This is a genomic window from Priestia sp. 3CA3, assembly GCF_056836725.1.
In genome coordinates, this window is the sequence record NZ_JBXENJ010000017.1 from 1 (window position 1) to 47,686 (window position 47,686).

General features: G+C 37.9%; 47 protein-coding genes, 3 tRNA genes and 1 riboswitch. Of the genes, 13 read left to right on the top strand and 37 right to left on the bottom strand.

All coding sequences use genetic code 11. The features are described 5' to 3' along the window. Positions 1 to 19: 19 nt before the first annotated feature. The 5 genes from AC1VNJ_RS24800 to AC1VNJ_RS24820 all read right to left on the bottom strand — a co-directional run bounded on the left by AC1VNJ_RS24800 (position 20) and on the right by AC1VNJ_RS24820 (position 3,801). A complete protein-coding gene (locus AC1VNJ_RS24800) occupies positions 20 to 358 on the bottom strand; it encodes a BCCT family transporter (RefSeq protein ID WP_482641496.1) in 339 nt (112 codons plus the stop codon). Next, positions 324 to 2,459 (bottom strand): sensor histidine kinase, encoded by a 2,136-nt coding sequence (locus AC1VNJ_RS24805; protein ID WP_482641497.1) that lies wholly within the window; start codon positions 2,457 to 2,459, stop codon positions 324 to 326. The genes AC1VNJ_RS24800 and AC1VNJ_RS24805 overlap by 35 nt, the downstream gene beginning before the upstream one ends. A 210-nt stretch (positions 2,460 to 2,669) precedes the next feature. Next, a complete protein-coding gene (locus AC1VNJ_RS24810; RefSeq protein ID WP_013056948.1) occupies positions 2,670 to 2,792 on the bottom strand; it encodes a YjcZ family sporulation protein in 123 nt (40 codons plus the stop codon). Positions 2,793 to 2,981: 189 nt separating this feature from the next. Beyond that, the gene (locus AC1VNJ_RS24815) at positions 2,982 to 3,494 is read right to left on the bottom strand and encodes a GNAT family N-acetyltransferase (RefSeq protein WP_482641498.1); all 513 of its coding nucleotides are present in this window, start codon (positions 3,492 to 3,494) and stop codon (positions 2,982 to 2,984) included. An 82-nt stretch (positions 3,495 to 3,576) separates the two neighbouring features. Next, positions 3,577 to 3,801 (bottom strand): YczF family membrane protein, encoded by a 225-nt coding sequence (locus AC1VNJ_RS24820; RefSeq protein ID WP_028413440.1) that lies wholly within the window; start codon positions 3,799 to 3,801, stop codon positions 3,577 to 3,579. 146 nt (positions 3,802 to 3,947) lie between these two features. Here AC1VNJ_RS24820 and AC1VNJ_RS24825 point away from each other — a divergent pair, with 146 nt between their 5' ends. The 3 genes from AC1VNJ_RS24825 to AC1VNJ_RS24835 are packed head-to-tail and all read left to right on the top strand — an operon-like array spanning position 3,948 to position 7,904. After that, positions 3,948 to 5,570 carry a spore germination protein gene (locus AC1VNJ_RS24825; protein ID WP_482641499.1) on the top strand — a complete coding sequence of 541 codons (1,623 nt, stop codon included), beginning with the start codon at positions 3,948 to 3,950 and terminating at the stop codon, positions 5,568 to 5,570. Further along, the gene (locus AC1VNJ_RS24830; RefSeq protein ID WP_328141474.1) at positions 5,560 to 6,783 is read left to right on the top strand and encodes a Ger(x)C family spore germination protein; all 1,224 of its coding nucleotides are present in this window, start codon (positions 5,560 to 5,562) and stop codon (positions 6,781 to 6,783) included. The genes AC1VNJ_RS24825 and AC1VNJ_RS24830 overlap by 11 nt, the downstream gene beginning before the upstream one ends. Positions 6,784 to 6,803: 20 nt before the next feature. After that, a complete protein-coding gene (locus AC1VNJ_RS24835) occupies positions 6,804 to 7,904 on the top strand; it encodes a GerAB/ArcD/ProY family transporter (protein WP_482641500.1) in 1,101 nt (366 codons plus the stop codon). Positions 7,905 to 8,102: 198 nt separating this feature from the next. Here AC1VNJ_RS24835 and AC1VNJ_RS24840 read toward each other — a convergent pair whose 3' ends face one another. From AC1VNJ_RS24840 to AC1VNJ_RS24865, 6 genes are all read right to left on the bottom strand, one after another. After that, positions 8,103 to 9,503 carry a Na+/H+ antiporter NhaC family protein gene (locus AC1VNJ_RS24840; protein ID WP_049164418.1) on the bottom strand — a complete coding sequence of 467 codons (1,401 nt, stop codon included), beginning with the start codon at positions 9,501 to 9,503 and terminating at the stop codon, positions 8,103 to 8,105. Between the two features lie 215 nt (positions 9,504 to 9,718). Next, positions 9,719 to 9,790: transfer RNA gene (locus tag AC1VNJ_RS24845), tRNA-Gly, on the bottom strand. A 20-nt stretch (positions 9,791 to 9,810) separates the two neighbouring features. Next, a tRNA-Leu gene (locus AC1VNJ_RS24850) sits at positions 9,811 to 9,892 on the bottom strand. A 26-nt stretch (positions 9,893 to 9,918) separates the two neighbouring features. Further along, positions 9,919 to 9,992, bottom strand: a tRNA-Trp gene (locus AC1VNJ_RS24855). Between the two features lie 239 nt (positions 9,993 to 10,231). Beyond that, positions 10,232 to 11,626, bottom strand: a complete 1,395-nt coding sequence (locus AC1VNJ_RS24860) for a phospholipase D-like domain-containing protein (protein ID WP_482641515.1) — start codon at positions 11,624 to 11,626, stop codon at positions 10,232 to 10,234. Positions 11,627 to 11,992: 366 nt separating this feature from the next. After that, positions 11,993 to 12,262 carry a hypothetical protein gene (locus tag AC1VNJ_RS24865; RefSeq protein WP_014460213.1) on the bottom strand — a complete coding sequence of 90 codons (270 nt, stop codon included), beginning with the start codon at positions 12,260 to 12,262 and terminating at the stop codon, positions 11,993 to 11,995. A 296-nt stretch (positions 12,263 to 12,558) separates the two neighbouring features. On the opposite strand from AC1VNJ_RS24865, the gene AC1VNJ_RS24870 reads away from it, so the two are divergent. The 4 genes from AC1VNJ_RS24870 (at position 12,559) to AC1VNJ_RS24885 (ending at position 15,371) form a co-directional block, all read left to right on the top strand. Further along, entirely contained in the window at positions 12,559 to 12,744 is a 186-nt protein-coding gene (locus AC1VNJ_RS24870; protein WP_482641501.1) for a hypothetical protein, read from the top strand. 22 nt (positions 12,745 to 12,766) lie between these two features. Continuing rightward, positions 12,767 to 13,888 carry a GerAB/ArcD/ProY family transporter gene (locus AC1VNJ_RS24875; RefSeq protein ID WP_235918753.1) on the top strand — a complete coding sequence of 374 codons (1,122 nt, stop codon included), beginning with the start codon at positions 12,767 to 12,769 and terminating at the stop codon, positions 13,886 to 13,888. 96 nt (positions 13,889 to 13,984) lie between these two features. Continuing rightward, entirely contained in the window at positions 13,985 to 14,218 is a 234-nt protein-coding gene (locus AC1VNJ_RS24880) for a hypothetical protein (RefSeq protein ID WP_482641502.1), read from the top strand. A 25-nt stretch (positions 14,219 to 14,243) separates the two neighbouring features. Continuing rightward, positions 14,244 to 15,371: a GerAB/ArcD/ProY family transporter gene (locus AC1VNJ_RS24885; protein WP_482641503.1), complete on the top strand. Its 1,128-nt coding sequence runs from the start codon at positions 14,244 to 14,246 to the stop codon at positions 15,369 to 15,371. Positions 15,372 to 15,396: 25 nt separating this feature from the next. On the opposite strand, the gene AC1VNJ_RS24890 is transcribed toward AC1VNJ_RS24885, so the two are convergent. The 9 genes from AC1VNJ_RS24890 to AC1VNJ_RS24930 form a co-directional block, all read right to left on the bottom strand. Then, a complete protein-coding gene (locus AC1VNJ_RS24890; protein WP_482641504.1) occupies positions 15,397 to 16,731 on the bottom strand; it encodes an FAD-dependent oxidoreductase in 1,335 nt (444 codons plus the stop codon). 240 nt (positions 16,732 to 16,971) lie between these two features. After that, positions 16,972 to 17,409, bottom strand: coding sequence for a YrvL family regulatory protein (locus AC1VNJ_RS24895; RefSeq protein ID WP_033578903.1), 438 nt, complete (start codon positions 17,407 to 17,409; stop codon positions 16,972 to 16,974). Positions 17,410 to 17,706: 297 nt separating this feature from the next. Next, positions 17,707 to 19,788 carry a DNA topoisomerase III gene (locus tag AC1VNJ_RS24900; protein WP_033578902.1) on the bottom strand — a complete coding sequence of 694 codons (2,082 nt, stop codon included), beginning with the start codon at positions 19,786 to 19,788 and terminating at the stop codon, positions 17,707 to 17,709. Between the two features lie 127 nt (positions 19,789 to 19,915). Then, positions 19,916 to 21,568 (bottom strand): DUF2339 domain-containing protein, encoded by a 1,653-nt coding sequence (locus tag AC1VNJ_RS24905; protein WP_482641505.1) that lies wholly within the window; start codon positions 21,566 to 21,568, stop codon positions 19,916 to 19,918. A 173-nt stretch (positions 21,569 to 21,741) separates the two neighbouring features. Continuing rightward, complete coding sequence (locus tag AC1VNJ_RS24910; protein WP_013056931.1) at positions 21,742 to 21,978, bottom strand: hypothetical protein; 237 nt, start codon at positions 21,976 to 21,978, stop codon at positions 21,742 to 21,744. A gap of 101 nt (positions 21,979 to 22,079) precedes the next feature. Continuing rightward, positions 22,080 to 22,523: a hypothetical protein gene (locus tag AC1VNJ_RS24915; protein WP_033578900.1), complete on the bottom strand. Its 444-nt coding sequence runs from the start codon at positions 22,521 to 22,523 to the stop codon at positions 22,080 to 22,082. Positions 22,524 to 22,674: 151 nt separating this feature from the next. After that, positions 22,675 to 23,703, bottom strand: coding sequence for a spore photoproduct lyase (gene splB / locus AC1VNJ_RS24920; protein ID WP_025752275.1), 1,029 nt, complete (start codon positions 23,701 to 23,703; stop codon positions 22,675 to 22,677). 112 nt (positions 23,704 to 23,815) lie between these two features. After that, positions 23,816 to 24,064, bottom strand: a complete 249-nt coding sequence (locus AC1VNJ_RS24925) for a transcriptional regulator SplA domain-containing protein (protein WP_033578899.1) — start codon at positions 24,062 to 24,064, stop codon at positions 23,816 to 23,818. 85 nt (positions 24,065 to 24,149) lie between these two features. After that, complete coding sequence (locus tag AC1VNJ_RS24930) at positions 24,150 to 25,109, bottom strand: LacI family DNA-binding transcriptional regulator (RefSeq protein ID WP_028413456.1); 960 nt, start codon at positions 25,107 to 25,109, stop codon at positions 24,150 to 24,152. A gap of 124 nt (positions 25,110 to 25,233) precedes the next feature. Here AC1VNJ_RS24930 and AC1VNJ_RS24935 point away from each other — a divergent pair, with 124 nt between their 5' ends. Next, positions 25,234 to 25,362 (top strand): hypothetical protein, encoded by a 129-nt coding sequence (locus AC1VNJ_RS24935; protein ID WP_255219815.1) that lies wholly within the window; start codon positions 25,234 to 25,236, stop codon positions 25,360 to 25,362. Positions 25,363 to 25,401: 39 nt separating this feature from the next. Here AC1VNJ_RS24935 and AC1VNJ_RS24940 read toward each other — a convergent pair whose 3' ends face one another. The 3 genes from AC1VNJ_RS24940 to AC1VNJ_RS24950 form a co-directional block, all read right to left on the bottom strand. Continuing rightward, positions 25,402 to 26,712: a Na+/H+ antiporter NhaC family protein gene (locus AC1VNJ_RS24940; protein ID WP_034265856.1), complete on the bottom strand. Its 1,311-nt coding sequence runs from the start codon at positions 26,710 to 26,712 to the stop codon at positions 25,402 to 25,404. An 85-nt stretch (positions 26,713 to 26,797) separates the two neighbouring features. Further along, a riboswitch (SAM riboswitch) is annotated at positions 26,798 to 26,904 on the bottom strand. 101 nt (positions 26,905 to 27,005) lie between these two features. Continuing rightward, positions 27,006 to 27,773 carry an ABC transporter permease gene (locus tag AC1VNJ_RS24945; RefSeq protein WP_482641506.1) on the bottom strand — a complete coding sequence of 256 codons (768 nt, stop codon included), beginning with the start codon at positions 27,771 to 27,773 and terminating at the stop codon, positions 27,006 to 27,008. Beyond that, on the bottom strand, positions 27,766 to 28,677 hold the full coding sequence (locus AC1VNJ_RS24950) for an ABC transporter ATP-binding protein (protein ID WP_482641507.1): 912 nt from the start codon (positions 28,675 to 28,677) through the stop codon (positions 27,766 to 27,768). Before AC1VNJ_RS24950 ends, AC1VNJ_RS24945 begins: the two co-directional genes overlap by 8 nt. Positions 28,678 to 28,847: 170 nt before the next feature. Here AC1VNJ_RS24950 and AC1VNJ_RS24955 point away from each other — a divergent pair, with 170 nt between their 5' ends. Together AC1VNJ_RS24955 and AC1VNJ_RS24960 are read left to right on the top strand one after the other, a co-directional pair. Then, positions 28,848 to 29,288, top strand: a complete 441-nt coding sequence (locus tag AC1VNJ_RS24955) for a YtoQ family protein (protein WP_025752263.1) — start codon at positions 28,848 to 28,850, stop codon at positions 29,286 to 29,288. A gap of 364 nt (positions 29,289 to 29,652) precedes the next feature. Then, complete coding sequence (locus AC1VNJ_RS24960; protein WP_013083037.1) at positions 29,653 to 31,272, top strand: ABC-F family ATP-binding cassette domain-containing protein; 1,620 nt, start codon at positions 29,653 to 29,655, stop codon at positions 31,270 to 31,272. Between the two features lie 39 nt (positions 31,273 to 31,311). Here the strand turns inward: AC1VNJ_RS24960 and AC1VNJ_RS24965 are convergent, their stop codons facing one another. The 6 genes from AC1VNJ_RS24965 to AC1VNJ_RS24990 all read right to left on the bottom strand — a co-directional run bounded on the left by AC1VNJ_RS24965 (position 31,312) and on the right by AC1VNJ_RS24990 (position 36,052). Further along, positions 31,312 to 32,196: a DMT family transporter gene (locus AC1VNJ_RS24965; protein ID WP_033578893.1), complete on the bottom strand. Its 885-nt coding sequence runs from the start codon at positions 32,194 to 32,196 to the stop codon at positions 31,312 to 31,314. A 64-nt stretch (positions 32,197 to 32,260) separates the two neighbouring features. Further along, on the bottom strand, positions 32,261 to 32,704 hold the full coding sequence (locus AC1VNJ_RS24970) for a helix-turn-helix domain-containing protein (RefSeq protein ID WP_482641516.1): 444 nt from the start codon (positions 32,702 to 32,704) through the stop codon (positions 32,261 to 32,263). Then, entirely contained in the window at positions 32,614 to 32,976 is a 363-nt protein-coding gene (locus AC1VNJ_RS24975; protein ID WP_482641508.1) for a cupin domain-containing protein, read from the bottom strand. The genes AC1VNJ_RS24970 and AC1VNJ_RS24975 overlap by 91 nt, the downstream gene beginning before the upstream one ends. 27 nt (positions 32,977 to 33,003) lie before the next feature. Further along, positions 33,004 to 33,633, bottom strand: a complete 630-nt coding sequence (locus AC1VNJ_RS24980; RefSeq protein WP_482641509.1) for an alpha/beta hydrolase — start codon at positions 33,631 to 33,633, stop codon at positions 33,004 to 33,006. 60 nt (positions 33,634 to 33,693) lie between these two features. After that, entirely contained in the window at positions 33,694 to 34,704 is a 1,011-nt protein-coding gene (locus AC1VNJ_RS24985; RefSeq protein ID WP_482641510.1) for an LLM class flavin-dependent oxidoreductase, read from the bottom strand. Positions 34,705 to 34,834: 130 nt separating this feature from the next. Next, entirely contained in the window at positions 34,835 to 36,052 is a 1,218-nt protein-coding gene (locus tag AC1VNJ_RS24990) for an MFS transporter (protein ID WP_028413468.1), read from the bottom strand. A gap of 140 nt (positions 36,053 to 36,192) precedes the next feature. On the opposite strand from AC1VNJ_RS24990, the gene AC1VNJ_RS24995 reads away from it, so the two are divergent. Together AC1VNJ_RS24995 and AC1VNJ_RS25000 are read left to right on the top strand one after the other, a co-directional pair. After that, on the top strand, positions 36,193 to 36,474 hold the full coding sequence (locus AC1VNJ_RS24995) for an acylphosphatase (protein ID WP_013083031.1): 282 nt from the start codon (positions 36,193 to 36,195) through the stop codon (positions 36,472 to 36,474). Between the two features lie 83 nt (positions 36,475 to 36,557). Continuing rightward, positions 36,558 to 37,334, top strand: a complete 777-nt coding sequence (locus tag AC1VNJ_RS25000; RefSeq protein WP_013056911.1) for a 3-hydroxybutyrate dehydrogenase — start codon at positions 36,558 to 36,560, stop codon at positions 37,332 to 37,334. A gap of 36 nt (positions 37,335 to 37,370) precedes the next feature. On the opposite strand, the gene AC1VNJ_RS25005 is transcribed toward AC1VNJ_RS25000, so the two are convergent. The 8 genes from AC1VNJ_RS25005 to AC1VNJ_RS25040 form a co-directional block, all read right to left on the bottom strand. Beyond that, complete coding sequence (locus tag AC1VNJ_RS25005; RefSeq protein WP_482641511.1) at positions 37,371 to 39,782, bottom strand: S8 family serine peptidase; 2,412 nt, start codon at positions 39,780 to 39,782, stop codon at positions 37,371 to 37,373. 738 nt (positions 39,783 to 40,520) lie between these two features. After that, on the bottom strand, positions 40,521 to 40,958 hold the full coding sequence (locus AC1VNJ_RS25010; RefSeq protein WP_013056909.1) for a S1 domain-containing RNA-binding protein: 438 nt from the start codon (positions 40,956 to 40,958) through the stop codon (positions 40,521 to 40,523). Between the two features lie 181 nt (positions 40,959 to 41,139). Continuing rightward, positions 41,140 to 41,961 carry an ammonia-dependent NAD(+) synthetase gene (nadE, locus tag AC1VNJ_RS25015; RefSeq protein WP_482641512.1) on the bottom strand — a complete coding sequence of 274 codons (822 nt, stop codon included), beginning with the start codon at positions 41,959 to 41,961 and terminating at the stop codon, positions 41,140 to 41,142. 34 nt (positions 41,962 to 41,995) lie between these two features. Then, positions 41,996 to 42,676 carry a nicotinate (nicotinamide) nucleotide adenylyltransferase gene (nadD, locus tag AC1VNJ_RS25020; protein ID WP_049164380.1) on the bottom strand — a complete coding sequence of 227 codons (681 nt, stop codon included), beginning with the start codon at positions 42,674 to 42,676 and terminating at the stop codon, positions 41,996 to 41,998. 15 nt (positions 42,677 to 42,691) lie between these two features. Further along, a complete protein-coding gene (locus tag AC1VNJ_RS25025) occupies positions 42,692 to 44,161 on the bottom strand; it encodes a nicotinate phosphoribosyltransferase (RefSeq protein WP_482641513.1) in 1,470 nt (489 codons plus the stop codon). Between the two features lie 23 nt (positions 44,162 to 44,184). Next, positions 44,185 to 44,733, bottom strand: a complete 549-nt coding sequence (locus tag AC1VNJ_RS25030) for a cysteine hydrolase family protein (protein ID WP_033578885.1) — start codon at positions 44,731 to 44,733, stop codon at positions 44,185 to 44,187. Positions 44,734 to 44,805: 72 nt separating this feature from the next. After that, positions 44,806 to 45,582, bottom strand: a complete 777-nt coding sequence (locus AC1VNJ_RS25035; RefSeq protein WP_028413475.1) for an NUDIX domain-containing protein — start codon at positions 45,580 to 45,582, stop codon at positions 44,806 to 44,808. Between the two features lie 222 nt (positions 45,583 to 45,804). After that, entirely contained in the window at positions 45,805 to 46,200 is a 396-nt protein-coding gene (locus AC1VNJ_RS25040) for a CDI toxin immunity protein (protein ID WP_014460246.1), read from the bottom strand. 331 nt (positions 46,201 to 46,531) lie between these two features. Here AC1VNJ_RS25040 and AC1VNJ_RS25045 point away from each other — a divergent pair, with 331 nt between their 5' ends. Beyond that, on the top strand, positions 46,532 to 47,653 hold the full coding sequence (locus AC1VNJ_RS25045) for an FAD-dependent monooxygenase (RefSeq protein ID WP_482641514.1): 1,122 nt from the start codon (positions 46,532 to 46,534) through the stop codon (positions 47,651 to 47,653). The last annotated feature ends 33 nt before the right edge of the window (positions 47,654 to 47,686 follow it).

Consider the following 47,686-nt stretch of genomic DNA (forward strand, 5'->3'; position numbering starts at 1 on the left):
AAGTTCTCCTTGCTTTTATTTATACGGCTTTTGTTTCATCCGCTTCTTTAATCGCAGCATTTTTATCTACCTTTGTAGTTCGATCGTATTTGGCTGGATTTTGAGCAATTTTGACTAATGCAATAAGAACACCTATACCTAAAAACAGTGCAGGAACTCCTCCTAGATTGGCTAACATTTTAATTCCGTCTAGTTTTGCAAAACTAATCATCACCCAACCTACCAAACTTACGGTGACACCCCATACTACTTTAATCATAATGCCCGGAGACGGACTTTGAGGAGAAATCCCCGATGAACTGATTCCGCCCATCGCTTCCATGTTAGAATCCGCGGCTGTGACGAATGAAATAAACACGATAAACAAATAAAACGGAATAACAAATTTTGCCTTCTATACTTTCAATAAATAATTCTCCTCCATGTTCTTTTACAATATCTCTTGCAATCGTTAACCCTAGTCCTGAACCTGTTTCTTTCGTTGAGTAAAAGGGATTAAACAGCCACTCTAAGTCCTGCTTGTTAATGCCTGAACCCGTATCTTCTATACGAACAACCACATATTCTTCGTTCATATTCATCGTTTGAATGGAAGCGATAATATACCCGCCCTCATCCATTGCTTCCATTGCGTTTAAGACAATATTTAAAAACACTTGAATCAATTGATCATAGACCCCTGCAATCAAACATTTTTCCTCAAAGTCTTTTACAATGCTAATGTTTGCTTCATTACACTTTAAACGCAGTAAATGAAACACTTCTTCTAACACTTGTACAAGTGACACTTCCTTCTTTTCCTTTTGACTCATGTTTGCAAAATTAAGAAAATTATTTGTAATCTCTTTGAGACGGTTTACAACGATGAATACATCCGCAGCAAGCTCTTTTACTTCTTCTGAGCAGGCGCTTTCTTCCGCTTCATCTAGCAAAAGTTCAGCTGATCCTGATAAAATGGCTAGAGGATTCTTTATTTCGTGGGCAATTCCTGCCGTAATTTGCCCAATAGACGCCAGCTTATCACTTTGCTGCAGTCTTAGCTGTAACTGCTTTATTTCGGTAATATCTTGCATGACCGCGATAATCCCCATCACTTCACTTGTGTCGGTATAAAAAGTAGAGGTCGTAACTTTAACAATTCTTTTTCTGCCGTCTGAATCGAGAATATAGCTTTCTACCTCTTCCATGTCTTTTCCCGATGCCAATGTGTGAAGCAAAATAAAATCTACGCTTTCCGATTTTATTGGTAAATCTTCTAAGTTAACACCAATCATGTCCTGACGCTGAAAAGCAACCATTCTTTCAAACTGCTGATTCACGTATGTAATTTTACTCCTCGGGTCAATTGTAATAATTCCATAAGGAATTCCTTCTAATACATCGTGAAGGTATCTCTCACTTTGCTCAAGCATTTTTTGTTTTTCATAATTGCTATTTCCCATTTCAATAATTGTACGTGTCAATATACTCAGCTCATCATCCCTTGCCGGCGCTTCTTTATTTAATGGCACGAACGTTTGAGAATTCCGGTACGTTTTTGCATAGCTTGTAAGCTTTACGATTGGCTGTAAAATATTTTTGATGCCTAACCATATAAAAAATAAAGCAAGCAGCAATATACTAATAAAACTAACACGCAGTAAAAGAGATAATTTATGTAAAGGAGAAAAGGCTACGTTAGTCGGTACACCATAAACCAAGTTCCAGCCTTCTTGGTTCGTTTGATAAGCTGCTAAACTCTCTTGTCCATTATGATTTATTTGAGTATAGCCAGAAACGTTTGGTATTTTGTCTACTGAAAACTTCTTGTTAAGCTGCTTATCGCTTGTAGATGCGATGACATTTCCTTTGCGATCTGCTAAAAAACCGAAGTGTCCTCGTGACAGGCTGACGCTTTTTAACACCTCTGATAAATAATCCCGGCTTAGTTCTGCAACAATAATTCCTTTAAATTCTTTATCCTTAGTAAGAACGGGTACAGAAATGGTTACTACTTTTTGATGACGATAATTTTGAATAAGATCCGATAAAGCGTACGTATGTGTCCAATACACCTGGGTAAAATTAGGGTGATGATAAATTAAATTGTTTTGACTTGAAGCAAAAGGCGTTTCAAACTTTACGCGTTTTTGTTCATTGATATAGTAAATGGAATGAATAACTGAACTTTGTGAATTTGCTTGTTTAGCTCGGTTATACATTCTATTTATGTTAAGATCTGACTCTAGCCCCTCTCCTGCAATAAGCTGCAGCTGCGAAGCCACATGCTCAATTTCTGAATTCAGCCTTTTAGCTATAATATCTTTACTTGCAATGTTTTGAACCTTTACATCTTCTTTAATAATTTTGCTTGCATAACCTGTAATGATGTAATAAATGATGATGCCCGGTACAATTAAAATAACCGTAAATAAAAGAAGATATTTAGTTGTAATACTTTTCGAAATAGGAAAGTTCACCTTATGCCCTCTCTTTTTTGTTTGCTTCTTCATAAATGTAAGCGTTATTATCTTTATTAAAAGTATAGCAGATATGAATCGTAATAGGGTTTTTAATTGTTCAACCGTTCATCATAGCTGCTAGTGAGCATGTAATTCCCTTAAAAGCTAACGGACGTTTTAAACACAAAAAAGCCTAAAGAAATTTCTTTAGGCTATTCAGTGATATAATTAGCAGCCGTAGCCGCCACCATAACCACCGCTATAACAACTACATCCGATGATTACTAATAGAATAAATAATACAACTAATAAAGCGAAACCAGAACCAAATCCACATCCAGCATTAGACATACAAGCACTCCCTTTCAACGTAATTTTCTGTTGCTAAAACAAAGAAGGTTCAAACATGGGGTGTTTCTCATGGATAGGTTATTGTATGTCTGCCTAGACGTTTTGGTTTGCTGTCCTGCTCATTTTTTAAAAAATTGGGCTTGTTTTCGTCTTTACAACTCGGAAAATGTAATTCCGTAAGAGTAAAGCTCATTTCCACTCTTCCTTTAAAATCGCGTAATAATATTCATCCCACCATCCTTTTTCAGTTGGAATACATTTTTTGAAATACCCTTCTCTTCTCATCCCGATCTTCTCCATAACACGATAAGAAGACATATTCTCAGGTTGACAAGTAGCAATAACCCGATGCAGTTTCATGGTATTAAAGCCATAGTCCACGATTGCTTTTGCCGCTTCTGACGCATATCCTTTCTGATGATAGAGGTAATTAAATACCCAGCCAATTTCATAAGTATGGTCCCCAAAATAGGTAAAAAAGACGATATGACCAATTAAGATTTTTTCGTTTTTTAATACAACTAGAAAATTTTTAACGTTTTCTTTCGTATTTTCATTTACAAATTTCTTCGCATCATCCTTACTAAAAACGCCTTCTGGTATGTACTTCATGACATTAGCATCAGATGTATATGTGTAGACATCTTGCCAATCTTCATATTTAAATTTGCGTATTAGTAGTCTGCTAGTCTCAATGTTCATGTGGTTCTCCCCTATCTCAAAGCTATCTTTCTATACGCTTGTTTCGATAGTGAAGAGATAAAAACCTCTTTGCACCAAGTTACTAGTGCTTTTGTTGACGCTTCTTTAAAACAAGGTAAAGTGACTCTGCGAAAAAGAAAAACAAAAGAGAAAAAAGGACAAATAATTCGGCCACTTCCATTACACGAAACGGGCTTAAAGCATTGTATAGTGCCTGCAGTACGTTCGCTCCTTGAAAAAGATCAATTCCTACAGAAAGAGCAATCACAGATCCGAATAGCAGCAGGCTAACTCCAATAATTTTCATTCCTTTCACTCCTTACCTAATCGTTACTTACCTCATAGGGTCGTCATTTTCATTTACCGTCATGCAAAAGATATTTTGTTAAAAATTACATAACTATACGGTTTTTGGTCAAATTAACAAAAACTATAGTAAGGGTGCTTTCATTTATGCCTTCGTTTTTTAAAAATCAAAAATCTAAAAATAAGCTTGAACCTCAGGCAGATCAAACAAACAGCGAACAAACAGCTTCTTCTCTTAAGAATCTGCTGTCTGAGAACCTTACCCTCATTAAAGAGAAAACTGGAAACAGCTCAGATATTGTGATTCGTCATTTTAAAATAGGCAGCAATAACAGCTTAGCTGCTGCTATCGTCTATATAGAAGGAATTGTAGATAATCAGGCTATTCAAGATTACTTACTGCAGTCTCTGATGAAAGATAATCAAAAAAATGACCTGAACGATCAAAATGCATTAGAGTTAATCTCCGAAGACATCGTCACAATCGGCAACGTATCGTTTGCAGATAACTGGAATGATTTACTGTCTTCTTTGATGTCAGGAGACAGCCTTCTTATTGTCGATGGCATAAACCGCGTACTCAGCGTGAGTACACAAGGCGGTGAAAAGCGTGCCATTGCAGAATCTACTACAGAAATGGTAGTGCGGGGACCAAAAGGCGCCTTTACTGAGTCTATTGGCACAAACTTAGCTATGGTGCGCCGAATTATTAAAACACCTGACTTATGGCTAGAGTCGATGAAGATTGGCCGGGTAACTAAAACGGATGTCACTGTTATGTATATTCATGGCATCGCAAACGATAAAGTTGTAAAAGAAATTCGAAAGCGATTAAAAAACATTGATATTGATAGTATTTTGGAATCAGGTTATGTTGAGCAGCTGATTGAAGATCAAACAATCACTCCTTTTCCCACTATTTATAACACAGAAAGACCCGACGTGGTGGCAGGTAACCTTTTGGAAGGAAGAATTGCTATTTTTGTGGACGGAACTCCTTTTGTCCTTATTGCTCCAGCGTTGTTCATTCAATTTTTCCAATCGGCTGAAGATTACTACGCACGCTTTGATATTGCCACGTCCATTCGTCTTTTGCGGGTGTTTATGTTTATGATTTCACTTATCGCGCCTGCTACGTATGTAGCGGTTACAACATTTCATCAAGAGATGGTACCTACAACGCTTATTGTAGCTCTTGCAGCACAGCGAGAATCTGTTCCATTTCCCGCGTTCGTGGAAGCTTTTTTTATGGAAGTCACCTTTGAAATTTTGCGTGAAGCAGGGATTCGTTTACCAAAAGCTATCGGCTCAGCTGTATCGATCGTTGGAGCTCTTGTTATTGGGCAAGCAGCAGTTCAAGCGGGAATCGTTTCACCAGCTATGGTTATTATCGTATCCATTACAGCCATTGCTAGCTTTGCCACACCGTCTTTCGATATGGCTATTTCAGCGCGTTTAATTCGTTTTTTATTTATACTAGGAGCGGCTACATTCGGTTTCTATGGCATTATCCTTATTCTTTTAATGGGGGTTGGACATCTGTGCAGCTTACGTTCATTTGGTGTTCCTTACATGACCCCATTGGCACCCTTTATTCCTGCAAGCAATGAAGATACATTGCTGCGGTTACCTTGGTGGACGATGAGAAGAAGACCTAAATTAATTAGTGATAACAAAGTTCGTCAAAGCAAACATCAAAAGCCTGAGCCTCCTTCTTCAAGAGGTATGATTAACCAGGAACTTGAAAAAGGTGATCAAAATGAAACGTAAAAGTTTATTTTTACTGCTAATGACCATAATGATGGTATTGCTTACTAGCTGCTGGAGTAAAAAAGAGTTAACGGATCTTGCATTTGTATCAGCAATGGGCATTGATAAAACGAAAGACGGGCGGTATGAGCTTACCTTTCAAATTATTAACCCGGGAAACGTAGCTGGGTTACAAGGGGGCGGCGGTACCCAAAGTCCGCCTGTTACGATCTATTCTGCTTCCGGTGATAATTTAGTTGAAGCAAGCAGACGCGCTTCGGCTAGAATTTCCCGAAGACTTTATTATGCCCATACCAACTTAGTCGTGATCGGAGAAAAGCTAGCGCGTGAAGAAGGAATTAACATTCTTATTGATTCTATTGATCGCGATCCTGAGTTTAGAATTACGACTTCCTTAGTAATCGCAAACCAGTCAAGTGCTGCTGATTTGGTAAAAGCACTAACGCCTGTCGATAAAATTCCAGCAAACAAAATTATGAAAACGCTGGAGTTCACTCAAAGAAAATGGGGAGAAAATCTAAAGGTTTCCTTTCAAGAAGTGATGAGATCTCTCGAATCACCCGGAGGAGAAGCATTGGTCTCGGGTTTTCGTTTAGTTGGAAATCCTCAACAAGCAGAAAAATTAGATAACCTCCAGCAAAGCGCACCAGAAGCTACCCTTCGTGCTTCTGGCATTGCTGTTTTTAAAAATGGAAAGTTAATCGACTGGTTGTACAATAGTCCAGCCAGAGGCAGCGTTTGGATTCTTGATAAAATACAAGGAACCGATATTAATGTAGACTGGAAAGGAAAAAAAGAAGCGCTTGCCTATCAAACAGTTCGTCAAAAAACGGATGTATCTGTAAAAATGGTAAAAGGAAAACCTTACGTGTCCGTTCACACTCGCGTAGAAGGCGATCTTGGAGAAGTGGAGGTCCCTGTTGATACACGTCAACCTGCTGTAATCAAAAAAATGGAAAAAGCTGCAGGTAAAGAAATAAAAAAAGAATTACAAACAGCTATTAAACAAGCTCAGACAGACAAAGTTGACATCTTTGGGTTTGGAGAAGCACTGGAACGCACGCGCCCCAATCAGTGGGAAAAATTCAAATCAGAATGGGATGACGTTTATTTCCCAAAATTAGATGTAGACGTTACAGTAGAAGCTTACATTCGCCGAACGGGTCTGCGCAATAAATCGTTTCTCTCTAGCGTAAAAGAAAAACAACAATGAGGTAAGGAGGTTCTGGCTATATGGAAAAAGCAAGAATCAGCGCCACTCAATTATTCATTCTCATGGTATTATTCGAACTGGGGAGCGCTTTATTAGTTCCTCTTGCAATGAGAGCGAAGCAAGATGCATGGCTAGCTATTTTAATTGGAATGCTGTGCAGCTTTTTTTTCTTCTTAGTCTATCATAAGCTCTATTCCTACTATCCGGACCTCCTCCCTACAGAATACATGCAGAAAATTTTAGGTAAGGCACTGGGAACACTTCTTGCATTCGTATATATTGTCTATTTTTTATACGATGCATCACGAGTTCTAAGAGATTTCGGAGAAATGCTTCTTACTTTTGCTTATCCGGATACGCCTTTATTTATTGCCAATGCCTTATTGATGCTGGTCATTATCTATATAACCCGAAAAGGAATTGAAGCGATAGCCCGGTCGGGAGAGCTTCTGTTTATTTTTATGTATTTTCTAGCTATTGCAGGCTTCATCTTAATTATTAGCTCAGGATTAGTTGATTTTAAGAACTTGCAGCCGGTATTAAAAGAAGGAATACTTCCTGTTGCCAAAGTTGCTTTGACCGAAACGCTATATTTTCCTTTCACAGAAGCTATTGTATTTACTATGCTTCTTCCTTACTTAAGCAACCCAAAAAAAGCAAGTGTGACCATGCTATGTGCAACGGGATTAAGCGGAATTAATCTAATTATTACGATGATTATTAACATTAGCGTGCTTGGAGTTGATCTGACGACAAGATCACAGTTCCCTCTTCTTAGTACTGTCCAAACGATCCAAGTAGCTGATTTTTTAGAGCGTCTAGATGTATTTTTTATGTTCGCTATGGTGATTGGGATTTATTTCAAAGTTAGCATCTTGTTTTATGCTTCTATAATAGGTACAGCTACTTTATTTAAAATTAAATCTCCTTCACGTCTAGCGTATCCTTTAGGCATCATTGTGCTGTTTTTGTCGATTACAATCGCTAGTAATTTTCAAGAACACCTTTATGAAGGACTGCACGTAGCGAGATTTCTTTTGCATATGCCGCTATTTTCTATCTTACCCCTACTGCTTCTGATTATCGCCTTTTTGAAGAATAGGAAGAAGCAGCACAGATAGTGTATCTCTACTAAATAGAAAAAATGGCGTTAAAATTATTGAGGTGATGTGCGTGTATATATGGTTTTATGATCATTTTGTTAATACCATCTTATTTCCGCTTACTTGTATCATGCTAGTGTGCCTGTCATTAGGACTGTATGCATACTTTAAATTTAAAAAAATGAAAAATTGATACTAGACGGCTATTTTTCTCATTCAAAATAAGAAAGATACAACAAGATAGAAAGCAACTGTTATTCCCGCTGCAATTAAAGCTGGCTTTAATTTATATTTGGCATATTCAATAACAGATAAATCTAATATTTTGGCGATGGTATTCGTATCATCGCTTAAAGGTGAAGAAAACGCTCCAAAGGAACCGCTCGCAAACACCGCACCGATAATTAACGGCAAAGAAAGATCTGCAGAACTTGCAAGCGATACGCCAAGCGGCATTAAAATCCCCCACGTTCCCCAAGCAGATCCGATAAAGTAAGAAATAGCGGCTCCAAAGATAAACATGAACGGAGTGACAAACATTTGAGGAATCCACTTAGAATGTGCCGTCACGAAATTTGAAAAACCTAAGTCTTCTGTAACAGCGGATAATCCCCATACTACCGATAACAACAAAATAACGGACATCAAGTCATTGCCTCCTGTGATAAAACCATTAAGCAAATTCTGTAATGTAAAGCGCTGAAACAAGAAAAAAATGAGGGTAATTAACGTAGTCATAATTAAAGCTACTACCATCGCTTCTAACACGTCTGCTTTAATAAATGCTTCAAAAAAGCTGTGACTCTTACGATGTCCACTCCACCATGTTAAAAGTAAGGTAAGTGAAATCACAACAAGTAAAGGTACTAACAAATTCCAAGGCTTAGAAGGCAAATCCTTCGAGACGCAAGGATGACAATCATGCCAATCTTTTTCGTCTTCTTCCTCGAGCTTCATAGGAGCCGTAGACGTTGAATGATGAAAAAAGCTGAAATAAATCCCTACTAAAATAATCACAATCGAAAAGAAATTATAAGGAATGCTTTGAATAAACAAAGAATAAGCGTCTTGTTTTATGCCTTGATGATCAATTGCCATTTGAATGATTGAGACCATATATCCTACAAATGCCGTTGCCACGGGAATTAAGACGATAACAGGAGTAGCAGTTGTTTCAATAACAAACCCTAGCTCTGCTGTCGTCATTTTCACTTTTTTCAGCAGCGCTCTCATAATGGGCGCGATCGTCACAAAACGAAAGGTGGGAGCACTGAATGTTCCAATGGTTGAAACATAGGTTAAAATAAGAGCTTTTTTTCTTGTATCAATTCTTTCTGCAGCTGTTTCCACAAAACCTTTAACTCCTCCAGCCATCTTAATCATTCCGATAAGCCCTGAAAACGCGTATAAAAAGACAACGATTTCTATATTACTTTTATTTCTAAGAGCTTGTACAACGTAGTGAAGTAACTTTTCAACACCTCCGACAATCGAATGATCAATCAAATAAGCGCCTACTAATAAGCCTAAAAACAACCCTGGCAGCACTTGTTTGGTGAAAATAGCTATTGGAATAACAATTAAAAACGGTATAATTGAAAACCAACTAGATTCCATAGGACTCTCCCCTATCTTAAAAACCATATTAGACGTCTTCACGTATCGTTCATTAGCTTTTAATGTAACCCCAATAATATGTGTATATTCACGAAAACAATACGTATAAGCAGCACTGATTGAATAAACTATTTCTAATTAAAAACAGCATAGTAAAAATCTTTATTTCTACAACAAAAAAAGCAGTTTGCACATGCAAACTGCTTTTGAAAAGAAGCGGAAGACGAGGTTCGAACTCGCGACCCCCACCTTGGCAAGGTGGTGTTCTACCACTGAACTACTTCCGCGCAATATATATAAGTAAAGATGCGGGTGAAGGGACTTGAACCCCCACGTCATAAGACACTAGATCCTAAGTCTAGCGCGTCTGCCAATTCCGCCACACCCGCGTGTGAATTGAAAAATAACTCCAAAATGGCAGGGGCAGTAGGAATCGAACCCACACTGACGGTTTTGGAGACCGTAGTTCTACCTTTAAACTATGCCCCTAGAAATGATTTCTTCAAAAGAACCTCGTTTATTGACGACGCTATATTATAATAAAACATATATGGAATTTCGTCAATAGGTCTTTTTATGAATCATGACTAGTACTGGCGACTTCAAAAAAACTGTGAGGCATATCACAGCTTTTCACACTTCCCACCACCAGTTGCAGCACCTTTTATCCTCTACCATTTATTTTTATAAGCTTTCTGCAAAAGCACTTTTTTAGGAAAAGTGCAGAACTATACAAAATGTCTCCAAAATCGCGTGAAGACTGAAAGAATATGGAGGAGTGCAGATTTTACAGGAGGCACGTTTTTTTGAGAATCCGTATTAAAATCCACAGGTTCCCCCTCATTTCCCACAAGCGTACTGTGAGAAATTTTAGTTTCAATAGCCCCTGTTAGCTCTGCTGCAAATTCTTCACTATCTATCATAACCATAGATTCAGTATTTAAAAATACAGAACGTGAATCTAAGTTAAAAGAACCAACTGCGCTCAAACGCTGGTCGTAAACAACGGATTTCCCGTGAATGGAATAAGGCTGTTGATATTCATAAAGCTTTGAAGCCGCTTTTATGACCCGATTTTTTACTCCTAAGTATGCAGAAAAAGCCATAGCATTCGGAGTGGACGTAATAGAATTCGTTAAAATAATTCTTTGCACTTTAGATTTTACTGACTTATCTATATACTGTTCCATCTCTTTTGTTGGTACAATATAAGGACTTTGAACGACAATGGATTTTTCAGCTTGCTCGGAAAGCTTAATAAACGTTTTCCATATAAAAGGGCTTTTATTCATTCGTTGAATAGGATTTGTAATAAAAGAAACCTTTCTTGTAGGCATCGTTGATTCTCTCCATACAATATAGGGATGGACAAAGGGTTCGGTTGCTTTTTTGGCCTCTTCGTATTGATCTATTAACAATTTCTTTCCTGAAAGGCCACGAAATTGTTTAGTTTTCTTGAGCTTTGGAAAAGCTTTGCGCGTATACGGGTGGTTCCATAATTTCTCTACATACTTCTCCATTGAAAGAATGACACTATTACTTTCTTGCTTTGTATTATAAATCAGCACATCACGGTCATAGACAAAATTTTTATCCGGTTGACTGGCCAAGTATTTATCTCCAATATTTCGTCCTCCACTAATACCTAATTGGCCATCGACTACTATTATTTTATCGTGAAGACGGTTATGCCATGTCCAAGGTTTAAGAATAGTAAAGGGCTCATAGTACTTTAATTCAATATTATTGTGGAAAGCTAGAGCATAAAGAACATTTTTTCTCTTGCCTTTTAACCCATGAGAGATCCCGTCTAACAGCACTCGAATACGTATACCTCGGTCCGCAGCTTCGAATAAAGCACCCATAAGTAAATCCGACGAACGACCTTTGCCGATGGAAAAGTACGCAATATCGATTGTATGCCTCGCTTCTTGAATCATCTGCATCCGAACAAGCCCTGAAAAATAACCGTTTTCCAAAAGCATAATACGGTCTGTGGATTCTTTCTTTCCGTAAAAATTCTCAGTATTCATTACTTTTAAGTCTTTTCCCTTGTGCAAAGGGACATAAAACAGTACCACTGCAGTTACGAATACATATATGAAGTACAATACGACAATCATTATTAGTATATTTATTAGCATGTTTCCTGTCACAATCCCTTTGCATTCTTATCGTTCTGTTTTTATTAGGATTCTTACTTTTTTAACTTCTATACCTTTTAAAATAAGAATGGAATGATGGATTATTTGTTACACTACTGTTGATTTCCGTGCAAGCCTTCGCTTCCGCTCCTGCCGGGTCTCACCTATTCTGTTTTCCCTATAGGAGTCTTCGCCTTGCCCTCCAAACAACTGCTAGAAGCCATTATATACACGAAACCTACATTCACTCTGCCAATAAAAAAAGCAGAAGTTCATTATCTTCTGCTTTTGCAATTTATACCCTATTGTGAACCTGCTCTAAGTGTAAGTAAAACAGCGGCTCTTTTATTGATTAAGGTCGTTTTCCATATCTTTTATGTCTTGCTGAAACTCAGTTAAACGCTGACGCTGTGTTTCAGAAGCATTTTCAAGCGCATTCTCGATTTGCTGAGAGGCTTCGTTCACTTCACCTATCGCTTGCTTCGCTTCATGTCCATAGGATGCATCATTTTTAGCTTCATTTGCCTGTTCATATGCATCTACTGCTTCTTTATGCCCCTGCTGTGCTGCTTGAAACGATTGTTGTTTATCTTTGTTATATGGGAATTTTTTCATCATAGTGCTCCTTTCCATTTGTTCACTCTATAGTGTGGCATTTTTCCACTTATTCATACGACGTTTCAATAGGTTGAAGCTGCGTAAATATTCCGCATAACAACTTCCTTTATTATTTAAGAGCGTCCAATGATATCTTTTATCCCTTGAAATAATTTCTATATTTTACATAAATGTATAATCACTTTCTTTAGCGGACATCATACGAATAGCTTATTTGAACGTCAAAATATATTGGGGTTGACTGCATGCACTTGTTTCTTTCCTTTTTGATCATTTGTGCAGGGGTTATATGGATGGAAATAAAAAGATTACCTCAACACTCTCATAAAAAAGAACGGAAAATTTTTATTGTATTCATGACAATCAGTATCATGATCGCTCTTGCAAAAATCTTTCGGCTGCCTCTACCGAACCCTTCTGATTGGGTAGAAGCAATATTTCAGCCTTTAAGTCACTTATTATTCCGTTGGATCACTTAATTCGTGTATATGGCAAAAGGATGTGCTCATTTTGCTTAATGAAATCAATATTTCGGCTGCGCAATTTCGCAAGCTAGTAACTTTATATAGCATCGGAAGCACAATTATTGTTGTGCCTGCCGCTATTACGGCTGATGCTCATCAAGATGCCTGGATTGCAGCACTTTTCGGTGTAGCATCAGGAATTGGCTTAGTTTTGCTTTTTACCTCACTAGGAAAAATGTTTCCAACGCTTACGCTGATGGAAATGAACGAAAAAATTTTAGGTAAACTGTTTGGAAAGATTGTTTCTGCTGTTTTTGTATTATCCAATTTGTTTATCAGCAGTCAAGTTCTTTACTATGTAGGGAATTTTCTCACTACACAAATTCTTCCCTACACGCCGCTTACAGCCATCCACATTGCATTTATGGGTGTGGTTATCGTAGGAGTACGCCTAGGGATAGAAGTTATTGCACGAAGTGCCGAGATTTTATTCCCTTGGTTTGTCGGATTATTCGGACTTCTGATTTTGTCTATGATTCCGCAAATTAAAATAGAGCATATTCAGCCTGTGTTCGAAATACATCCAAAAGCTTTTATTCGGGCTGTTTTAACGTTTTTAAGCATGAGTTCTTTGACTTATACGATTCTGCTTATGATTTTTCCTTCCCATACACCAGACACAAAAAAGTCCACTCAATCTTTTTATATAGGTAATATAGCCGGTGGACTAGTGATGGTTACGTTAATCTTACTCGGAATTTTAGTGCTTGGTCCTTATTACTCCCAAATCACCATGTTTCCAAGCTATGAATTAGGAAGAAGAATTGATGTAGGAAACTTTCTTCAAGGAATTGAAGTGGTCATTGCTATTTTGTGGTTTATTACTCTCTTTTTTAAGCTTTGCATTTACTTTTACGCTACTCTTTTGGGGTTTGCCAATGTATTTCATATAAAGGACTACAAGCTATTTTCTTTTCCAGTCGCACTCATCATGATTACACTTTCCCTTATTGTGTATCCAAGCGTTTCTTATCAAAAAGATTGGGATACAAAAACGTGGATTCCCTACAGCTTACTTGTAGGCATCTTATATCCGCTTTTCCTTTTAATTGCAGGATTTATTCAAAACAAAAAGCAGCATTCTTCGAACAGCGACTAAAAAATCAAAAACCTTTAATAGAGAATGCACCTTCAGTATAAGTAGTTATTTTTCTGGAAAATATAACATTAATTATTCATGTATAGGAGCTAGTCTATGCTAGGGGTATTGGGGTTACTTATTGTTTGCACGCTCGTCATTTGGTCTGAAGTACCTAACTTACGGCAAAAAAAAGCGAAGAAAGAATTATGGCTATTCTACACAGTTCTTGCAATTGGAATGTCCGTAAGCATCTGTAAAGCACTGGATTTATATGTTCCAAATCCTTCTGATTTATCAGCTGCTATCTTCAGGCCAATCAGCATATTTTTACTTCATTTATTATCTTAATACGTAAGACGAGGAAGTGAATACCGTGAAATCTGTAGTTAAAATTTCAACGATTCAATTTCGCATGCTCGTTATGCTTTATACAATTGGAAGCACAATTGTTATTGCTCCAGCGGCTATGACTGTTGATTCTAAGCAAACCGCTTGGATTCCGGCTATCCTTGGAGTAGCATGCGGATTTGTATTAGTGAAAGTATATATAGCTCTCGGACTTTTATTTAAAGATAAAAATCTGGTAGAAATCAATGATGTAGTATTTGGAAAATATCTAGGAAAAGGTGTATCTTGTTTATTTGTCCTATCTACTGTCATAACGTGCAGCCGCATTGTATACTACGTCGGGAGTTTTTTAAATACCCATATTATGATGGAAACGCCGCTGCTTGCTATTCATATTATTTTTATGCTTGTGGTTGTGTTCGGGGCAAGACTCGGGCTAGAAACAATTGCACGCTGCTGTGAAATCTTTTTCCCGTGGTTTGTTGGCCTTCTCGGAATTTTTATTTTTTCACTAACTCCTCAAATGAAACTTGAAAATCTTATGCCTTTAATGGACATTCACTTAAAACCGCTGACTCATTCGGTTCTTATCTTTCTTAGCATTACTTATTTTACTTTTGCTCCTTTGATGATGATTTTCCCCCTTCATTTAAGAAAACCTGAAAAAGGAGCTAAAGCTTTAATGAGCGGCAGCCTGCTAGGTGGATTTATTATGGTAATTGTTATTTTTTCTTGTATAATCGTTATTGGTTCTTATCATTCTTCAACTACCATGTTTCCCGTATATGAAATGGCTAAGCGAATTGAGGTGGGAAATTTTTTGCAAGGAATCGAGGTAATTATTGCCATTATATGGTTTCTTACTCTTTTCTTTAAAGTTTCTCTTTATTTTCATGCTTCCATCGCTGGACTTTGTCATATTTTTAACATCAATGAAACTCGATTTCTAACGTTACCGATGGGATTAATTGTTACGACTTTTTCCATTATTGTGTACCCAACCATTACCTATCAAAAAACATGGTTAGCCGAAACGTGGATTCCCTATAGTTTTTTGATGGGAGCTTTATATCCTTTTATTCTTCTTATCATAGGATGGATTCGTTTTAAACCAGCTAAAATAAAAATAAAAAAGATAATAAAATCCACATAAAAAAAGCAGGTAGTCACCTGCTTTTTTATGCTTGAAGCGCTTGAAGCCCTGCTTGGTTTAAGAAATGCCAAGGCTTATTAAAGTGGGGTTGAAAGAAAAAGTCCATAAAGCCAAGCTCATCGATCGTCATTTCCTGCTGTACGCATACGGACAATGTATTAATTGCTTGAGTAGCATCAATTTTAGAAATAACCTGTGCACCTACAATTCGTCTCGTTTCTTCTTCATATACTACTTTTAACGTAATATTTTCGTACGTTGGCATGAATTCTGGTCGGTTATTTTCTGATATTGTGATACTTTTCACATTCATATCAAAAAGAGAAGCCGCTGTTTCAGTTATGCCGGTAGATGCAACATTGTAATCATAAATATGCAAGCCTGATGTTCCTTGTGTTCCCATATACTTGATCGTCGGTTTAACAAGGTTTTGAGCAACTAATGTTCCCATTCTAACCGCATTTGTAGCAAGCGGAATATAGGCATGTTTCTTAATCGGATTGTAGTAAATCGCACAGCTATCTCCGGCCGCAAATATATCTTTTTTGCTTGTTTGCATATATTCATCAACCACAATTGCGCCGTTTGGAAGCATGTCTACCTGCCCTTTTACTAAGTCTGTGTTTGGACGAAAGCCAACACACAAAATAACAAGATCCGCTTCATATTCACCTGCAGTTGTCACTACTTTTTCAACAGATCCATCGCTGCCTGCAAATTTAGTAACCGCTTGGTTTAATGCTAATGTAACTCCCCGCTTTTTAAATTCCGTTTCCATCAAGCTTGTAAACTCTGGATCAAGATATTTATTTAAAATACGATCAGCACTATCAATGAACGTGACTTCTTTTCCATACACTTCAAAGGCTTCTACTAATTCTGCACCAATATAACCCGCACCAATTACGGCGATTTTTTTTGCTTGTTTTGCTTTTTCGATAATGTGATTAGCATGCTGATAGTTTTTACAAAGCACAACATTATTTAAATCGATGCCTTCAAGGTTTGGAATAATCGGCCATGATCCAGTCGTCATCACTAATTTATCAAATGTATCTTCAAATTCTTCGTTTGTTTCTAAGTTTCGCACCGCTATTTTTTTGTCTTCTGTATCAATATTCGTCACTTCATGTTTCATTTTCATATTTACACCCATCTCTTGCAATTCAGACGGTGAAGAGTAAAATAAACCATTTGCATCTTTTACGACCCCGCCTACATAGAGCGCAATTCCACAAGACAAAAATGAAACATTATCATTTCGCTCATAAACTGTAATTTTAGCTTCTGGATAAAGTTCTGCCATATTTTTCACTGTTGCTGTTCCTGCATGTGTACACCCTACTACTGCAATTTTCATAGATGATATCCCCCTTAGGATTATAGAAAATATAATTTGTGAAGTTTTTCACATATATTGTGAAATGTTTCACATATCTTTTACAATTCTTATTATACAAACATGTTTGTTCTTTTTCAAGAGATATGTGAAAAAAATCACATACTTTTTTAAAAAAATATGTTACAGAGTTCTTTAAATAGCATTGAAGCTTGATATGATGCACTTTTTTTGTTGATGCGCTGCTGATGAACAATTTCATCAGCTTGTTTTTTTACGTAGAAACTCACTATCCAATGCACTCTCTAACAAAAAAAATAAACCGGATAAAATAATCATCGCTAAAATAGATACACGGATTCCGCTTACAAGCAAGTCTGCTATATAAACCGATAGAAAAGTAAAAAATATGTCCACAAAAGCTGCAGATGCTACAAATAATACTCTGTTCATCCTAGCATTCTTCATTAAAAAAATAAGCGCCTTTGAAAAAAGCTCTGTGATAGAGCCAAACACAAAAATAAAAAATAGAAATAAACATATGGCCCAGTAAGAGTCATACTCCACTCCCATCACTCTAAGGAAGCCTATAAAACCAAAAAAGTAGCTTCCCATTAAGATAGCTAAAATGATTAGTACCATCGCTCCTGCTATAAAGAACGCAATTAAACGATCCATTCCCTTGCTTTTTCTTTTCATTGTTCCATGCCACCTTACTTATGATTCAATCCGTATTATACCAAAAAGAGGACGAGACATAACGAAACGAATCCATTCTAAAAACAAACAACTAGTACACATGAGCGGAGTCACTTTGGACACCGCCTTTGATTTCCGTGCAAGACTTCGCCTTGTCCTCCAATCAACTGCTAGAAAGACCTACACACGAAACCTACATTTACCACAACAAAAAAACGAACCACGAATCAAACATCTTGATCAATGGTTCGTTTTTCACTTTGTCTAAAATCTTTTTGTCCTAGTCTCTTTTCTACTTTACTTATCTTTTTTATCTTGAAGAGCTTGTTTTAAAGCATCTCCCAAGCTTGAACCAAATGCTCCGTCATCGTTGTATTTGTTAAGAAGCTTTCGTTCTTCTCGTTTTGAAATCTTTTTCTTTTTATCCTCGGCTTTTTCCACTACTTGACATGAACGGCATTGGAAATACGTACCTGCTTTTCCTGAATGAATTTCCATTCGTTTATGACACTGCGGACAGCGTCGGTTCGATAGTTTAGGGTCTTTTGCGCGTCTATAGCTGCACTCAAGGCTTGAACAAACGAGCACTCTTCCTTGCTTTGTTTTCTTTTCTTTTAAGAACGAACCGCATTCCGGACATTTAGAGCCCGTTAAATTATGAGGTTTGTACGTTTGATTACTTGTTTTTACTTGCTTGACTAGCTTTTCTGTTTGTTCGCGAATATTCGTTAAAAACTCTTTTGCATTTCCTTTTCCTTTAGCAATTGCTTCTAAGTCACGTTCCCATTTAGCCGTAAGCTCAGGAGACTTTAACTCGTCTGCTACTAAGTCAATCAGCTGCTTTCCTTTTTTTGTTGCGTGCAGACGGTTATTTTGGCGATCAATGGATTCGTTTTGCAGAAGTTTTTCAATAATATCTGCGCGTGTTGCCGGCGTACCTAAGTTGTGTTTTTCCATTTGTCCAAGAAGATCGGCTTCTGTATAGCGCTGCGGCGGCTCTGTAAATGCACTTTTCATCGTTACATTTTGAATGAGCAGCTTGCTGCCTTCTTTCATATCAGGCAGCTTCACCGTTGCTTCTGAGTCTCCACCAGAAACTTTTTTGAAGCCTGCATTCACAACTTGCTTTCCGCTCGCTACCAACAGTTCCCCGTTTACTTCAAGCTCTGCTTTAACCACTTCATACTCATATGCAGGATAAAACAATGAAATAAATCGCTTTGCAATTAAGTCATACAGCTTTCGTTCATCAGCTGATAAGTCCTGTAAAAACACAGGCTGATCCGTTACGATAATCGCATGGTGATCACTTACTTTTTCATTATTAACCACTCGCTTTGGCAGCTGTGCATTTTTTAAAATTGGACGAACTTCTTCTTTATATACAGCAGAGATGCTTTCCAAGCGCTCTTTCATAGTGGAAACCATATCTGTTGTTAAATAACGAGAATCTGTACGTGGATACGTGACTAACTTATGCTGTTCATATAACTTTTGAAGTACATTCAATGTCTTCTTAGCAGAGAAGTTAAAGCGTTTGTTAGCGTCGCGCTGCAGTTCATTTAAGTCATAAGGAAGCGGCTGCGCTTCTTTATGGATTTTACGCTTGATTGTTTTCACAACTGCTTCACCTGATAATTTTGAGTGCAGCTCTTTTGCACGTTTTTCATCAAAAATGCGCTTTTCATTGCCCTTTTGCCAAGCTGCTTCAAACGACGAAAACTGAGCTGTAAGCGTCCAATATTCACTAGGTTTGAATGTGTTAATTACTTGTTCACGCTCAATTATCATCGCAAGCGTCGGTGTTTGTACACGTCCTGCTGATAATGGTTCTTCGTATTTAGTCGTTAACGCTCTCGTTACGTTTAAACCGATAAGCCAATCGGCTTCTGAACGGCAAACTGCTGAATCATACAAACGATTAAACTCTTTTCCTGGTTTTAGCTGTTTAAACCCGTCACGAATCGCTTTGTCCGTTTGAGACGAAATCCAAAGACGTTTAAACGGCTTGTTCCAGCGTACCTTTTCCATAATCCAGCGTGCTACAAGCTCTCCTTCACGCCCTGCATCAGTCGCAATAATTAACTCGCCAATATCCTTTCTTTTTGCTAGATCGGATACTGTACGAAACTGAGAGCTCACTTTACGAATTACTTTTAGTTTCATTTTCTCAGGCATAATTGGCAGATCTTCTAATCGCCATGTTTTATATTGGTTATCATAATCCTCTGGTGTTTGTAATTCAACTAAATGGCCGAGTGCCCATGTTACGACATACTTTGGCCCTTCAATATACCCTTTTTTTGTTTGTGTGCTGCCAAGCACGCGCGCAAGATCACGTGCTACACTTGGCTTTTCTGCTAATACAAGTGATTTCATTTTATGTATACCTCCAATTCACTTGTTCCATTATACATGATTGTATACTTTTTGTACGACTTCAAGATTAAGTTTACATAACCATATTATAATAAATAAAGCTGAAGAATTTCTCTTCAGCTTCTAGCTACTTCTTTTTATAAAATAGTCGCGAGATAATTAAACCGATAGCTCCTAAAACGATAAATAACAAGGCTCGTATAGCCATTGGGATAAAAGGTAAATCATATAAAACGAGTTTAAAAAGTGTTAAGAACAAAATGCCCACGCCGACATATGTTGCTGTTTTAAAATTTCGAAGTGATCCTATTACGAATGCAGCAATGGACAAGCATAGCCAAACGGCCGTCATAATAAGCGTTTGTGTATTAGCGGAAAGATCAGTGGTTCCAGCGACCGTCACTTCCGTTGCAAAAATTAAAGAAAGAATAGAAAAAACAATACTTCCTCCAATTTTGAATGTATCGTGCTCATCTTTTTCTGTTTTTTGAATACTGATCCATACAAATACTAGAATAGAAGCTAACACAACAACCCAATTTAATGTCGGAAGGGACAGCACTTGTTCGATTGGTGTAACTAAGATATACGTGGCACTCAGTATATAAATCGTATAAGAAAACAGTTGATGAAGTAGATTTTTATACGTCATGGCGATATAGTAAACAGCAAGTCCTTGAATCACATATAAAATGACTCCTTCTCTTAAATCGACGAGCTGATGAATAAAAAACGCTACTGCAACAATTAAATAGGTAATAAAAAATTCAAATTTCTCCTTAGAACTTCTTACTGTGTAAACACCTAATGCGTACATAATAACTAGCGCAAGCAGCACCATGGTGGTCGTGCCATCGTCAAAAACGGCAAGCAGCCAGCCGTACGTAGCTGCTAAACTCGATAGAAGGGTAAACGCATATACTTGGAGTACGGATTGTGATAGAAAAAAGCTAGAAATTAAGCATAAATGCTGAATCAGAATCGCCATACCTAATAACGCTTTTACACCATTATCACCAACAAACGAGTAATAAAGGAGTAGCGTAAGATTTAATAGTACCGCGGAAAGAACATATAAAATTGAATACTTTTGTTTGATTGCCACATATAAAAAGGCAATATACAGAAGCGTTTCATAGCCAATGAAAACCAGAGCATTAGGCGAATTACTTTCAATAAGAAAAGGAACTAGTACGCCTCCAACCGCGCTAATAATCCCTAATGCCTGTGAACGATAAAAGACTGTCGCGATCATCCCTAAGATAATCCAGCTCGTATTTAGTATAAAAGCAAGCGTTGGTCCTGCTAAATGATATAGGCTATGCATCGCAAACGTCGTTAACATGAGAATAGGAATAGCTCCTCCTACAAGTACTTGCCCGAGCACCAGCCTACCCTTTTTGATTTGGAAATGACCTGTTACAGCAAAACCTATCGAAACAACGAAACCGAGAACAACTTTTGCTTTTTCATTCATTAATCCATAGTCAGAGGCTGCTTTAAATCCCCATAGCACGCCAATAATAAATACGAAAATAAAAATTCTCGGCAGCCATGTTTGAAAAAGGACTTTTTCCCAATCAACAGGCTCTTCTATTGCCTGTGAGCTTTTAGCTGCTGTTTGAGCAGGACGTTTAGTCGTCTCCTGGCGCAGCTTGGGAGGAGCGTGAACTGGTGGTCTTGGAGAATTTGTTTTATATACAAGCGACTTTAGCTTGGCTACGTCTTCTTCTAAACTGCTTATTTTTCGTTCAAGCTCTTCTATTCTTTCGTTTTCCATATTTCCTCACCCTTTCTCTTTAAAGTATTTGTGATTTTTATATGTATACCTTACAGCACTTAACTATTATACCATTAAAAGGAATATCACTTAGAAACATTCTATTTTTAGCAAAAAAAAATACAGCGCCCTTTTCAAAAGAAAAGTTCGTTGTATAGGATGTGCTGCCTTTTTTATGTCACTTTCTCGCTGTATGTACTATGAAATCCCGCTTCAATGTGGGCTACTTGAAAGCTATGATGACCAATTAAATATTTAACAATATCCACACGGTCAATTTTACCTGGCTTATTGTTCATTGCTTCTCGCACCATAGATTGAAATGTTTCTTTGCAAAACTTCTTTTCATGAAGCAGAATCGTTTCACAATACTCTTCATGGTCTCCCTCTGAAATACGATAATAATGCATTTCTTTCACCCCTTTTTAATGTTATACCTATTACATACCCCAAATATTGCTATTTTAACAAATTAATTTTATTATTCTTTATTTTTCCATTTGTATATAATTTACAGCGCAACGTTTCGAAACTCATCGTTATAAATGCTAATTTGAAGACGCTGAGAAAAACGTTCTTCTTCAATGTAGGTCTCAGGCATTAATCCAACAGGATATACCCTCGGGTTTTCGCCGCTTCCTAATATGTATACATACATCTTTCCTTCGCTTGTATATCGAACTTTCGTCGAAATACCTCCTTGCCCTTGAAGAGGCGCATAAACCGCTCTTACATTATCTCTAATTTCTTGTACAAATCCATGTAGTTCAACATCCGAATCGTAATAGTGGTTTGCTTCATACAAGCCGTAAATACGAGACTTATCGATATCACATAATATGTTCCAAAATTCAGATAAATCTTCTTGGAACAACACTTGAATAAAATTTCGTGCAGCTTCTTGCTGTTCTTTTGTTAATTCTTTTGTTAGCGCAAACTCTTCATTTTTTAACATCTCAGTCACCTCCCTTATGTATGTAATACGACAAGAGATACAAATAACCTCTTTTTTCAGCTTATTAGCAACCAATTTATTTTTCACATTAAAAATTGAAAAGCTATCTCGACTAAGATGTCAAAATAACTCTTCAATTACTGTAGAATAATTACGTAAAATACTCGATTTTCGCATTTGGAAAATACTGATCAATGTAATATTCCAACGTCTCTCTTAATTCTTGTTCTTCATCTTTTGCGTATACATACTTTCCAATCCCGTAACGCCCCCATTTGTAGCGGCGCTCTTCTTCATTCATCTCAAGCTTTGTTTTCGGATAGTTTTTCTCAATCACCCGTTTGGCCGGCTTGGTAAAGCGATGCTGAATCATTTCAAATGTAATATCATCTCTTGACTCTTCAGGTATAGAAGCATCAAGCTTTTCAAACAGCTGACGGTATCCCTCTTGCCAACCTTCATGAATGTAAATAGGCGCCACAATAAAGCCAAGTGGATATCCGGCTTTTGCAACTTTATTAGCAGCTTCAATCCGATAATCAAGAGGAGATGTACCAGGTTCAAAGTTTTTTATAACATAATCTGCGTTTATGCTAAAGCGAAAGCGCGTGCGACCATTATGTTTAGCATCCAATAAATGATCCACGTGATGAAACTTAGTCACAAAGCGCAGTTGACCTAGTTCACTTTCCCCAAAATATTCAATCGCGCGCTTTAATGAATGTGTTAAATGATCAATTCCTACGATATCAGATGTACAAGCCGCTTCAAATCGCGTTATTTGAGGGGCTCTTTCCTGCATATATTGCTCTGCTTGACCTAATATTTCTTCCACATTCACGTACGTGCGAATATATGGTTTGCTTCCCATTGTTGTCTGCAAATAACAATAGTGACAGTGCCCCATACACCCTGTTGCAAAAGGTATTGCATATTCAGCTGACGGTTTAGATGTATCAAATTTCAAGGTTTTACGCACACCAACTACTAAAGTAGACTTGGCATTGCGGTATTTTTGCAAATCATTTTTTCCCGGTATATTACGCACTTGATTATGAGAAGTTGTTTGACGAATCTCAATTCCCATCTTCTCAAATTTTTCTTTTAATTGAACACCAAGCGGGTACTCCATTGCCCCTGGCTCAATGTATACTAATTGAGGTACAAAAGGTTTTATCATCATGTACACTTCCTTTTTTCTAATACTAATAGCGTTTGAAAAATAAAAAGACTCTATCCATGGTAATTATTTTCCACATCAAAAAAGACTCTCTATTTAAGAGAGCCTTTCGTCAATCATATTGTTCATAATCAAATATCTTGTTATACATGTTCTCTGCTTCTTCATACGTTGAATACACGGCATCATCTTCAGCTAACAAATGATAAGACTCATGCAGAAACAGCGCTTTTTCACCTTTATTTTCAGGATGTTCAACAATTTCAGCTTGATTAATATTGGCAACGTTTGCCGTATGAGGATTTCGGTAAATAACAAATACTTGATCTCCTACTTGATATTCTTTTTTCTCCACGATCATCATCCTTTTCTTCTTTCTTTACTCGTATGATGTCCGCTTTTACTCATTTTATCCGATAAAAACACGCGGTGAGATCATCAAGAATTTATACGCTTTTACGCTCAATAAACCGAAAAGGAAGCTCAATTTTTTGAGGATCCTTGCTCCTGACTAGTTTAAAAAGCGTTTCGCCCATTTCTTTGAGAGGAAGTTCGATCGTTGTGATTTGTAAATAAGAAGAAAGCGGATGATTATCAAAACCAATAATAGCTAAATCGCCTGGAACTGATATACCCGCTTGTTCGCACTGAGCTTTTATACCAATAGCGACTTGATCGTTTGTTACTAAAAGCGCCTGAGGCCGATTTTTCATCTGCACCAATTTTTTCACCACTTTTTCACCATCTGTCACGTTCAAACAGCCTTGAAACACCCATTCCGGATGATAAGGCTCATTTATTCTTTCTACATATTCTTTGTATGCTTGCTGTCTCTGTTGACTATTTGTACCCGTCATTCTTCCAATACAGTAGCCAATATCCGTATATCCTTTTTCTTTTAAATACATGAGCGCTTTCTTAAAAGCTGCATAATGATCAACGTATACGGAGCGAATAGAACGATTTTGTACGTTTTCGCACACGGCTATCGGCCCGTACTGCTGATAATATTCAATCGTGCTCCAGCTGCCTGCTCTAGAACAAATAATCACTCCATCAACCTGCTTTGTTTTTAGCATATGAAGCGCTTCTTCTTCTTTTTTTACATCATAGTTCGTCTGACAAATAACAAGCTGATACTGCTTTTCTAACGCTTGAGAGGCCACTCCTTCTAAAAGCAGACTGAAATAAGGATGATTAATAAAAGGCAAGACGACGGCAATCATATTTGTTTTCCCTTTTGATAAGTGAACGGCATTAATGTTTTGTTCGTAATTAAGTTCTTGAATTACTTCTTCTACCAGACGGCGCTTTTCTTCTTTTACATACGGATGATGATTTAAAACCCGTGACACGGTCGAAACAGATACACCAGCTTTTTTTGCGATATCTCGGATATTTGTCATGTTTTCACCTTTTTCTCTTGCGCTGAAACGCGTTTCATACTTTATTCTCATTATAAAGTGAAAAAGCAATAAGCTAAACCCGTTACAATCATGTTTTTATTCACTTATATAAGGAGGTCATATCATGGGTATTTTATTATTCATTTTATTATGCGGAATTGAAATCGGAGGAGCGGCTTATGCACTTAAACAAAATGAGACACTTTGGAAGGAGCTAGATGAAAAAAAGCCGACTGATTTTTTCAAACAGTAAAAAACCCTTAAAAAGAATGTTCTTTTTAAGGGTTTGATATTACGCAGCTTCTTTAGATGATTTTGATTTTTTATTTAAACGAGGAAAGCCAATTACAATCGCAATGATACCGCAAACCGCTGTTAACATTGGATAGAATGTAAATGGAATAATCTCAACCGGTGAAACTTTAGCAAATCCTGCTGCGAGAAGCATTTGTGCACCGTAAGGGATAAGCCCTTGAACGCTGCATGAAAACAAGTCGAGCAGACTGGCTGATTTACGATTATCAATTGAATACTTATCAGAGATTTCTTTCGCTAACGGACCTGCTGTAATAATTGAAATCGTGTTATTAGCCGTGGCTAAATTGGTTAAACTTACTAATCCAGCGATACTGAATTCTCCGCCTTTTTTTGTTTGAATGCGTCGTGTTAATAGGTTCAATAAGAACTGAATACCGCCGTTATAGCGAATGAGTTCAACCATTCCGCCAATTAAAAGAGATAAAATAATTAATTCCGACATTCCGCCAATACCTTCCGTCACAGTTTTAGCAAGAGAAGAAAGCGTGTAGCTTCCGTCAGCTAATCCAATCACGCCGGCTAATACAATTCCTCCGGTTAAAATGCTTAATACGTTTGCACCAAATATGGCAGCAACGAGTACGCCGACATAAGGCAAGATTTTAAACCAGCTAAAATCTTTAATTTCTACTGATGACGTATTGCCTAGCGTCATTACAAGTAATAAAATCACTGTAACAATCGCTGCAGGAAGGACAATAAAAAAGTTTACTTTTAATTTATCTGACATATTTGTTTTTTGCGTACGAACTGCCGCAATGGTCGTATCAGAGATTACGGATAAATTATCTCCAAACATTGCACCACCAACAACAGCAGCAATTGCCAATGTAATGGATACATGCGCCTGCTCACTGATTCCTACAGCGATAGGCCCTAACGCAGCGATCGTTCCCATTGACGTTCCCATCGAAATTGAAATGAATGCGCCAATAACAAAGATTCCGACTACCACTAAGCTTTGCGGAAGTACAGAAAGCGCTAAGTTTACCGTTGAATCAACAGCTCCCATGCCTTTAGCGACTTGAGAAAAAGCACCTGCCAAAATAAAAATAAGTACCATAATAATGATATCAGGATGCCCTGCTCCTTTAGCAAAGCGTTCCACTTTTACATTAAGTGAATCTTTGCGGTTCATAGCCAGCGCCACAATGGCTGCAATGATAATAGCTACTAATACAGGCAGCTTATAAAAATCTCCCGTTATAATTCCTGATCCGACAAACAGGACTAAAAAGACGCCCAGCGGTAACAGCGCCCAGCCGTTTCCTTTTTGTTGTTCCATTCTTAACACCTCTTGTTTACGTAATAAAAAAAGACCTCTTCTTATTGATAAGAAGAGGTCTCTTATTTGTATCATAAGATTACCCTTCTCATCTTCCAAACGAAACATCGTCTGCTGGATTTGGCACCGCACTGCGTACAGCCAGTTGCCGAGACATCATAGGGCCAGTCCCTCCGTCTCTCTTGATAAGAAGTTTATAGTTGTTTTAAAAATAGTCTTTCACTACTGTAATCTCTTTTTATTTAATTGTCAAATGCTATTTTAGAAAAATATATAGTGTGAAAATTCTCACATCAATTAGCTACGTCACGTTTTAAAAACGCCACCCACGCTACGCCTATAAAGAAGACAAAGTGTGCAACTAAGATGAAGATTGAAAATGGAATTGTCATTCCGTCAAACATCGTCTTCATTCCGTCCATATACTGCACAAAGTTTGTGTTGGCGAACAGTAAAAATTTCCCCCACCATAGACCAAACTGCGATACTATCCCAGTTACTGCTTTCGCCCCAATACTTACGACAATAGCTAGACTTGAAGCAAGCGCGCTGTTTCTAAATAAAGACGACAGCATGAATGCGAACGTCATCATCATAAACGTTTCCATATACGCGCTGTCATACGTAAGCGTAATGTTTTTAAGCAGCTGCGCATCTCCTTCTAGACTGGCAAATCCAAAGAACAATGCTCCCCATACAAACGAAAAAAGCAAATAGCTCAGCAAGTAATACAAGCTAATTAAAACGAGCGTTATGTACTTGGACGTTAAAATCGTTGAACGTCTAGCAGGGCGAATTAAAAGAAGCTTAATGGTACCCGCTTCAAACTCTTTTGCAACCATTGATCCTCCAACAGCAAGCGCGAAAAATTGAACGAGGATCAGCATGCCTGCACTAAATGACAGGAAATTCAATATGTTGTCTTCCGTTCCTGCGCTGTTTGCTACTTTCTTCATTAAAAGAGCCATACAAAGAGTTAAGATGCCGATTGTAATAAACGTGACTTTTGTACTTCTTTTGTAAAACCATTTCATATGTTCATTTTGAATTAACTTAAGCATGGTGCTCTCCCTCCGTAACGGACATAAACGAATCTTCAAGCGTCTCATAAACAGGAGTGATTCGGTAGACTAAAATATCGCTGTCCACTAATTTTCTATTCACAGCTGGAATTTGTTCTTTCATAATCACTACATCAATACTATCGGATTTTATTGTTACTTGGAATTCTTGAGATAAAAGATCCGCTGCTTGTTGCACGTCAGATACTTCAAATTCTACATACATCCCTTGATCTTGACGATTTGGAGATAGATCTTGAACAGCTTTTAACTCGCCGTTTTGAATAATACCAACGCGGTCACATAATGCTTCCACTTCTTTTAATAAGTGGCTCGCGATTAAAATTGAAATACCTTCTTCCCTGCAGAGGGTTTGTAAATATGTACGAAATTCTCTCATTCCCGCTGGGTCTAGACCATTTGTTGGTTCGTCTAGTAAAAGCAATGCAGGCTTATGTAAAATAGCTTGAGCTACTCCTAAACGCTGTCTCATCCCAAGGGAATACGTCTTCACTTTTGCATGAATGCTGTTTTCAAGCTTTACTAGCGCAATCACTTCATCCAAGCGTTCTGCCGTGATCCCTTCATGCATATTCGCAAAGTGTTTTAAATTTTGATAGCCCGTCAGATAATCATAAAACTCAGGGTTTTCAATAATCGCTCCAATTGATTTCATAGCTGATGTAAACTGTTCTTTTAAAGGAAACCCATTGACGGTAATTGTTCCCTTTGTTTCTTTAATGAGTCCTACGACGGTACGAATGAGCGTTGTTTTTCCAGATCCGTTCGGACCAAGCAATCCGAAAATCTCACCGCGCTCAACCGATAAGGATACATCATGCAAAATGGTTTTCTTCCCCATTACTTTACTGACATGATCTACTTGTAGCACTGTTTCTGTCATCATGTACATCCTTTCTTTAATTAGCAATACGCCTTCTATTGTTTCTCTTTTTTAACTATTTGTCTACTATAACCTTATTTTTGGAAAAGCAGCCCATTCAAATCATTCGTATTATCCGCTTACATTTGATAAAATAAAATAAATTTTAGTTAGAGGAGGACTTCTACATAATGAACTTAACCGTATACCTTGCCGGGCAAATTCACGATAACTGGCGAGACGAAATTAAAAACCAAGCGGAACAATTAAACCTTCCCCTTACCTTTGTCGGTCCTATGACAGACCATGACCGCTCCGACAACATTGGAGAAGAAATTTTAGGAAAACAGCCTAATGCTGTCTTAAAAGATGAAGCTGCTTCTCAAATTAATAATTTACGCACACAGGTGCTCCTTAAAAAATCTGATGTGGTCATTGCTTTATTTGGTGAAAAATACAAACAGTGGAACAGCGCAATGGATGCGGCGACAGCCATCGCATTAGATAAACCGCTAATTTTGGTTCGCCCTGAAAAACTGCACCACCCGCTTAAAGAACTGTCAAACAAAGCCCAAGTTGTAGTCGAAACGCCAGAACAGGCTCTTCAAGCACTAGCTTATATTTTTGAATAATAAATTTAGAAAGCTCTCAGGTTATTCCTCAGAGCTTTCTTTCGTTTTGAACATAAAAGTGAAGCGTGAAGAGTCGTTTTTTAAACCGTCTATGTTTTTCATAGATTGTATCCGTATAGCTCGATAAAATGAAAAACAATGTATATTCAACAATTTCTGTTTCCCTGAATATATTAGTTTGTCACTCAGTGTTTTGGTGAATGCTAGAATAATCAAGCGTTACCGCTCAAAAAATCCCTTAAATGGTTGACGAGTGCTTAAAGTGTCGGTTACACTTTATGTTTGAAATATTGTATTCATATCGCTCTTATCTCAAAAGAATGGTATAATTTTATAGATATTGAATTTGGAGGACTGCTCATACATGATTACAGTTAGTAATGTAAGTTTACGATTTGGCGACCGAAAGTTATTTGAAGATGTGAATATTAAATTCACGCCTGGTAACTGCTATGGATTAATCGGCGCAAACGGTGCTGGAAAATCAACGTTTTTAAAAATTTTATCTGGTGAAATTGAATCTCAGACTGGTGATGTACATATGGGCCCTGGCGAACGCCTTGCTGTCTTAAAACAGAACCACTTCGAATATGAAGATCAAGAAGTTATGAAAACCGTTATTATGGGGCACGCTCGCCTTTATGAAGTAATGCAAGAAAAAGATGCTATTTATATGAAAGCAGACTTCACAGATGAAGACGGAATGAAAGCAGCTGAGCTTGAAGGTGAATTTGCTGAATTAAACGGTTGGGAAGCAGAATCAGAAGCGGCTATTCTTTTAAAAGGATTAGGTATTTCTGAAGATCTTCACGCCAAAAAAATGGCTGAACTAACGGGTAGTGAAAAAGTAAAAGTGCTTCTTGCACAAGCTTTATTCGGAAAACCTGATGTATTACTTCTAGATGAGCCTACGAATAACTTGGATATCCAAGCAATTCAATGGTTAGAAGAGTTCTTAATTAACTTTGAAAACACAGTCATTGTTGTATCACATGACCGTCACTTCTTAAACAAAGTATGTACGCACATTGCTGACCTTGACTTCAGTAAAATCCAAGTCTACGTTGGTAACTATGATTTCTGGTATGAATCAAGTCAATTAGCACAAAAAATGGCGTCAGATGCAAACAAGAAAAAAGAAGAAAAAATTAAAGAGCTTCAAGCCTTTATCGCTCGCTTTAGCGCAAATGCATCGAAATCAAAACAAGCAACGTCTCGTAAAAAATTGCTTGATAAAATTTCATTAGATGACATCCGTCCTTCTTCTCGTCGTTACCCATACGTGAACTTCACGCCGGAACGTGAGATTGGAAATGACGTACTTCGCGTTGAAGGTTTAACAAAAACAATTGACGGCGTAAAAGTACTTGATAACGTAAGTTTTATTATGAATAAAGATGACAAGATTGCTCTTGTAGGCCGAAACGAACTTGCAAATTCAACATTAATGAAGATTTTAATGGGTGAAATGGAAGCAGACAGCGGTACGTACAAATGGGGTGTCACAACCTCTCAAGCCTTTTTCCCAAAAGACAACTCCGAGTACTTTGAAAACGGAGATTTAAACTTAGTAGACTGGCTGCGTCAGTATTCACCTAATGATCAAAGCGAAAGCTTCTTACGCGGTTTCTTAGGCAGAATGCTATTCTCTGGTGAAGAAGTGTTGAAAAAAGCCAACGTTCTTTCCGGAGGAGAAAAAGTTCGCTGCATGCTTTCTAAAATGATGCTAAGCGGTTCGAACGTTCTTTTACTAGACGATCCTACGAATCACCTTGACTTAGAATCAATCACAGCACTAAACAACGGACTTATCAGCTACAAAGGTTCAATGATTTTCACATCTCATGACCATCAGTTCGTTGAAACGATTGCGAATCGTGTGATTGAAATTACGCCAAACGGAGTAATTGACAAGCAAATGACGTACGATGAGTATTTAGAAGACAGCAACCTGCAAAAACAAGTAGCTAGCATGTACGCTTAATAAAAAATCCCCCCGTTCTTTAAAGAACGGGGGGATTTTTTATATATGCACCTCTTGATTTAGCGATGACTTCGGAGAATACGTTAAAAACGCTAAGCTAGCCAACACTAGTGCTGCTCCGCATATGTTTACCAAAGTTAGAGATTCTCCTAAGAAAAAGACGCCAAGTAAAAAAGCGGTAACGGGCTCTGCTAACGATAACGTTACGGCGGTAGACGCTTGCACTGACTTAAGCGCTGTAGAAAATAATACATAAGCAATCGCCGTCGTAAGTATTCCTAAATGAAGAGCAATCCCCATTCCATTTAAAGAGACTAGCCAGCTCATATCGTACATAAACCAGCATGGTATCAGTAAAACGGCGGCGGCTGTGAACACAAGCGAAGCTCCTACTTGCGGATCAACATGCTGAACAATTTTTTTATTGACAGTCGTATAGCAAGCAAAAGACGCCCCTGCTCCTATCGCCATACCCAAACCTATCACGTCGATTTGAGTATCTTTTTTTAACAACAAGCAGCTGCACCCTATAATACCAGTAACCGTAGCAAGCAACCATTTTTTTGTAGGTTTCTTGCGGTACACTATGTAATCTAATACTCCTGATAAAACAGGCGCACTGCCAATTGCCACCATTGTGCCTACTGCAACACCCGTTTTAATGACAGCGGAAAAAAATAACGGCTGATAAGCGGCCATACTTGCTGCAGCAACCGCAAGAGGCAAAATAGGAAGACGTCTTACGTCCACATTCTTTCTTTGTATAAGACAAGCTGTAAGAAGCGATAGTCCCCCTACCGCTAAACGTACGGCTCCAATAGCCACGGAATGCGCTTCAGCAGATGCTAAAGCTTGGGCGGTTCCTGTTGTTCCCCACAAAACTGCGGCACATAAAATAAGTATTTTTGATAATGAAGTATTCATCGTTTCATCTCCTTTCTTTTATCATAGCTAAAAGAAAGAAAAAAGTTTTTCCGCTTTTATGATCTTATTTGTCTGTTTTTAAGATACTTCGATATTGCGTCGGTGAGACTCCTTCTTGTTTTGCAAACCATTTAGTGAATGAAGACAAGCTGTGATAGCCGACTTCGTGCGCAATATACGTTATCGAATAGCTGCTCTCTTTTAACAATTCTTTTGCTTTATTTAAACGTATACGCGCTACATAGCTTTGAGGCGAATAACCCGTTTTTTGTTTAAACCAAGCGGAAAAATAGGCAGGATGATAATTTTCCAGCGTAGCAAGACTTTCTATGTTTAACTCTTGATTAAAGTTAACATGAAGGTAATCAATGGATTTAAACGTTTGTTTCTTTGGTAAATAATGCTGAACGTAACGGACTAAATCTTCAAGCGCCCCCCTGTCAGTGCTTTTTTGAAGCCCATCAAGTAACAGGTAGCGAAGTGCTTTCCAGGTTGAATCCCATTGAATAAAAACTGCTTCTTGAGAAAGATGCGCACTTCTGTAAATTTCAAAGGAATATCAACAACCAAACATTCATTTGTATTTTTAGCTTGATACGTATGCAGTTGACGAGGCGGAATGTAAAAGCATCCTTCTTGCAGCGTTAAGTGCTGCTCGCTTGCTTGAATATCAAGAGCGCCTGCTAGCGGAAACAAAAGCTGACTGTAGTTATGATCATGAGTATGAGGTGAATAGCTGTAGGCTCTTTTTTCGCAAATAATTTCACGTAGCGTATCCATTTTGTTCTCCTTTCCTTATTTCCTGTCTCAAAGAAGCTGTTCTATGCCGTCCAAAACGGTTCCCAGCACCCTTAACGATTCTGCTGGAGCATATAAAACATCCAATGAATGATCGGCATTTTCGATGACCGCAATATTCATTGGATTTGTTTTTAATCGATAAACTTCTTCCGTATAATAGTGATCACCACTTCCTATTACAAGAAGACCTTTGTGAGAGCTTTTTAGTAAACTTTCAAACAGTTCTGTTCTTGTTAAAAGCGGCGTCAGTAAAAGCATCACTGCGTCTTTGTAAACTTCATCTTTCATAACTCGCTGAATTAGAGGAATGGTCCCAAGCGATTTCCCTGCAAATATGATATCTTTATAGCTATTTTGAGGCAAAACGTCTTGCAGCACTAAACAAATGTCTTTCATCATAACGTCTGCAATCTCATCTGCAGACTTTGTCATCAGCTCTTTGGAATATGTATAGTGAATCTGAACCACGTCAATTCCGTGTTTTATCATCAGCATCGTTACATAATACAACAGGGGCTTTTCGTACGTATAGCCTAGCCCTGAAAACATAAAGCAAATGCGAGGCCCTCCTGTTTTAATATATGTATATGTAATCTTATTAGTTTGGCTGCTTACACTTTTTTGCTCTACTTGCATGTCACTCCTCCTTTTTAAATATTCTAACATTTAATCCCATAAAAAAACCCCATCTTTTTCTTAAAAAAATGAGGGTTGAGGAAATAGCTCTGCAAGCAGTTCATAAGACTTCTTTTTTGCTTCATAATCATGGATATTTGTAATAATTAAAAATTCGTCGTTATCGTATTTTTGCTGCAGCTGCGTTAATCCTTGTTTTACTTCAGCTGGATTCCCTACGATCATACGAGGACGATTGGTGCTTATTTTTTTGAGCTCTTCTTCTGAATAAGAACGATTACGCACTTCTTCTATCGATGAAATTGTTGTGTCTTCGCCTTTGGCTACTTTCAACAGCCAATCATCCAGCGTTTTGGCGTGCTCCTCGGCTTCTTCTTTTGTTTCTGCACATACAACAAATACACATACGTTGGTGTTAGGCTTTGATTGATAGGAAGAAGGGACAAATTCTTCTTTATAATGACGAATGGCTTCTTGTCCACCAACTGAATAAATAAAGTGTCCAAACGTAAAAGAGATGCCCAGCTCAGCAGCTGATCTTGCTCCTCTTTTATTGATACCAAGATGCCACAGTTCAGGTTTTGTTTCACTTAACGGATAAGCTGTCACCCCGTAATACGGATGGTCAGACGGCAAATTATGCTCAAGATGCCCTTTTAACGCCTGAATTTGCCGCGGAAATTCATTGAGGCTTTTACGTACTCCATCTGTAAGCGCTAGCCGCGTCAGCGCATCTCCTCCCGGTGAGCGTCCAAGACCTAAATCAATTCGATTCGGAAACAGATTTTCAAGCAGCTGAGCATCTTCTGCTACTTTATACGGACTGTATTGAGGAAGAAGGACTCCTCCAGATCCAATTCGGATTCGGCTCGTTTGAGAAGCTAAGTGCGTCATTAAAAGAGTTGGAGATGAGCCTGCAAGACCGTTCGTATTATGATGTTCCGCTACCCAAAAGCGGTGGTAGCCCAACTTTTCCGTTAATTTTGCCAGTTCCACCGTACGTTTTAACGCTTCTTTTGGTGTTGATCCGCTTGAAACTGGAGACTGATCCAATACGCTTAGCTTAATCATAGCTGATTCTTCCTTTCGATTTTCAATTTCTATTGTATCTATTGTAGGAGAAAAATATGAATTCGTCTTGAAATTTGCTTCACGCTCATAAAAAAAGCAAATGCTAAGGCGCGTTTGCTTTTTCTTTTTCTTATTTTGCTTCGTGTATTTCTTTCACACGCTTATCGCTCGGCAACAGCCATGTTAACAGCCCTAGGATTGGTAAATAGCTGCAAAACAGCATAATAAACTGAAGGCTGAAGACATCGGCTAATTTACCGAATACAACAGCTCCTAAAGCTCCCATCCCAAAAGCAAGACCTACAATTAAGCCGGAAACCAAGCCAATTTTCCCCGGCATCAGCTCTTGAGCATAGACGACCGTGACGCTGAAACTTGACTGGAGAATAAAGCCGATTAGTATTAAAAGAGGCGCTGCGACTCCGAGAGAAACGTGAGGGAGTAATAAAGTAAACGGTACTGACCCTAACATAGAAAACAATAAAATATTTCGTTTTCCGAAACGATCGGCAAGCGGACCTCCAAAGAATGTTCCAAACACCCCTGCAATCATAAATAAAAAAACGTAAAGCTGAGCGCTTTTGATAGGCAAATTAAATTTTTCAATAATATAAAACTGAAAGAAATTAAGGATGCCGGCTCCGTACCATGAACGTGCAAAAACGAGAAAAATTAAAAGTCCAATCGCAAAAATAATTTGCTTGTTCATCGTAAATGAAGCATCTGACTGCTTTTTCTTCAAGCGTTGACGAGTAGCTAACTCTGATTTATACCATTTCGAGACGCTGTATAAAACCACTACGCCGATACCTGCAATTAACGTAAACCAAATTGTTCCAAACTGACCAAGTCCGATAAAGATAAATGCCGTAAACAGCGGAGCCATCGACTGTCCAGTATTCCCGCCAACTTGATAAATAGACTGTGCCAGCCCCCGCTTTCCTCCTGCTGCCATATACGCTACGCGAGAACCTTCCGGGTGAAAAATAGCGGATCCGAATCCTACAAATAAAACAGATATAATCACAAAATAAAAATTTGGCGCTAAAGCGAGTCCAACCATACCAATCATGCTTAAACACATTGCAATTGGCAATAAAAACGGTGAGGGACGCTTATCGGCAAATACGCCGAACACCGGCTGCATGATCGATGACGTCATGTTTAAAGCAAAGGCAATCCAGCCGATTTGCGTGTAGTTTAAATTCATCGATTTTTCAAGGACTGGAAAAAGTGCCGGTATAACAGACTGCATACAATCATTTAGAAAATGTCCTAAACTAATAGCAAATAAAATACGGTAAATCGTCGCCGGCTGCGCTTGCTGCGTTCGTGCTGCTGCTTGCATTCATAACCCTTCTTTCTTATTTAATCTACATTAAAACTGTTAAAGTCTTACAATGTCTTTTTCTATTATACAGTGAAAAGTAAGATTATAGTTGTTTTCTTTTTTATAAAAAAGGGAAAATTGCCTGTGAGGTGAGAACAGTGAAAAAACATGTGCATATGATTGTAGACGGACGCGTTCAAGGGGTTGGGTTCCGTCACTACACGCAGCTAAAAGCAATGGAATGCTCCATTAACGGATGGGTACGAAATCGAGACGATCAAAAAGTAGAAATTGATGCTGAAGGTGAAGAAAGTAATATCCAAAAATTTATTGAAGAAATTAAAAAAGGTCCCTCGCCGTTCGCTTCTGTCAGCAATGTGGAAGTAAAGGTAGTAAACACCCCTTCCCACACCCATTCTTTTCGCGTAAAGTACAGTTAAAATACTCGCTAAATTAAGATAATTTTTGATAAAATGGAAAAGTAAGCGATTTTATATCATCTACATATAAGGGGGAAAAAACGATGGTTGAAAACAAAATTGTGTTAATTACAGGTGCAGCTCAAGGTATTGGTTATCAAATTGGTGAGCGCTTTGCTGAAGACGGAGCGACTGTTGTCTTAACTGACTTGAATGAAGACGGAGTTAAGAAAGCAGCAGACAAATTGAAGACAAAAGGCTACGAAGCATTAGGTATTAAAGCAGATGTGACAAATGAAAGTGACATTGAACAAATGATTGCTCAAACGGTTGAAACATATGGCCGCCTTGATGTATTAATTAACAATGCTGGCATGCAATTTGTTTCCCCGCTCGAAGAATTTCCTACTGAAAAATTTGAACTTTTAACGAAAATTATGCTTGTTGCACCTTTTGTTGCGACTAAGCATGCGTTTCCTATTATGAAAAAGCAAAAATTCGGCCGCATTTTGAACATGTCTTCCATTAACGGATTGATTGGTTTCTCAGGAAAAGCGGCATACAACAGTGCTAAGCACGGCGTGATTGGCTTAACGAAAGTGGCTGCTCTTGAAGGTGCGGAGCACGGCATTACGGTAAATGCGATTTGCCCTGGTTATGTTGATACACCGCTTGTTCAAAATCAATTAAAAGATTTAGCACGTACGCGAAATGTAGCGCTTGAAAAAGTACTAGAAGAAGTTATTTATCCTCTTGTTCCTCAAAAACGCTTGCTGGCAGTTGATGAAATTGCAGACTACGCAATGTTTTTAGCAAGTGATTTAGCAAAAGGCGTCACCGGCCAAGCTGCTGTGATCGATGGAGGATATACGGCTCAATAAAAAAAGAGTGTCAGTGTAACTGACACTCTTTTTTATTTATTGAATTTCAAATTCTCCTAAAGAACCGGTCGTCTGACCTGCTTTTACTGCTTCTGCGTATAAATAATACGTTCCCGCTGGAAGAGCTTCACCATTAATTTTTCCGTCCCACGTTGCGCTAGAGAATCCTTTTCCTACATTCGTATACGAACTTAACAATTCCCCTTTTTCTAGCGTTGCATCGTAAATGTAATAGCTAAGCTTCTCTGCTCCTCCTGGTAAATAACTGCCGTATTCAAACGAGCCATTTCCTAGTACATCTACATACGCAGAAGTAACGCGAGGATAATCCGGCTCTTTTACAAATAAGATCGTTGGAACATCGTACGTTTCTTTATTGTTACTTACCGTAATTGTGCCTTCGTAATAGCCAGGAGATAATTTCCCTGCATCTACTTTTACATTGAGATTTACTTTTTGCGTTTTTCCTGCATTAACAACTAAATCGTTTGTTGATTTAACATCAATTGCTTGATGGCTTTTCTTAAATTTCACTTTGACCGAGTATTTTTGACTGTGATTTGATAGATTTTTAATCTTAAAGCTTTGTTTTTCTACTTGTTTCCCTTTATCTTTATAAAAGACGCCGTACGAGTGACTTCCTGGGGTAATAAGCGTTTTTGCTTTAATTGCATCTACTACGCGCATGCTTCCTGCACCCTGCGTATTATGAGGGTAAATGAGCCCGTTGCGGTCACGAAGCAGTTCCGTTGTGTTCATTAAAGATGCTTTTACGTCTTCTACTTTATAATTGGGATGCGCCTGTAAAATTAACGCTGCTGCTCCTGCTACGTGCGGTGCGGCCATGCTTGTTCCTTGTTTTGATCCATATCCATGAGGATTGCTTGGATCATTGGTTGGCACTGTACTGATAATATCGACTCCCGGTGCCGAAATGTCCGGCTTAATCATCCACGTATCCACAACCGGTCCGCGAGATGAAAAGTCAGCCATTGTTTCATCGACTGTCTGATTAAAGGTTGCAGTAAAAGAGCCTGTGACGGATCCTTTTGCTAAAGAAGATATCAAAGCTTGTCCATCGGCTTTCGATAGGCGAATACCCGGCAGAGATGTACCTGGAATATCAGGAATTGTTCCTTCTACGTTATTGTAAATGACTGTTGCAACAGCGCCAGCTTTTTTCGCATTGTCAACTTTATCTACAAATGCAATGTCACCGCGGGAAATAACCGCTACTTTTCCTTTTACATCCTTTCCTTCAAAATCTTCTGGTTTTCCAAGTCCGACAGGTACAAATTCATAATTTTTACCGCTTGCATCCAGTAACGCCTTGTCGTTTGGAAAGCCCATTACTTCAGCTGAAGCATAGCTTGCGTTATCTACGGTTAATGTCGTTTTATACAAATTGTAAGGAAGCTGAGTCGCACCAACTGAAATAGCTTCACGAGACGTTCCCGGAGAGCCTACTGTCCAGTTAGCTGGTCCACTGTTTCCATTTGATGTAACGGCTACTACTCCTTCTTCCATTGCCCAATCTAATGCAATACTCGTTGCCAAGTCCGGATTATTAATCGTATCTCCAAGCGACAGGTTCATTACATCCGCCCCGTCTTCTACCGCACGTTCAATACCGGCAATCACGTCTTCTGTTGAACCCGTTCCTCCTGGACCTAATACACGATACGCAAGTAAATGAGCATCAGGAGCTATCCCTTTAATTTTTCCGTCCGCTGCAATTGTTCCCGCTACGTGCGTACCGTGCGTTGTCGCTTCGCCTTTTGGATCTCCAGCCGGCGTTTCTTGAGGGTCTTTGTCATCGTCGACAAAATCCCATCCTTTATATTTCTCAAACGCTGACTTTAAATCCGGGTGGTCGTAATCAACGCCTGTATCGATAACGGCTACGGTCATATTTTTACCTGTATATCCTGATTTCCACGCTTGATCTGCTCCCACGTAGTAAATGCTTTTATCCATTTCAGAACCGTATTCTTCGGCGCTCACTTCTTTCGATTTTACTTCTGTTGTATGATATTCAACGCTTGGATAAATAGCTTTTACTCCAGGTAAACTTGCTACTTTTTCAAGGTCATTAGCCGGAAGTTCCGCTGAAAACCCGGAAAACACTTGGTCGTATTCTCGCTTTACTTTTGAAGTTTTAGAAGCTTTTGAAAGTTCTTTTTTCACTTCGTCACGCGCTTTTTTAATCTTTCCTTTACTTTGCGCTACTCCTTTTTTCTTGGCTTCCGCTACAGACTCTTCATTTAACTCCACAATAACTTTTACTTTTTTAGCCGATTTTAAGTTATAGTCTCCTTGAATTTTAACTAGTGACGGTTCCAGCGCCGGCTTTGAATTTCCGTTCGCAGATGCTCCCATTGCAAAAGAAGATAAAGCAACCGAAAATGCTACTGTACTTAATACAGACCGAATTGATACTTTTTTCATTGTTTTTCCCTCTCCATTTCTCTCTATACTTCGTGCTACTATGTATGCCTTCTTCCCTAGAACATACGCATCTTTTACTTAGCTAGTGAGCTAAAAACTAGAATAGTATGGAAGTTCTATATATTAATATAAAATCCTTGAGTCTATGGAATCATTTTATATATTCGTGCAAATTAAGCACTAATGCTCAAAAAATGAAGAATTTTGTCTGTTTCTCTTCTTTCTATCACTTTTTTATTCCTAAAATTATGAATAGATTAGATGAATATACAAGAATACTGACGAATTTCTGTTAATTTAGCTATTTTTATCAGGGACTCATCCCTACTTTCTCTTCGGTTACTTATAAGGTTTTTTGTTATTCTAAGAAAATTTTTCTTAGGAGCGTTCTTATTTTATAAATTATTATTTAGAACATAGTTTAATTTAATATAAAATATTGCACTTAATTAAATGAAATTTTCAAAAATTACGAATAATAAAAAGAAAGCTTGCAGATACTAACGTCAACGCTCGCACAAAGGGAGGCATGATTATGATAGATTTAAATTTCATCCTACTCATCCTTGATCTTCTCTCATCTCTTGTCACTATTGGCATCTACTTTACAACCAAGTAAGTACCTAACCTTCTCTTTACTCTTCTAGCGCATGTACTTAAGCTCTTACAAAAAAGAAGCAAGCCAATTTTTACTGGCTTGCTTCAGCTATATAATAAAGTAGTTAAAGTGGAAGGGATTTATCCGCGTCTTCCGCCTCTGCCACCTCGTTTTGATTCAGTGCTGCGTTTTAGTGTTGATAAATTATCTTCACTATCTTTTAAGAAACGCGCCATTTTTTGTTCGAAGTTTTCCTTTGGTTGGAAGTTGCTTTTAGAACGATTATCATTATTTCTTGCCTGACGTGGCGGGCGTTGTGAATAAGAAGATGAGGGTCTTTCAGGTTTATCTATTGCTTTTTTAATCGATAATCCAATTTTTCCGTCTTTCTCATTAACGACTTTCACTTCAATTTCTTGACCAACTTTAAGATGGTCATTAATGTCTTTTACATAGCTGTCAGCTACCTCACTAATATGTACAAGCCCAGTTTGACCTCCAGGTAATTCTACAAATGCTCCAAAATTAGTAATACCTGTTACTTTACCTTGTACCTTGCTACCTACTTCAACTGCCATAAAAAATGTTCCTCCTCAATAATATTAAAAGCACTTCATTATACCAAAGTGCGTAAGAATAACAAAGTGTGTATGAGAAAACAATTTGTTAAATTGCACTTTTTCCGCCTCTTTTTTGTTTTATGAAAGAAATCAGTCAAAATAATGCCCATATTAGATATCCCTAATATGGGCATTTCTCTCATTTCCACCATTCATCAAACATGCTAGCCGGTAACTGACGCTTATGTTCCGTAATACGATAGCGCTGTTCAATTTTTTCAGCGGCTTCTTGTGATACTTCTTTTCCTTCCAGATAATCGTCTAGTTCATCATAAGAAATTCCTAGTTCCGTTTCATCAGATTGACCAGGACTATTATCTAACAAGTCAGCTGTTGGTACTTTTTCATACAATCGTTTATCTGCACCTAATTCTTTCAGCAATGCTTTTCCTTGACGTTTTGTTAGTCCCGTTAGAGGTAGCACGTCTGCTCCGCCATCTCCATATTTCGTAAAAAAGCCTGTTACTGCTTCTGCTGCATGATCGGTTCCGATAACTAAAAGGCCGTTTTCTCCTCCGACTGCATACTGTACAATCATACGCGTACGTGCTTTGACATTTCCTTTATGAAAATCAGACAGCGCTATATCTGTCGCACCTGTAAACGAACTTTCAAATGCTTCTACCGTGTTTTTAATATTAAACGTATATGTTTCATTCGGTTTAATAAATTCTAGTGACGCCTTCGCATCCGCTTCATCATGCTGCGTGCCATGAGGCAAGCGAACGGCTACAAATTTTGCTTCATATTCTTCTTTTCGCAATTCGTCTACAGCAATCTGCGCTAATCGTCCAGCTAAACTAGAGTCCTGCCCTCCGCTTATACCTAATACAAAGCCTTTTGCATTTGCTGACTTTAGGTAGTTTTTCAAAAAATCAACACGGGCACGAATTTCTTGTGCTGGATCAATTTCAGATTTCACATGTAGCTCTTTTCTTATTTTTTCTTGCATGTCTGACATGATACATGCTCTCCTTCCATTATATGTAGATTTCTTACTGATACAATCCATGTTTTTTACTATAAAAATAACAGAGATCAGGCATTAAATATCGTGGTTCTCCGCCCCTGGCAAATTCTTGACGAATATAAGTAGAGCTGATTTCCATTGCAAGCCCCTTATCAAGAAGCTGAAACCGGCCGTCGTCATAATTTCGAAGCAAAGGAGAATGACTAATAGCTTTCAACATGTCTATTCCCTCTCTTGCCATGATGATAAACTGGTTTTGACTAATAAGTTCATCTGCTTTCTTCCACTTGCCCTCACCAATATCTTGCAGTAAGTCGGCTCCCATAATAAAAAATAAGTCAGCGTGTGGGAGCAATTTTTTAAAGTGCTCCATAGTGTAGTATGTGTAATGATAGCCGGGCAATACGTCTAGCTCATACGTATCGAGCAAAAATTTCGGGTTGTCTTTAATCGCTAAGCTAACCATATTTACACGGTGTTCATCGGACGTTTGGAGCTTTTTGTCTGTCCGTTTGTGCGATGAAGGCAAGAAGATAATAGCATCTAACTTCTTTCGATGCGCAACCGTTGATGCCGTCCAAAGATGAACGTTGGTAACCGGATCAAAAGATGAACCATAAATCCCAATTTTCGCTCCTTTTTCTAAAAGCGTATCTATTTTCTTATCAGGGTTTAGCTGTTGAAAATAAGCAAGCGTATCTGACATGTCTCCAGCTCCCTACTATTTTTTATTTAGGGCTTCCGCTACTTTTTGTTTTACGTACGCAATTTGACGCGTTTTATTTTCCCAACACTTTTCGCTTAAATCTACTGGATATTCTTCTGGATTGCGCGTGCGCTTATATTCATCCCAAAGCAGCTCTAAATTATCTTTTACGTACTGCTGAATTTCTTGAAGTTCTTCTGTTTCATACACAAGCTTTCCGTTTACAAAGATATCATGATGAAGTTCTTTTGCCTCAAAATTTGTGACGAATTTACTGATAAACGTATGAACAGGGTGGAACATTTTTAAACGCTCTTCGCTTTGAGGGTCTTCGTCTTCCATCGTAATATAATCCCCTTCAGATTTCCCATTCAAATTATTAATAATACGATATACCCGCTTTAACCCTGGTGTACTGACTTTTTCAGGATTCGCACTAATTTTAATCGTATCCATCATCTCGCCATTTTCTCCTTCAATAGAGACGAGTTTATACACTGCTCCAAGCGCTGGCTGATCATATGCAGTAATGAGCTTCGTACCAATTCCCCACATATCTATCTGTGCACCTTGCGACTTTAAATGCATAATCGTATCTTCATCTAAATCGTTGGAAGCAACAATTTTTGTCTCTGTAAACCCTGCTTCATCCAACATTTGACGAGCTTTTTTAGACAAATAAGTTAAATCGCCGCTGTCTAAACGAATCGCCGTAAAATTAATTTTGTCTCCTAATTCTTTTGCTACTTTAATCGCATTGGGAACTCCTGATTTTAAGGTGTCGTACGTATCAACTAGAAACACACAGTTTTTATGGCGACGAGCGTATTTATGAAATGCAATATACTCATCTTTATAAGCTTGCACCATTGCATGGGCATGCGTTCCTGCAACTGGAATTCCAAATTTCTTTCCTGCACGCACGTTAGAAGTAGCACCAAATCCGCCAATATAGGCTGCTCTTGTTCCCCAAATAGCAGCATCCATTTCTTGAGCGCGTCGCGTTCCAAACTCCATTGCCACTTGATCTCCTACTACATGTTTGATTCGGGCTGCTTTTGTTGCAATCAGCGTTTGGTAATTCACAATATTTAAAATCGCTGTTTCTACAAGCTGAGCTTCAATTAATGGTGCTTCTACACGTAAAATTGGTTCATTATGAAACACAAGCTCACCTTCACGCATACATCGAATTGTCCCAGTAAATGTAAGGTCTTTTAAGTAAGCTAAATAATCTTCTTTAAAACCTAATTCTTCGTGCAAGTACGTTAAATCAGATTCGCTAAATTTAAATGCTTTAATATATTCAATAATTCTTTCTAATCCAGCAAAAACAGCATACCCATTTCCAAAAGGAAGTTTGCGGAAAAAAACTTCAAAAACAGCCTTCTTTTGATGAATGTTATCTTCCCAATACGTTTCTCCCATATTAATTTGATATAAATCGGTGTGTAGCATTATGCTGTCATCTGTAAACATATTCATTGATTTCCTCCACTTTTATGTCCTTAAATAATTTCTGCTCCGAGGCAAGATTTAAAGTGTTCGAGCGCCCACTCATGGCCTTTTTGATTAAAGCTCGCTACGGCTTTTTCATAAATATAAATAGCAAATCCTTTATTATAAGCATCTACTGCTGTATGAAGTACACAGATATCCGTACATACACCTGCTAAGTAGACATCGGTAATCTGTCTTTCTCGCAGTTTAATCTCCAGATCTGTTCCAGCAAATGCGCTGTATCTCGTTTTATTTATCCATTCTACATTTGCCTTTGATTGATACACATTATATAAATCATTTAACTTTCCGTATAGCTTCCTTCCTGCAGAACCTTCAATATTATGAGGCGGAAACAGCGCTGATTCTGGATGCAAGGAATCATTTTCTTTATGAAAATCAATGGCAAACACGACATACTCGTCTTGCTCAATAAATTGACGCGTGATATCGCTTATAGATGTTTCAATGTGTCGCCCTGGTTCTCCGCATGTCAAAGCCCCGTTTTCAGCTACAAAATCATTGGTATAATCAATGTTAATCAGTGCTTTTTTCATTATGTTTCCCCCTCATAAATAAAAATTAACAGTTAACATATTGTTAATTATTTGAATTGAAAGTTTTTTCTTTTAATAGCGTGCTGTATAGATTGGCTTCATCACATTCATCTCAACAAACCGGTAGAGCTTTGTTGGCTTTTTAGACGTTCTCGTCGTTGTTTTTCCGTCTACTTCTTCAATGAATGGCAGCATTCTTATTTTTCGTGCAAACGCCTGATCACTTTTAATTGCCGCATCATCCGTTACGGTAAGCAGCACAGCCTGCAGTTCAGAGTATGTAAACTGAGAAGGCAGAAACTTCTGAGCAATAGTCGTTTGCAATAAATCTTTCTTAATTTCCTTGATTGCATCTCGAATGATGATTTCATGATCAAAAGCTAAAGGCAATGAAAAGATTTCATCTATTTTAAATAATTCAACTCGAGCAGCATCATCATTCGCTTTTCGTTTTATTAGACTATCTTCTGGGACAATTGCATAATGTGCGTTTGTGATGACCCATCCCCTATCGTCTCTTCCGGGCTCATCATAGACACCATAGTGTTTTAAATGGATATCGTTCACGCCCGTTTCTTCTTCGAGCTCTCTTTTAGCCGCTTCAAAAGCTGATTCATCAGGATGGACAAATCCGCCGGGAAGCGCCCACTTTCCTGCTTCGCTGTTCTTTTCTCCCTCCGCGTTTAGCATTGCTCGCTGGATAAGCATTAATTTTAAATTCATTTTAGGTGGTTTGTATGGTTCTTTTTCTTCCGTCACAATCGTAAATACAGCAATATCTGACGTATAGCCATAGGGTTTAGGGTATTCTTTTTTCATTTGATTCGTCATTGCTTTTTTGTTCGACATTCAGCATTTCTCCTGATCACTCTTTTTACAATTAACAATATGATTAATGTTAATTATATTTGTTTTATGGAAAATGTCAATACTTTTCCCACTAATTATAAAGAGAAGGTAATTTATGTTGTAAATAACGTTATGTTTCGTATTTTTTAGAGTTTATATGCATAAAAAGCCGAGTGAAGAAGTTCTCATTCCCCCTCTTCCCTCAGCTTTTTTCCCTTTTAGTTAACGTGCTGCTAAACCAATCATCATTTTACCGTCTTTAAAATATTCAATGACATAGTCAACAGACGGACAGTAAATAAACGCTTCTTCTGTAAGATCAGCTGTTTGTTGGAAAAACGTTAGAGCCTGAGCTAAATCGACGCTTACGGCTTTAGTTGCTCGTTTCCAAAATAAAACAACCTGATGTTCTTTTATATTCATCTCTTGAAGCCATTTTTTGATTTCTTCAATATGCCGGGCGGACTTTTTAATTAATACTTTTCTCCAATTAATTTGCATGATTGTTAAAAAAGGAAAGGTGTTTGAAAGTTTTTCGAAGTAAATGCTTGTCTGCTTTTTCGTTAGCAAATCTGCACTGTTACCCAATGTTTGAATATAATGTTCTACTTTTGTCATAATCATCCTCCAGTCGAAATTGGAGTTTGCTAGAATTTTCAGAGACGTTCTCTACTCTTCTTGCTAAAAATCCTGCAGCTTTCCAACCGTGCTTTTTCTCAACAATGTTTAAATTTCACCTTTTTATACAAATTATTCAAAATAATTTGTGTATTTTAGTTTACCATAAAACTTAATCTTTGACTTTGTTTATGTAAAACCTTATTTGTGTTTCGACCAAAGAACGAATTCCATAGAAGAAAAGCTATAAAAAAGTTGACATTAACATTTATAAAAGTTAATATACTTACTAAAAGTAACTTAATTGCATATAACAAACAAGGTGAAGAAAATGAACTATCAAACAGATGTGTGTATAATAGGAGCCGGACCAGGCGGTGCTCTACTAGCCTATCTACTGGCTAAACAAAATATATCAACTATACTGATAGAGAGATCTGATAAGCTTGGAAAAGAATTTCGAGGCGAACATTTAAATGAAGATGGAGAAATGATTCTTAAAAAACATCATATATTTGAAGAAATTGAAAGCTTAGGTCTCCTTCGAATGTCTAGGGTCGAATACTGGAAAGATGGACATGTATTCAAAACGATAGAATCTGAACTTGGACATGCAGGAATTCATGTTCCACAGCAGCATCTTCTTCAGTCTATAGATAGCCGAGCAAGCAGCCATCCCTCCTACAAACTTATGCTGGGCACAAAAGTAACGGAGCTAACGCAAAATGAAAAAGGACAATATACTGGAATAAAAGCTCAGCAAAAAGGCCGGGGTGAAATAATAGTTGAAAGTAAAATCATTATTGGAGCAGATGGTCGATATTCAACTGTTCGCAAACTTGCGCACATAAAAAACAATATTCATAATCATGGATACGATTTGCTTTGGGCGAAAATTCCTGCACCTGCCAACTGGGAGCCTTCTATTAAATTTGCGCTTGTGAAACAGCACCAGGTAGCGCTTTTTTCTCAAGCAAAAGGCTTTGTTCAAATCGGGTGGAACATAAAAAAAGGATCTTATACTTCTTTAAGAAAGCAGTCTGTACAGCCTTTTCTTGATCAGCTAATTCTGGCATTTCCTCAATTAAAAGAAAGTATGGAGCAGAACCTTCATTCATGGAAAGATTTCATTTTATTGTCTGTTTATAGCTCTCACTGTGATACGTGGGTAAAAAACGGATTAGCAATCATAGGAGACGCCGCGCATACTATGACTCCAACCGGCGCATATGGTATGAATGCCGCTATAATGGATGCTGATGTTCTTTCTCAAATTTTACCTAACTTACTTTCTCAAGGTTCCTTAGAAGCTGGAAAATTAAAAGTATTTGAAAATGCAAGAAGAAAAATAGTAGAAGATTTGCAGGCTCAACAAGTGGTGACAGAAGATTCTTTTATGGAAAAATTCACAAATTCCTTAAAGATCGAAAAAGAAAATATTACTCTTTATTAATTTCAATAAAACAACAAGAAGCTACCTCTTTGT

Excerpts from the sequence above, each read along its gene's own strand:
- AC1VNJ_RS24810 (WP_013056948.1), bottom strand. The coding sequence starts at position 2,792 with ATGTCTAATGCTGGATGTGGATTTGGTTCTGGTTTCGCTTTATTAGTT.
- AC1VNJ_RS24815 (WP_482641498.1), bottom strand. The coding sequence starts at position 3,494 with ATGAACATTGAGACTAGCAGACTACTAATACGCAAATTTAAATATGAA.
- AC1VNJ_RS24820 (WP_028413440.1), bottom strand. The coding sequence starts at position 3,801 with ATGAAAATTATTGGAGTTAGCCTGCTGCTATTCGGATCTGTGATTGCT.
- AC1VNJ_RS24825 (WP_482641499.1), top strand. The coding sequence starts at position 3,948 with ATGCCTTCGTTTTTTAAAAATCAAAAATCTAAAAATAAGCTTGAACCT.
- AC1VNJ_RS24830 (WP_328141474.1), top strand. The coding sequence starts at position 5,560 with ATGAAACGTAAAAGTTTATTTTTACTGCTAATGACCATAATGATGGTA.
- AC1VNJ_RS24835 (WP_482641500.1), top strand. The coding sequence starts at position 6,804 with ATGGAAAAAGCAAGAATCAGCGCCACTCAATTATTCATTCTCATGGTA.
- AC1VNJ_RS24840 (WP_049164418.1), bottom strand. The coding sequence starts at position 9,503 with ATGGAATCTAGTTGGTTTTCAATTATACCGTTTTTAATTGTTATTCCA.
- AC1VNJ_RS24860 (WP_482641515.1), bottom strand. The coding sequence starts at position 11,626 with ATGATTGTCGTATTGTACTTCATATATGTATTCGTAACTGCAGTGGTA.
- AC1VNJ_RS24865 (WP_014460213.1), bottom strand. The coding sequence starts at position 12,262 with ATGAAAAAATTCCCATATAACAAAGATAAACAACAATCGTTTCAAGCA.
- AC1VNJ_RS24870 (WP_482641501.1), top strand. The coding sequence starts at position 12,559 with ATGGAAATAAAAAGATTACCTCAACACTCTCATAAAAAAGAACGGAAA.
- AC1VNJ_RS24880 (WP_482641502.1), top strand. The coding sequence starts at position 13,985 with ATGCTAGGGGTATTGGGGTTACTTATTGTTTGCACGCTCGTCATTTGG.
- AC1VNJ_RS24890 (WP_482641504.1), bottom strand. The coding sequence starts at position 16,731 with ATGAAAATTGCAGTAGTAGGGTGTACACATGCAGGAACAGCAACAGTG.
- AC1VNJ_RS24895 (WP_033578903.1), bottom strand. The coding sequence starts at position 17,409 with ATGAAAAGAAAAAGCAAGGGAATGGATCGTTTAATTGCGTTCTTTATA.
- AC1VNJ_RS24900 (WP_033578902.1), bottom strand. The coding sequence starts at position 19,788 with ATGAAATCACTTGTATTAGCAGAAAAGCCAAGTGTAGCACGTGATCTT.
- AC1VNJ_RS24905 (WP_482641505.1), bottom strand. The coding sequence starts at position 21,568 with ATGGAAAACGAAAGAATAGAAGAGCTTGAACGAAAAATAAGCAGTTTA.
- AC1VNJ_RS24910 (WP_013056931.1), bottom strand. The coding sequence starts at position 21,978 with ATGCATTATTATCGTATTTCAGAGGGAGACCATGAAGAGTATTGTGAA.
- AC1VNJ_RS24915 (WP_033578900.1), bottom strand. The coding sequence starts at position 22,523 with ATGTTAAAAAATGAAGAGTTTGCGCTAACAAAAGAATTAACAAAAGAA.
- splB (WP_025752275.1), bottom strand. The coding sequence starts at position 23,703 with ATGATAAAACCTTTTGTACCTCAATTAGTATACATTGAGCCAGGGGCA.
- AC1VNJ_RS24925 (WP_033578899.1), bottom strand. The coding sequence starts at position 24,064 with ATGATCGTGGAGAAAAAAGAATATCAAGTAGGAGATCAAGTATTTGTT.
- AC1VNJ_RS24930 (WP_028413456.1), bottom strand. The coding sequence starts at position 25,109 with ATGACAAATATCCGAGATATCGCAAAAAAAGCTGGTGTATCTGTTTCG.
- AC1VNJ_RS24935 (WP_255219815.1), top strand. The coding sequence starts at position 25,234 with ATGGGTATTTTATTATTCATTTTATTATGCGGAATTGAAATCGGAGGA.
- AC1VNJ_RS24940 (WP_034265856.1), bottom strand. The coding sequence starts at position 26,712 with ATGGAACAACAAAAAGGAAACGGCTGGGCGCTGTTACCGCTGGGCGTC.
- AC1VNJ_RS24945 (WP_482641506.1), bottom strand. The coding sequence starts at position 27,773 with ATGCTTAAGTTAATTCAAAATGAACATATGAAATGGTTTTACAAAAGA.
- AC1VNJ_RS24950 (WP_482641507.1), bottom strand. The coding sequence starts at position 28,677 with ATGACAGAAACAGTGCTACAAGTAGATCATGTCAGTAAAGTAATGGGG.
- AC1VNJ_RS24955 (WP_025752263.1), top strand. The coding sequence starts at position 28,848 with ATGAACTTAACCGTATACCTTGCCGGGCAAATTCACGATAACTGGCGA.
- AC1VNJ_RS24960 (WP_013083037.1), top strand. The coding sequence starts at position 29,653 with ATGATTACAGTTAGTAATGTAAGTTTACGATTTGGCGACCGAAAGTTA.
- AC1VNJ_RS24965 (WP_033578893.1), bottom strand. The coding sequence starts at position 32,196 with ATGAATACTTCATTATCAAAAATACTTATTTTATGTGCCGCAGTTTTG.
- AC1VNJ_RS24975 (WP_482641508.1), bottom strand. The coding sequence starts at position 32,976 with ATGGATACGCTACGTGAAATTATTTGCGAAAAAAGAGCCTACAGCTAT.
- AC1VNJ_RS24980 (WP_482641509.1), bottom strand. The coding sequence starts at position 33,633 with ATGCAAGTAGAGCAAAAAAGTGTAAGCAGCCAAACTAATAAGATTACA.
- AC1VNJ_RS24985 (WP_482641510.1), bottom strand. The coding sequence starts at position 34,704 with ATGATTAAGCTAAGCGTATTGGATCAGTCTCCAGTTTCAAGCGGATCA.
- AC1VNJ_RS24990 (WP_028413468.1), bottom strand. The coding sequence starts at position 36,052 with ATGCAAGCAGCAGCACGAACGCAGCAAGCGCAGCCGGCGACGATTTAC.
- AC1VNJ_RS25000 (WP_013056911.1), top strand. The coding sequence starts at position 36,558 with ATGGTTGAAAACAAAATTGTGTTAATTACAGGTGCAGCTCAAGGTATT.
- AC1VNJ_RS25005 (WP_482641511.1), bottom strand. The coding sequence starts at position 39,782 with ATGAAAAAAGTATCAATTCGGTCTGTATTAAGTACAGTAGCATTTTCG.
- AC1VNJ_RS25010 (WP_013056909.1), bottom strand. The coding sequence starts at position 40,958 with ATGGCAGTTGAAGTAGGTAGCAAGGTACAAGGTAAAGTAACAGGTATT.
- nadE (WP_482641512.1), bottom strand. The coding sequence starts at position 41,961 with ATGTCAGACATGCAAGAAAAAATAAGAAAAGAGCTACATGTGAAATCT.
- nadD (WP_049164380.1), bottom strand. The coding sequence starts at position 42,676 with ATGTCAGATACGCTTGCTTATTTTCAACAGCTAAACCCTGATAAGAAA.
- AC1VNJ_RS25025 (WP_482641513.1), bottom strand. The coding sequence starts at position 44,161 with ATGAATATGTTTACAGATGACAGCATAATGCTACACACCGATTTATAT.
- AC1VNJ_RS25030 (WP_033578885.1), bottom strand. The coding sequence starts at position 44,733 with ATGAAAAAAGCACTGATTAACATTGATTATACCAATGATTTTGTAGCT.
- AC1VNJ_RS25035 (WP_028413475.1), bottom strand. The coding sequence starts at position 45,582 with ATGTCGAACAAAAAAGCAATGACGAATCAAATGAAAAAAGAATACCCT.
- AC1VNJ_RS25040 (WP_014460246.1), bottom strand. The coding sequence starts at position 46,200 with ATGACAAAAGTAGAACATTATATTCAAACATTGGGTAACAGTGCAGAT.
- AC1VNJ_RS25045 (WP_482641514.1), top strand. The coding sequence starts at position 46,532 with ATGAACTATCAAACAGATGTGTGTATAATAGGAGCCGGACCAGGCGGT.